Genomic DNA, 57,113 nt, shown 5'->3' with positions numbered 1-57,113 from the left:
GCTGTAGCCGCTTCAGGCTGGCCTTCACCCCTTCCATGATGTGATAGCGCGTCAGGCCGCGGGCATTCGGGCCGGGACCGGTCTCGCCGAACACCTTGGTGGCCACCACCACCTCATCGCGAGCGACGTTGAGGTTCTTCAGGGCCTGGCCGGTGATCACCTCCGACTGTCCCTGCGAGTAGACGTCGGCGGTGTCGATGAAATTGATGCCGGCGTCGAAGGCGCGTCCGACCAGCTTGTCGGCATCGGCCTGCTGCAGGTCGCCGATCTGGCTCCACAATTCACCTTCGCCGCCGAAGGTCATGGTGCCGAGGCAAAGCTCGGAGACGAACAGGCCGGTATTGCCGAATTGTCTGTAACGCATGCAGTGGCTCCTGTGCCATGAGCTGAGTGTCTGGTTGGATACCAGGCAGGGCAACACCTCTCAGTATGGCTCGCCTTATGGCGGGCGGTTGGCTCGATCCTGTCGGGTTCATGCCCGATCCTGCGAAACCGGTCATCCGGCGGGCGCGCCGCGGGCATCGACGAAAACGCCGCCGGGGTTGCTCGGCGGCGGCACGGCCTCGCGCGGGGCGGGCTCGGGGACGTGGGAGTCAGGACTTCGAGTTGTGCTTCGGTTTGTTCTTCTGCTTGGTCGAAGCCATCTTCTCCAGCTCCTCTTCGTCCATCGAGTCGTACATCGACTTCGCGGCACCCTCCAGCTCGCTGGCTTTCTTCTCGCCACGCTTGGCGGACAATGCGGCCCCGGCGGCCATCTGTTGAGCTTCGGATTTCGCAGGCATCGTTGCAACCTCCTGTCATGACGTAGGCGCCGTTCCGGCGACGCCATCTCTTGCTTTATGAAATCCAACGCGTGGATCTCATGCTCAGGTTAGTCAGGGTGTCGGAGTTAGCCAAATAGCGCCAAGACGGCGATATTTCGCTTTAATATTTGTTAATAATTGGCCAGTGCAACCGACTTAAATGACAAGCTTTGTTTCTATTTGCATCTGTTTAACCTGCATCAATCAATGCCATTTGTCAGGCCCCGTAACCCTGCTACGTTGAAATGGCTGCCTCATTTGGCGCGTAAATGGAATTCACTGTCGAAGAGATGGAGCAAGCCAATGGTTATCAAGACCCCGAATGACCTTTTCGTTCGTCTACTTTCCGAAGTAAACAGCGCAGAAAAGCAGATTACCCGCGCATTGCCGAAGATGGCTCGTGCAGCGGACGATGCCAATCTGGCCGATGCCTTCAAGGAGCACCTGGAGGAAACGCGCGGTCAGTTGGAGAGGATCGAGCAGGCGGTGGATACGATCCCCGACATGCGCGTCAAGCGCGTCAAGAGCTATGCGATGGAGAGCCTGATCGAGGAAGGTCAGGAACTGATCGAAGCCGGCGAGAAGGGCCCGGTGCTGGATGCCGCCCTGATCGGCGCTGCCCAGAAGGTCGAGCACTTCGAAATCGCCGCGTACGGTACGCTGTGTTCATTGGCCGAGCAGCTTGGCTACACCGAGGCGAAGAACATCCTTGCCGAAACGCTCAAGGAGGAAAAGGCCACCGACGACAAGCTGAGCAAGCTGGCCAAGAAGGATGTGAATAAAAAGGCGGGCTAAACCAGCTTCAAGTTGCTGCGATTTTTAAGCTGTAGGTTCTGATTGTCAGTCCATGAAAGAGCCCGGTTCGCTTGATGCGAACCGGGCTCTTTTATCGTTCAGGGTCTTTATCGATCCACGTGTACCAGAGCGGCTAAGCCTGCTCCGTCACTTCGGCGTTGTGATAGACATTCTGCACGTCGTCGAGATCGTTGAGCATGTCGAGCATCTTCTCGAATAGCGCCACGTCGTCGCCCTCGATCGGGGTGGTGGTCTGCGGCAGGAACTGGATCTCGTCGATTTCGAAGTCGAGCTCGCCGAAGGCATCGGTCAGGGCCTGCTTGGCCTTGGCGTAGTCGGTGTGCGGGGCGAATACGGTGATCCGGCCATCCTCGTTCTCGATGTCGGTGACGTCGACGTCGGCTTCCATCAGCGCCTCGAGCGCCGCTTCCTCGTCTTCGCCGGCGTAAGCGAGGATCGCGCTGTGATCGAACATATGGCTGACGCTACCGGGCGTGCCGATCTTGCCCTTGGTCTTGTTGAAGCACACCCGCACGTCGCCGAAGGTGCGGTTGGGGTTGTCGGTGAGGCACTCGACGATCACCATGCAGTTGCCGGGCCCGAAGCCTTCGTAGCGCGCCGGCGAGAAATCCTCGCCACCGCCGCCCTTGGCCTTGTCGAGCGCCTTGTCGATCACGTGCGAGGGGACCTGGTCCTTCTTGGCGCGATCGATCAGCCCGCGCAACGCCAGGTTGCCGGACGGGTCGGTGCCGCCGGACTTGGCGCAGACGTAAATTTCTCGGCCGTACTTGCTGTACACCTTGGTCTTGGCATCGGCCGTCTTGGCCATGGATTCCTTGCGGTTCTGGAAGGCCCTACCCATGTCTGTGTCCTGTCAGGTTGTCATCGACGCCTGGATTTTACGCAACATCGCCGCGCTGTGGCAGGCTTTCTTTCGTGGTAGACCCGCTTTGACGATAGCCCGGCTCGCCGGCTGAGACGTGCAGGAAGCGGACAGCCGCGCAGCGATTCTGCTATTCTCGCGCCGACCAGCCGTTGAACAGCACCCACCCGTCGACGCCCTCGTGCACCCGCCGCCGCTTTGCCGCCACGTTACAGGATTTTCCGCCGTGTCCGATTCGCCTCCCCAATCCGATTTCGCCACGTTGCCGCTGGCGCCTGCGCTGGTCGCCAACCTGGATTCGCTGGGCTATCACGTGATGACGCCGATCCAGGCCGAGAGCCTGCCGGCGATTCTCGCCGGGCGCGACGTGATCGGCCAGGGCCAGACCGGCTCGGGCAAGACCGCGGCGTTCGGCCTGGGGTTGCTATCACGACTCGAGATCAAGACCTTCCGCGTGCAGGCTCTGGTGCTGTGCCCGACCCGCGAACTGGCGGACCAGGTCGCCGGTGAGCTGCGCCGGCTGGCGCGTGGACTCAGCAACGTCAAGGTACTGACGCTGTGCGGCGGGGCGCCGCTCAAGCCGCAGCGCGATTCGCTGGAACATGGCGCGCACGTGGTGGTGGGCACGCCGGGGCGGATCGAGGAGCACCTGCGCAAGGGCTCGCTGGCGCTCGATGCGCTGACCACGCTGGTGCTGGACGAAGCCGACCGCATGCTCGACATGGGCTTCCAGGCGGCGATCGAGGCGATCGTCGGCCAGACCCCGGCATCGCGTCAGACCCTGCTGTTCAGCGCCACCTACGGCGCGGGCATCCGGCCGATCGCCGCGCGCATGATGCGCGAGCCGCTCAACGTCGAGGTCGCCTCGACCCATGACAACACCAGCATCCGCCAGCACTTCTACCGGGTGGCGGGCGAAGACGCCCGTGTGCCGGCGCTAGAGCGTCTCCTGCTTGCCCATCGGCCGGAATCCAGCGTGGTGTTCTGCAACACCAAGCGCGAGACCCAGCAGGTCGCCGACGCCCTGAACGCGGCGGGCTTTTCCGCGCTGGCGCTCAACGGCGACCTGGAGCAGCCCGATCGCGATCGCATCCTGGCGATGTTCGCCAACAAGAGCGTGTCGATCCTGGTCGCCACCGACGTGGCGGCGCGCGGACTGGATATCGATGCGCTGGACGCGGTGTTCAATTACCAGATCGCCCGCGAGCTCGAGGTCCACGTGCACCGCATCGGGCGTACCGGCCGGGCCGGTGGGCGCGGTGTGGCCTGCACGCTGGTCGCCGAAAACGAGCAGTACCGGCTCGACAAGCTCGGCGAATTCCTCGGCGAATCGCTGGGCTGCGAGCCGCTACCGGCGCTGCGTGGCAATCCCCAGCCGTTCACGCCGCGCATGGCGACGCTGCAGCTCGGCGCCGGCAAGAAGCAGAAGGTGCGTCCGGGCGACATCCTCGGCGCGTTGACCGGCGAGGGCGGTATCTCCGGCGATCGGGTCGGCAAGATTCAGGTCACCGATCGCAGCGCCTTCGTCGCGGTCGAGCGCGATATCGCTCGGGCCGCGCTCGAACAGCTCGCCAGCGGGCGGATCAAGGGGCGGTCGTTTCGGGCGCGCCGTGTCACCCGCTAGACGGGGTTCGTGGGGAGCGAATTCATTGATGCCGATGCAGACCCCCTCTGGCTTGGGCAAATCGGGCGGCCATGCGATGCTGTGCCGATTGTCGGGTCATTACATAAAAAGGTGATATGAAAGTACCCAAGAGACTCCAGCCCCTGGTCGACGATGGTCTGGTCGACGAGGTCGTCAGCCAGTTGATGAGCGGCAAGGAAGCCCAGGTCTACGTGGTGCGCTGCGGCGGCGAGCGGCGTTGCGCCAAGGTCTTCAAGGAAGCCAGCCAGCGCAGCTTCAAGCAGGCCGTGCAGTATCAGGAGGGGCGCAAGGAGCGCAACAGCCGGCGTGCCCGGGCGATGGCCAAGAAGACCCGCTACGGCCAGAAGGAACAGGAAGCGGCCTGGCTCAGCTCCGAGGTCGATGCGCTGTACCGGCTGGCCGCGGCGGGGGTACGCGTGCCACGCCCACACGGCTTCGTCGATGGCGTGCTGCTGATGGACCTGATCAGCGACGGCGAGGGCGATGTCGCCCCGCGGCTCGGCGAGGTCGAGCTGAGCCCCCAGCAGGCCCGCGACTACCACGACCGGGTGATCGCCGACGTTGTGCGCATGCTGTGCGCCGGGCTGGTGCATGGCGACCTGTCCGAATTCAACGTGCTGGTCGACCGCGACGGTCCGGTGATCATCGACCTGCCCCAGGCGGTCGACGCGGCGGGCAACAACAGCGCGCCGATGCTGCTGGTGCGCGATGTCGACAACATGCGTGACTGGTTCGGACGCTTCGAGCCGGCGCTGCTCGATACCGACTATGGCAAGGAGATCTGGGCGCTCTACGAGAGCGGCGAGCTGCATCCCGAAAGCCGGCTCACCGGGCACTTCGAGCCCGACACCCACAACGTCGACGTGATGGAGCTGATGGCGGTGATCGACGACGCTCGCGAAGAGGCCGAAGAGCGCCGCGAGCGCGAGCGTGACGACGTCGAGGACGACGACTACTGAGCCGGCCGGCGGCGCGACCGGTGGCGGTGCTATGGTAGAGGTTGACCGTCAGCCTCGTCGCCAAGGAGACTCCGCATGGCCCACGTCCCAGCCGCCTACCAGGCGACCCAGGGCTCGCCGCTCGATATCGACCGCGACTTCTACCGGCGCATCGCCGCCAATACCGCCGGACGTACCCTCGTCGATCGCGTGAGGGTGCCGATCCGCGACGGCCGCGCCTGGCGGGTCCCCGCCGGCCATGTGTTTCGCATCTGCACCACCGACGGCCCGCAGGTCGGCGATCTCAACCTGTGGTCGCTGACCAACCCGCGTGAACGGATGTGGGCCTCGCGCACCCGCCAGTTGCAGCGCGCCCACGTCACCACCTTCGACCGGCTGTGGTCGAGCCTGCCCTACATCCGGCCGATGGCGACCATCGTCGCCGACACGCTCGACTGGTATGGCGTCGACGCCGACGGCGGGCGCCTGCACGACCTGCTGGGCACGCGCTGCGACCCCTACGTCAACCGGCTGCTGGCCGGCGAGGACTTCGACTTCCACTGCCACTCCAACCTGACCCGCGCGGTGCTGCCCCACGGACTCGACGAGCGCGACGTCCACGACGTGCTCAATGTCTTCCAGTGCACCGGGCTCAATGCCGATGACGAATACTTCATGAAGGCCTGCCCGGCGCGCCCCGGCGACTATCTGGAATTCTTCGCCGAGATCGACCTGCTGTGCGCGCTGTCGTGCTGCCCGGGCGGCGACCTGTCGCTGGAGCTGTGGGGCGCCACCGACGAGCAATTGCTGGCGACCTGCCACCCGCTCGATGTCGAGGTATACGCCCTCGACCCGGCGCTGCTCGAAGGCTGGCAGCCCCCCGCGCCTTCGTCCTATGCCGGCGGCCATGGCCTGCGCCTGGAGGGCCCCGACTGGGCGGCGCGCCAGGCAGGGCGATGAGCCGTTCATGTCGTTGCCATCCCGGGCAGCGCTGCAACGATCGACGGAAACACAGCGCAGTCAACCGCTGGAGAACGCCACACCGTCGGTAATGGCTCTTAGCCGGTCTATCGCTTCGCCCTGAGAATAGGGCGCCTCGCGGGGTGGATCGTAGACTTCGCCGCGGGTGCCTTGCACGATCAGGTCGATGGCGTAACAGGTCCCGTCGACGACGGCGCGGTAGCCCTCGATGCGCTGAAAGTGACTCATGCCGGCGTCCCCCAGCGTGAAGCCGTGAAAAGGCTGCCCATCTATGCTAATCGTCGAGGGCATGGTCTGGGCATTGGCGGGTGAGGTCAGGCAGCTCTCGACCGCCTTCGGGTTGCGGCTGGCACCCAGGCGCCACAGGCCGGTAGTGATCTCATTGGAGTCGGCAAGCGACAGCGTGATCAAGCGCTCGCCGGGAGCGCCACCGGCAATCCGCCAGCTGCCGTTGTCGAAGTAGCCGGCGCTCGAGTCGTCTGCCTGTCGCAGCGAGGCGTCGTAACTCAATGCGAGTGCATAATCCGCTGGCGTGAAAGTCCTTTCATCGCCCCTGTCGTTGTCGTGGGAGACGGTAATGCCGGAATACCCGCAAGCCGCCAGGCTGAGCGAAGTCAGAAGGGCCAGTATGGTCCGGTAAGTCGTTGGCTTCATTGACGTTTTCCTCTAGGGTGCCCGTCGCGGCTCGCCATGTTGATCGACATGACGCGCGCACTGTCGGTGCTGACCCATGCGCAGGGAAGCTGAAGTTTATTTTACGGTAGCGCAACCTGCATTGTTGCAGAGCAGCATGACTCGGCGTATGAAGAATGAAGGTGGTTTTCTGCCTCCAGGAACGCTTTCCACAAAGGATGTACACCATGCGCAAGAATCAATTCCCCGTTTTCCCGATGAATCCCGCCGACATGTTCGATGTCTGGAAGGTCGGCGTCACGGCCTTCGAATTGTGGGCGACGGCGCTCTCGACGATCGGGCAGCGCCAGACGCTGTGGTCCACCCAGGCGCCCTCCGACGCCAAGATGATCAAGGAGAACCAGCGCATGGTGACCGAGAAGCTCGAGGCCTGCATGGAAGTCGGCTTCGAGATGCAAAAGGCCATGCTGGGCATGGCGACCGGTCAGTTCTCGCCCTGGTGGATCACCAGTCAGCGCACGCTCACGCCGCTGCACCGGCGCACCACCGCCAACTCGCGGCGGCTTTCCAAAGCTCGTTGAGTGAGGCTCGTTGAGTAAGCGCCGTTGAGCGAGACTCGTTGAATGAGTGCCGCTGAGGAACGGGAAACGGGGCGACGACGTTGAAGTTTGCGCCCCGGACCGCCATTGACTGAGATGGATAGCAGTCAATCAGCCAAGGAGAGCGCCATGAAGGTCGTCAAACTCAGCAGCCCCGGCGGGCTGGATCGTCTCGACGTCGGCGAGCAGGCCGCCCCCGGCGAGCCTGGGCCGGGCGAGATTCGCGTACGCGTGCACGCCAGTTCGCTCAACTATCACGACTACGGGGTGGTCTCGGGGGCGATGCCCACCGAAGACGGGCGCATCCCGATGTCCGACGGCGCCGGCGTGGTCGAGGCCCTCGGCGAAGGCGTCGATGAGTTCCAGGTCGGCGACAGCGTGGTTTCGGGATTCTTCCCCACCTGGCAGACCGGTCCGGCGACGGTCGGCGATTTCAAGACCGTGCCCGGCGACGGCGTCGATGGCTACGCCCGCGAGCAGGTGATCCGGCCGGCGAGCTGGTTCACCCACGCGCCGGCGGGTTACAGCCACGCCGAGGCGGCGACGCTGACCACCGCCGGGCTCACCGCCTGGCGCGCACTGGTGGTCGATGGCGGCATCAAGCCCGGCGACAGCGTGCTGGTGCTGGGCACCGGTGGGGTGTCGATCTTCGCCCTGCAATTCGCCAAGCAGATGGGCGCGACGGTGATCGCCACCTCGTCGTCCGACGACAAGATCGCCAGACTGCGCGAGCTGGGCGCCGACCATACGCTCAACTACAAGCGCGAGCCGGAGTGGGGCAAGCGCGTCAAGCAACTGACCGACGGTCGCGGCGTCGATCACGTCATCGAGGTCGGCGGTCCGGGGACGTTGCCGCAGTCGATCGACGCGGTGCGTATCGGTGGGCATATCGCGCTGATCGGCGTGCTTACCGGGCGCGGCGGCGAAGTGCCCACCGCCAAGCTGATGGCCAAGCAGGCCTCGCTCAAGGGCTTGATCGTGGGCAGCCGCCAGGAGCAGATCGAGATGATCCGCGCCATAGAGGTCAGCGGCATGCGTCCGGTGATCGACCGGTGCTTCGCGCTCGACGAGATCGCCGAGGCCTTCCGCCACCAGGAGGGACAGAAGCACTTCGGCAAGGTCTGCCTGGAATTCTGAGCCGGCGACAGCGCCACCGGCAACGCGCCGGCTGTGCGTATCCGTGAATGTGCAACGAAAGGCCCGTGTTCCCACGGTCCTTTCATCGTCGGCGACGATCGTCAGCGTTCGCTGGTGGTCGCTTCTGTCTGCCGTTCGGCATGGCGTTCGCTGAGGAAGTGGCCGAGTGGCTCGAGACCGTCGATATGCTCGCTGAGTGTCTTTACCGCGACCAGCAAGGGTACGGCGACGATCATGCCGACGACGGACCACAGCCAGGCCCAGAACGAGATGGTCAGAAAGACCACCACGGTATTGAGCCGCAAGCTGCGGCCGACGAAGTAAGGGGTAATGAGCTGTCCCTCGAGGGTCGTCAGGAAGAAATAGGTGCCGGCGACGATCGGCGCCCAGCCGACCCAGTCGTACGAAACGATCGCGACCATGGTGGCAATGACGATGCCGGCCAGGGCGCCGAGATAGGGCACGAAGTTGAACAGGAAGGCGATGATCCCGAAGACCAGCGGGCTGGGCATGCCCAGGGCCCACATGGCGATTGCCACGACTACGCCCAGGCCGGCATTGATGACGGTGATGGTAAACAGATAGCGCGACAATTTGCGTTCTATGTCGTGGGTGATCCGCACGGCGCGTTTCTTGTCGCGCAGTGTCGGCATGATATGCACCAGTTTTTCGTAGAACATGTCGCCCGAGGCGAGCAGGAACAGCAGTAGCACCAGCGTGAACAGGAACTGCGTCATTACGGTGGGCACGAGCGCAGCGAGCTTCTGGCTGAGGTTGTCGTCCTGCGTTTCAACCTGCTGCACCTTCGACGAGTCGGAATCCGCCATCGAATCGAGCTTTTCCTTGGCTTCGAACAGCTCACTGAACGGGCCGGTTATCTCGTTGAGTCGGCCTTCTATGCGCATCTCGATTTGCGGTGCATTGTTTATCCAGCCGCTGACGGGCACCGCCAGGGCGGCGGCGATCGCGAACAAGCCGGTGAGTAGGGACACGATAATGATCAGTGCCGACAGCCCCTGGGATAGGCCGCGCCGATCGAAGAAACGACGTATGGGGCTGAACACCATCGAGAGCAAGAAGGCCAGGACCACGGGCACGAGAAAGAGCTGGGCGAAACCCAGGGCGAACACCGAGAGATAGATGAAAATACCCACGCCCACCCAGGTCGGAAGCGTGTTCGGCCAGCGCTTGTTGGGCACCGGGTCGTTGTTGCTTGCATGATTGCCGTTGCTGGTTTCTGAAGTCATGGTGGGCTTTCTGGGAAGGTGGGAACGCGGCCGCTAGGCCTCTCGAAGTCGAGCCTAGCTGAATTGCCACGATCTGCGCCAGTAACGGAGCCCGACGCTTTTCGAGCATCCGAATTTGAATGTCGCCACTCGACAGGGAGAAGAGTCATGAACGTGACCTTTATCGGCCTGGGCATCATGGGCCGGGGTATGGCAGCTAACCTGCTGCGTCACGACGATGTGACGTTGACCGTATTCAATCGCTCGCCGGAGCCGGCCGAGGCGCTGGCCGAGGCAGGCGCCCGCATTGCGAGCTCGGCCGCGGAAGCCGTCGCCGAAGCGGACATCGTTTTCACCATGCTGGCCGAACCGAGTGTTGTCGAAGCGGTGGCATTCGGCGAGGCCGGGTTCGTGCCGTCGATGCGTGAAGGCGCGCTATGGGCCGATTGCTCGACCGTCAATCCCTCGTTCAGCCGTGCGATGGCAGCCCGAGCCGGCGAGCATGGCCTGCGTTTCGTCGATGCTCCGGTCGCCGGCACCAAGAAGCCCGCCGAGGATGCCGCACTAACCTTTCTGGTGGGCGGCCCGAGCGAGGATATCGAAACCCTGAGACCGCTTTTCGAGTGCATGGGCCAGAAGGTCGTGCATGTCGGAGAGACGGGGCAGGGCACGGCCTTCAAGATGCTCGTCAATGCCCAACTGGCGCAATCGATGCTGGTCTACGCCGAAACCGCGCTGCTCGGTGAAAGCCTCGGTTTCTCGCGGGATTTCCTGATGGATACGCTGCCCAACCTGCCGGTGTCGGCGCCGTTTCTCGCCGGCAAGGCGGAACTGATACGCAGCGGCGACTACGCCGCCCAGTTCCCGCTGGAGTGGATGCACAAGGATCTGCAACTGCTCGATTTGACCGCCTACGAGCAGAACCAGCCGCTGTATCTCGCCAACCTGGCCAAGTCGTTGTACGGCAGCGCCAAGGCCGCTGGGCATGGCCGCGACGATTTCGCCGCGATCCATGCCTATCTGGCGGGTCGGTCAGACAACCACTGACGCGTCCGGATTCCACCGGGCGGTAATCCCGGCGGCGAGAGTTACAACCGCGAGGCGGGGCGCAGGTCGTAGTCGAAGTAGCGTTCCATCAGTTCGACGAAGGTGCCGTCGGCGTAGACGCTGTCCAGCGCCTGGTTGAACGACGCGGCGAGCGCCTCGTCGCGCGGGCGCACGGCGATGGCGTTGCCACGGCCGAAGATCGACTCGGGGCTGTTGATGCGCGGCCCGACCTGGACGAACTGGGCATCGCTCGCGCCGATGTTCAGGGTGTCCAGGGCTACCGGATAATTGATGAAGGCCAGGTCGATGCGTCCTGCTTCCAGGTCCAGCGCGACGTCGGCGGCGGTGTCGTAGCGGCGGATGTCCAGGCTGTCGCTGTAGCGCTCGGTGACGTAGTTGTCCTGGGTGGTGCCGCGCTGGATACCCACCGACAGCCCGGCGAGCGATTGCGGATCGTCGAGTGCGATGTCATGGCCTGAGCGCGCCACCCACACCTTGGGCGACATGGCATAGGGCTCGGTGAAGCGCACCTGCTGCTCGCGGGCGGGGGTGATGCGCATCGACGACATGATGGCGTCGTACTTGCGCGACAAGAGCCCGGGGATGATGCCGTCCCAGCCCTGCACGACCCATTCGCAGTCCAGCTTGGCGCGCCGGCAGAGCTCGTTGCCCAGGTCGATCTCGAAGCCCTCCAGCTCGCCGTTGGCGTTGCGATACTCGAACGGCGGATAGGGCACGTCGACGGCGATGCGCACGGAACGCCCGTCGGCGGTGGAGGTGTCGTCGGCCAGCGCGGGGAGCGTGCCGGTGAGCGTGGCGCCGACGAGCAGGCCGGCGATGGCCAGCTTGAGCGGCGCGGTCACGCTCGGATGAGAGCCCAGCGGGCGTGAAGGCGACATGAGCGGATTCCTTGTTGTGATCGATGGGCCCCCGAAGGGGCCGGGTCAGGCGGGTCTCGTGGCGTGGCGCTGGCGCAGGCGGTGGCGAATCGCGAAGGCGACCGACACCGCGGCGAGGAGCAGCAGCGTCAGCGAGATCGGCCGGGTGAAGAACAGCGTCCAGTTCTCGTCGGTCATCAGCGCGCGGCGCAGGTTGGTCTCGGCGATCGGGCCGAGGATCACGCCGAGCACCAGCGGCGCCAGCGGATAGTTCAGCTTGCTGAGGATGTAGCCGAAGATCCCCACTCCGAGCAGCAGGTAGATGTCGGTGACGCGGTTGTGGAGGGCGAAGGCGCCGACCACGCAGCACACCAGCACCACCGGCACGATCACCGAGCGCGGCACGTCGGTGACGCGCAGGAAGAAGCGCATGCTGAACAGACACACCACCAGCACCATGAACGCGGCGAGCAGCATGGCCATGAACATGCCGTAGACCAGATCGCCGTGATCGAGGATCAGCCGCGGACCGATGCCGATGCCGTGGACCATCAGCGAGGCCATCAGCACCGCGTCGACGGCGCTGCCGGGAATGCCCAGTGCGATCATCGGAATCAGCCCGCCGCCGGAAGTCGCCGAGTTGCCGGACTCCGAGGCGATCACCCCCTCGGGCGCGCCGGTGCCGAACCTCTCGGGCGTCTTGGACGCGCGCTTGGCCTGGTCGTAGGCCAGCAGGTTGGCGATGCTGCCGCCGGCGCCGGGCACCGCGCCGATGAATACCCCGACCAGCGACGAGCGGATCAGGTTGACCGGATGGGCCAGCGTCTCGCGCAGCGCATCGAGCGGCTTGAACGCCACCTTGGCGGTGATCAGTTGCTTGCCGTGCTTGGTCTGTTCGGCGTCCTCGACCTCCTGGAGCAACTGGCTGACGGCGAAGATGCCGATCAGCACCACCAGGAACGGGAAACCATTGGCGAGCAGTTCGAAGTCGAAGGTGAAGCGCGCCACGCCCATCATCGGATCGGCGCCCACGGTGGCGATGAACAACCCCAGCAGGCCGGTCATTAGCCCCTTGAGCATCGATTTGCCGACCAGGCTGGCGACCACCGTCATGGCGAAGATGATCAGCGAGAAATACTCCCAGGCACCCAGCTTGACGGCGATCATCGCCAGCGGCGGGGCGGCGATGATCAGGATGATCGCACTGACCAGCGCGCCGAAGAACGACGCCCAGATGCCCAGTGCCAGGGCACGGCCGGGCTGGCCGCTGCGCGCCATGGGAAAGGCGTCGAAGGTGGTGGCCACCGACGAAGGCGTGCCGGGAATGCCCAGCAGGGCGGCGCTGATCAGCCCGCCCGAATAGCCGCCGACATAGACCGCGAGCATGGTCGCCACGCCCTGCAACGGTTCCATGGTGAAGGTCAGCGGCAGGGTCAGCACGATGGCCATGGTGATGGTGAAGCCGGGGATCGCCGCGGCAATGACGCCGGCGACCACGCCGAGCAGCATGGTGATCATCGTCGATAGCGTGAACAGCTGATCCATGCCGGCGAACAGCGCTTCCGTCATGTTGCATCTCCTCTCGAGGGCAGCCGCGAAGTCATGAACTCAGCTGAACGGGCCGCGGGGAAGGCTGATGATGAAGACATCCCGGAACAGCCAGTCGAGGCCGAACGAGAACGTCACGGCAATGGCCGCGGCGATCGCCAGGCTGCGTGGGCGGCGTACGCCGAGCGCGAGCTGGACCAGGACCAGGAACGTCAGCGAGGCCAGGCGAAAACCCAGCAACGGCACGCCGAGGATGTACAGGGCGAACAGCGCGAGTACGCCGAGCGCCAGCCGGTGACGCCACAGCCAGCGCTTGACCAGCCCCGCTGCGGCGCTCGGCGCACCGCGATAGTGCCGCCACTCTTGGGCCATGATGCCCAGGTTGATCAGCATCAGGCAGGCCAGCACCAGTCGCGGAAAACTGCCCGCACCGAGCGGCTCCCACATCGACGAGGGCAGCGCCCCGGCCCGCAGGAACAGCGCACCGAACAGCGCCAGCAGCGCGCCGTTCAGCAGTAGGTGGGCGAGAGCGTTGGCGCGCCGGGTGTCGGTGTCGACGACCCGGTCCGACGACCGGGTCTGTTGTGAAGGCGCCTGCGAGCTCATTTGGCCAGTTTCCCTGACAGCCGCTCGATGGTCTCGTCGGTGGTTTCGAGGTAGTCGGTGAACGCCTCGGGCCCTTCGAAATGCACCTTGGCGCCGGCGTTATGGACTTCCTGGATGAAATCCTCATCCTTGGAGAGCGCCTGTATGGCGTCGGCGAGTACCGCGATCTTGTCCTCGGGGGTGCCCTTGGGCGCCATCAGGCCGCGCACGATGTTGAGCTTGAGCTCGGGATGGTCGAGTTCCGCGAATGTCGGCACGTCCGGAGTCTCCGCCTGGCGCTCCTCGCTGCCCACGGCCAGGAATCGCAGGTCGCCGTTCTTGACGAACTCGCCGCTCGAGGATACGTCGCCGATGGCGGCATCGATGTGGCCGCCCACCAGGGCGCGAATGCGCGATCCGGTACCCTCGAAGCCCACGTAGCGGAACTCAAGCCCCTCGGCCTCTTCCATCATCGCGGCATGGATATGGGGGACTCCGCCCAGGGTGACGCCGAAGCGGATCTCGCCGGGGTGCGCCTTGGCGTAATCGACGAACTCTTCGTAGGTGGTGTAAGGGCTGTCGGCGTTGACGGTCAGGTACTGGGGCGACTGGGTGACCGCCGCCACCGGCTCGAAGTCGTCCCAGTTCAGGGGCGTGAGCCCGGTGTGGTGAGCGACCAGCAGGCCTTCGTGGACCTGCCCCACCGTGTAGCCGTCGGGATCGCGCTTGGAAAGCTCCTTGAGGCCGGTGGTGCCGCTGACCCCGGGCATGTTGATCACCGGCATCGGCTGGCCCAGATACTCCTCGGCATGATTGGAGATCAGTCGCATCAGGGTGTCGCTGCCGCCACCCGGCGACCAGGGCACGATGAATTCCACCGGCTTGTCGGGGTAGGCCTCGGATTGGGCCAGCGTCGCGGCGCTGGCGCCGAGCGCGGTGCCCAGCACCAGGCCGCCGATGGCCAGCTTGAGGCGTGTGGAACGGACGGACCGAGTCCGGTCCTGGGAAGTGCACTGCTGGGGAGCAAATGACATGGCTGTGTTGTCCTTGTAGGTCATCGTTGTGGCTCGTTGAGTTGCTATTGGCCCCTCGGGGCCCTTGCTGGATTCGTGCGGCGCACCGCCGAACCGCGAACGGGCAGGTCCCGGTCGCCCGCTAGCCGAGTAGCAGGGCGCCGTAGCCGAGCCCGAAACACACGACGAACGCCGGGTGCACCCGGGTCGCCAGAAGCAGTACCGCGGCGACGCCACCGATGATCGCGGTGTGCACGGCACCGGCCGCCGCCAGCCCTTCGTCGAAAAAGCGCCAGGTCAGATAGGCCATCAGCGTCATCACCACCGGGCGTACCCACTGGCTCATCGACTTGACCTTGACCGACTCGCGATAGCGGTACAGCGTGCCCAGCGCGATCAGCATCAGCAGCAGCGACGGCGCGACGGTGGCGAAGGTGGCGATCAGCGACCCCGGCACGCCGGCGACGTCGTAACCGATATAGCCGGCCATTTTGGTGGCGATCGGGCTGGGCAGGGCGTTGCCCAGCGCCAGGGTCTCGGCGAAGGCTTGCGAGCTCATCCAGCCGTAGCGACCGACCACCTCGTTCTCGATCAGCGGGATGATCGCCGGGCCGCCGCCGTAGCCGACGATGTTGGGAATGAAGAACGCCAGGAACAGCTGCCAGTAGATCATTTGCTCGCCTCGCTGGCCGTGCGGCGCGGCTCGGGGCGCAGCAGCGCGGCGATCAGGATCGCCCCGATCACCAGCCCCGGATGCACGTCGAGCCAATAGATCAGCCCACCGGCGACGGCGCCCATGACCAATGTCAGCAGCCAGCCGAGGCTGGCTCGCGACTTGGCGAAGAAGTCCCAGGTCAGCTTGGCCATCATCACCATCACCACCGGCACCACGCCCTGGCCCATGCCCTGCACCCAGCGCTGGTCGCCATGGCGGGCGTAGAGGCCGAGCAGCGCGATCATCGCCACGATCACTGGGACGATCACCGCGATCACCGCAGTGAGCGCGCCGGCAACGCCGCCGACCCGGTAGCCGATATAGCCGGCCATCTTGGTGGCGATCGGCCCGGGCAGGGTATTGCCGATCGCCAGCACGTCGGCGAACGCCTCGTCGTCCATCCAGGCGTGACGCTTGACCACTTCCTGATGGACCAGCGGGATCATCGACGGACCGCCGCCGAAGCCGAACAGGCCGATGCGCAGGAAGGCCAGGAACAGCTGGGTCTGGGTACGCAGCATGATCACAGCACCGCGATGCTGGAGTCGGTGCGCGGCTCGGTGCCGCCGCAATAGATGCCGCTCTCGGGGTCGCGGATGATCATCTGCCCGCGACCGAACCCGCGCGGGTCGTGATCGACGCGCATGTCGTGGCCGCGCTCGGCCATCGCCCGCACCAGCGCCGCCGGATAGCCGTGCTCGATGCCGATGCGCTTGCCGCCCATCCACTGCCAGCGCGGTGCGTCGAGCGCGGCCTGTGGATTGAGGCCGAAGTCGACCAGGTTCATGACCACCTGAACGTGACCCTGGGGCTGCATGTAACCGCCCATCACGCCGAACGGCCCGAGCGGCGTGCCGTCGTCGCGGGTCAGAAAGCCCGGGATGATGGTGTGGAAGGTCTTCTTGCCCGGGGCCAGGACGTTGTCGTGGCTCGGGTCGAGGCTGAAGTCGTGGCCGCGGTTCTGCATCGCGATGCCGGTGCCCGGTACCACCACGCCGGAGCCGAAACCGTGATAGTTGCTCTGGATGAACGAGACCATGTTACCGTCGCCGTCGGCGGTCGCCAGGTAGACGGTGCCGCCGGCCTGCGGGGTGCCCGGCTCCGGCTCGAGCGCGCGTTCGCCGATCAGCGCGCGACGCTCGCGGGTGTAGGCGTCGCCGAGCAGCGCCTCGACGCTGTGGGTCATGTGCTCGGGCTGGGTGATGTGGGTCTGGCCATCGATGAACGCCAGCTTCATCGCCTCGAGCTGGCGGTGCAGCACCTCGGGATTGTCGCGGTTGTCGATCTCGAAACCCTCGAGGATGCGCAGCGCCATCAGCGCGACCAACCCCTGGCCGTTGGGCGGAATCTCCCAGACCCGGTGGCCGCGGTAGTCGGTGGCGATCGGCTCGACCCACTCCGGCTGGTAGCCGGCGAGGTCCGCCGCGCGCAGATAACCGCCGGTCTCCCGCGAGAAGGCGTCGATGCGCTCGGCCAGCTCGCCGCGATAGAAGCTTTCGCTGCGGCTTTCGGCGATCGCTTCCAGGGTTTGCGCCTGCGCCTCGCAGCGGTGCCACTCGCCGGCGCGCGGGGCGCGCCCGGTCGGCGTGAACGCCTCGAACCAGCCGGCGGTGGCGGCGTCGCTGAGATGTTCGCGGAAGGTCGTTTCGGCGCGCTGCCAGAGGCTGGCGATCACCGGCGAGACCGGGAAGCCCTCGCGGGCCAGGCGGATCGCCGGAGCGAGCAGCGTCTGGAAGTCGAGCTTGCCGAAGCGCCGCGACAGCTCGGCCCACGCCGCGGGGATGCCGGGCACGGTGACCGGCGTCCAGCCGTACAGCGGCATGGCCTCGAAGCCGGCTTCGGCGACCGCCTGCGGAGTCAGCGTGGCGGGGGCGGTGCCGCTGGCGTTGAGACCGTGCAGCTTGCCGTTGCCGGTCTTGTCGTCGGCGATCCAGACCAGCGCGAAGGCGTCGCCGCCGATCCCGCAGCCGGTGGGCTCGACCACGGTGAGCGCCGCGGCGGTGGCGATCGCGGCGTCCACCGCGTTGCCACCCTGGGCGAGGATGTCGCGACCGATCTGGCTGGCCTGGGGCTGGGAAGCGGCGACCATGCCGTGCTTGGCGTAGGTGGCGCTGCGCTGGGAGGCGTAGGGCGTTGCCTGGGAAAAGGGCGTCAACATGCCGTCTCCGATCGATTGTTGTGTTATAAATCGTTTTGAATAAAAAAATCGATTTTCTTGAGATGACTATGGCGCGCGACTTGGCTAACGTCAACACGGGATTCGTCTCGCGTTCTCGTCGCGCAGCGTTCGTCATGCGACTCAGCCGCGCTGGGGCACCACATCGAGATCGCGCGTCGAAACCGCCAATCGTCGCCAACTTTGACAACCTGTATGGGAATCACGCCATGACCGCATCGCCATCCCCCAGTCGCGACATGGCCTCGAGTCGAATCTTCGAGACGCTCAAGCAGGACTTGATCCGCGGGCGTTTTGCGGCGGGGGAGAAGCTCGCCATCAGCGCCTTGAAGGACCATTACCGGGTCGGGCTCAGCCCGCTGCGCGAAGCGCTCAACCGGTTGGCGGCCTATGGCCTGCTCGAGCAGGTCAACCAGCGTGGATTCCGGGTGCCGGCGATGCGCCTCGAGGAGCTCGACGACATCGCCGGGCTGCGCGCACAGCTCGAATGCATGGCGCTGACCCAGGCGTTTCAGGCGGGCGATCCGGAGTGGGAGTCACAGCTGTTGGCGGCGCACCATCGCCTGCGTCGCGCCGACGAGCACCCCGAGCGGGTGGAAGAGTGGGAGCAGGCGCACCTGCGCTTTCACCGGGCGCTGCTGGCTTCGTGCGGTTCGCACTGGCTGCTGCGCTTCATCGAGCAGTTACATGATCAGTTCGATCGCTACCGACGTCTGGCGCCGCCCAATCCGGCGGTGCGCGAGATGCTCGACCGTCAACATGGCGAACTGGTCGAGCTGGCACTGAGCCGCGACATTGGCGCCGCGCGGGCGCTGCTCGACGATCATATCCGGCTGTCGCACGGTGTCGCCCGTGGCTGTTGCCAGCCACCGGCCTCCAACGACGACTGAGCAAGCAAGGTTTTGGCAGGGGGGCGCTATAGTGATGAGTACCCCCGCGATGGAGAGCGCTGTCATGCACAAGAGCCGATTGGCGTGTCTGGTCGTCGACGGTCAGAACGACGTCAACGAAGCGGCCTACTTCTGGTCCCAGGCGCTGGGTTACGAGATCGCCGAGACCGACGGCCGCTATACAAGGCTGGACACCCCCGCCGACCAGCCGCAGATACTTATCCAGCAGGTCAGCCACCCGAGCCGGGTGCATCTGGACATCGAGAGTGACGACATCGAGGCCGAGGTGGCGCGCATGCAGGCGCTGGGCGCCAGCGTGGTGGAAAGGCTGGCCCGGTGGGTGGTGATGCAGGCACCCACCGGGCATCGCTTCTGCATCGTCGGGCCGCAGCGCTCGGACTTCGCCAGCGCGCCGGCGGTCAACGTCTGGCGTTGACCCGGATTACCGGCGGCTGAATCAGCTCACTCGCCCTGGTTGGCGCGGCGCCCACGGCCGCGTCCGCCGCGCCGCCGGCGTGGACGTTCGCCGGCCGGCTTATCGGAAGAGCCGCGCGATTGGCCGGCGGGCTTGCGGGTGCCGCGACGGGCATTATCGTTGCGCGGCTGGCGTGGACGCTCGTCCTCGGCCGGTTCGTCCGCCGCGCTGCCCGGCTGGCCCGGCTCGAAGCCGGCGATCGGCGTGCGGGTCAGGCTCTGCTTGATCAGCCGCTCGATGCCGGCGAGTTCCTTGCTTTCGTCGCTCGAGACCAGCGACACGGCCTGACCGCTGGCGCCGGCACGCCCGGTGCGCCCGATGCGGTGCACGTAGTCCTCGGCGACGTTGGGCAGCTCGAAGTTGACCACCTGGGGCAACTGATCGATATCCAGCCCGCGAGCGGCGATATCGGTGGCGACCAGCACCCGGATCTCGCCCGACTTGAAACCGCTGAGCGCCTTGGTACGGGCGTTCTGGCTCTTGTTGCCGTGGATTGCCGCGGCCTCGATGCCGGCGCCCTCCAGGTAGCGGGTCAGCTTGTTGGCGCCGTGCTTGGTGCGGGTGAAGACCAGCACCTGGTGCCACTCGCGCTCCTGGATCAGGTGGCTGAGCAGCGCCGGCTTGCGCTTCTTGTCCACCGGGCAGACCCACTGTGTCACGGTGGTGGCCGCGGCGTTGCGCGGGGTCACCGAGATCTCCACCGGGTCGTTGACCAGGCCCTTGGCGAGCTGGCGGATCTCGTTGGAGAAGGTCGCCGAGAACATCAAGGTCTGACGCTTGGCGGGCAACACCTTGAGGATCTTGCGGATATCGTGGATGAAGCCCATGTCGAGCATGCGGTCGGCTTCATCGAGGATCAGCACTTCGAGCTGGTCGAACGATACCGCCTTCTGGCCGAACAGGTCGAGCAGCCGGCCGGGGGTGGCGACCAGTACGTCGACGCCGCGGCGCAGCGCGTCGATCTGCGGGTTGGCCTTGACCCCGCCGAAGATCACCGCCGAACTGAGCGGCAGGTGCTTGCCGTAGGTGGCGACGCTTTCGCCGACCTGAGCGGCCAGCTCGCGGGTCGGGGTGAGCACCAGCGCGCGAACCTGGCGCGGGCGGGCGCGTTCGCCGTCCTTGAGCCGTTCGAGCAGCGGCAGGGTGAAACCGGCGGTCTTGCCGGTGCCGGTCTGGGCGGCGGCCATCACGTCGCGCCCTTCGAGCACGGCGGGGATCGCCTTGGCCTGGATCGGCGAAGGCGTGTCGTAGCCCTGTTCGGCCACGGCGGTCATCAACGGGGCACAGAGTCCCAGGGAAGCAAAGCTCATGAATTCTCTCGGTGGCTGCGGGATGGGGCCGGAAACCGGCGGGGCAGCGGGTCTGCAGCTTAACGGATAAGTCCTCCGTGTGCTACCAAGGTGGAAGGGCCTGGGCTGGATAGCCGCACGAGTGGCCGGCCTCGGCGAGTTGCATGAGCGGCGCATATTGGCCTAAGTAATGTCTCGTCACGGCGTTAGGCCGTACCCGAAGCGGGAAGGAGATCATGATCACGATTCGTCACTATGAGCCGGACGACTGGGCGGGCGTCTGGTCGATCCTCGAGCCGGTCTTTCGCGCCGGCGAGACCTACGCCTACCCGACCGACATCGACGAGGAGTCAGCGCGGACGCAGTGGATCGAGGCGCCGGCGGCGACCTTCGTCGCCGTCGAGGGGGCGACGGTGCTGGGCAGCTATTACATCAAGGCCAACCAGCCCGGGCAGGGCGAGCATGTCTGCAACTGCGGCTACGTCGTCGCCGAACACGCCCGCGGGCGGGGCATCGCCGGGCAACTGTGCGAGCACTCCCAGCGCCGGGCGCGTGAACTCGGCTTCCGGGCGATGCAGTACAACCTGGTGGTCGCCACCAACGAAGGCGCGATTCGGCTGTGGCAGCGCCATGGCTTCGCCGAGGCCGGTCGTCTGCCCGGCGCCTTTAGGCATCCCCGCCATGGCTTCGTCGACGCCCTGGTGATGTACAAGCCCTTGGACGCTGGCGAGCAGAGCTAAGCGCGCCGGTTCGACGAGGCCGGTCGTCCGGTCAGTCGCTGGTGCGGTTGCGCCCGGCCAGCTTGGCCCGATAGAGCGCGGCATCGGCGCCGGCCAGCACCGCATGGGGCGCATTCTTGAACGAACCCTGGGCGACCCCGGCGCTCAGGGTGACCACCGAGGCTACCGGCGAGGCCGCATGAGGGATCGCGGCGTCCTCGATCGCCTGGCGCAGGCCATCGGCAATTACCAGCGCGGCCGTCTGGCTGGCGCCGGGCAGCAGCACGACGAATTCCTCGCCGCCGGTGCGTGCCACCAGATCGATGTTGCGCGCCAGCCGTCCGTGGAGAATCAACGCCACCTGGGCCAGGCAGTGATCCCCGGCGGGGTGGCCGTAGAGGTCGTTGTAGGCCTTGAAATAATCGATATCGAAGGCGATCGCGGCAACGGCCGGGTACTGCGGCGACTGTTGCAGGTCTCTCAGGTATCGGTCGAGCTCGCGGCGGTTGGCGATGCCGGTCAGCGGGTCGGAGTGCGAGAGACGGGTCAGTTCGCGATTGCTGACCGAGAGCTTGGCACGTCGTACCCGCTCACACAGGCTATCCAGGTAGCTGCGCCGCAGGTCGTATTCGAGCGCGTAGTTGGCGAATAGCGTGAACGCGGCGCAGGAACCGACGGTAATCACGTTGACCAGGCGTACGTTGGGCGGAAAGTTCACCACCGAGCCAGGCACCGCCGTGTAGAGGGCCACGATCGCCAGCGAGGTGGCCAGGGCATACCAGAAGCGCAACCTAACGACGACGTTGCCGTAGATGATGAACAGCGCCAGGCCGCTGTGATAGTACGTCGAGGAGGGCGCTTCGCTGAGCGACAGCAGCACGATCAGACTCGACGCCGAGACGAGGATGATTAGTGCTTCCAGGGCCTCGCGGGTAAGCGGCCTGACTCCCCATTTAAGCGCCGCCATGAACAGCAGCGTCAATGGCGTGATCACCGCGACCCGGATCAGCGCGGCGGTCTCGAAGATGTCCGGCAGCATCAGGTAGTCGGTGAACAGGAAGGCATTGTAGAGAATCACCGCCAGCCAACCGCCCATGATCAATTGACGGGCGCGCGCGGCGCTGGTCTCGAGCTCGAACAGGGTTTCCAGCGCGGGGCTGAACCGCAACCAGCTCAGGCCGCGGGCGAGGGTGTCGTCGATCGCCGGGCCCAGCCGGGCGAGTTCCTTGTCGCTCAACTGGCCGGCGTCGTTCTCCTGTGTCGGGAACGCGTCGTCCGCGGTCGCTGCGGGGCCATCGAGGCGAGTCATGCGTGCAGGGGCTCGTTCCACACTGGGTATCGTCCATTACCGTGATGCCGTTGCCGCACGCGGGCGGATCCACCGAAGCCTTTACCGTATCCGTCTGCCTGACGCGGCGCAAAACCTTTGTGGTGCCGGCCGTAAACGCTACGTTGGCGCTGCCCAAGCCCCGGCCGAGCTCTATGCAGACTAACTGTGCGAAAATGCGCCAACTCAATTACCTGCTGGCCTGATTATCGTGTCGCCTTTCATCGCCCTGGCGTTCTTCGCCATCGTCTTCCTGACCGCCCTGCTGTCCGGTATCTTCGGCATGGCCGGCGGTCTGATCCTGCTGTGGTTCCTCCTGCTGGCGCTGCCGGCGAGTGTGGCGATCGTCGTGCACGGGGTCATCCAGCTGTGCTCGAACGCCTCCCGGGCATGGTTCTCGCGCCACTACATCGACGCACGGATCGTTGCGATCATCGCCTCGGGTGGGGCGCTTTCGGCGATCGCGCTGGCATTGGTCGGCTATCACCCCAATACCGCGATCGTCTCGCTGCTGATCGGCGTGATGCCGATCCTGGTGTGGATCCCCAAGGCCTGGTTCCACTTCGACGCGGCGCGACCCAGCCATGCCTTCGGCTGCGGCATCGTCGCCGGCGGGCTGACCATCGCCGCCGGCGTCTCGGGGCCGACCATCGATTTGTTCTTCATTCGCACCGCCATGGACCGGCGTCAGATCGTCGCCACCAAGGCGGCGGTCCAGGTGATCGCGCACGCCATCAAGATCGTCTTCTATGCCGGCTCGGCACTCGCCCTGAGTGGCGGGCAATGGGGCGTGGTGGCGTTGGCGGTGCCGTTCGCGATCCTCGGCACGCGCGCCGGTAACGGCCTCCTGCGTCGCCTCACCGACGCCAATTTCCGCTACTGGACGCGCTGGATCGTCACCCTGATCGGCGGCTTCTATTTCGTGCAAGGGGTGTGGGCGTTGATCTGACGCTCAACCGAGCGCCGGGCGGCGACGCTCGCTGACCGGCGGTACGCCGAAGTAGCGCTTGTAGTCGCGGCTGAACTGCGAGGCGCTCTGATAGCCCACCGTGTTGGCGGCACGGGATACGCTGTGCTGGTGCTGGCCGAGCAGCGCGCGCGCCTTGAGCAACCGCAGGCGCTTCAAGTACTGCATCGGCGCCAGCCGCGTGGTGTGCTTGAAATGATGATGGAAGTGCGAGGCGCTCATGTTGACCTGCCGGGCCAGCGCGTCGACCGTCAGCGGCTGGGTGTAGTGTTGATGGAGAAAGGCCAGGGCGTCGGCGATCTGGGCATACTTGCCGGACTCGCGGATCAAGCGGCGCAGCGAATTGCCCTGGGGGCCACGCAGCGCCTCGAAGATCACTTCACGAATGCGTCCGCCGCCCAGCGTGTCGGCGAGCAACGGGTCGTGCAGGCATTCCAGCAGGCGCAGCACGTTGTCGCCCATGGCCGGGTTCATCGGTACCGCGGCCATCGGCGAGGGGCTTTCGTCGTCGCCGCGAGTGGTGGGTAGCGCGCGGGCCAGTTCGCCGAGCATCACCCGGTCGAGGCGCACCATGACCCCCAGCAACGGCTGCTCGGGGCTGGCCAGGGTCTCGCATTCGAAGGGCAGCGGCAGGGCCTGGATCAAGTAATTGCCGGCACCGTAATGAATGATTCGATCCTCGAGATAGCCGACCTTGCCGCCCTGGGCGACGACGATCAGGCAGGGGTCGTAGATCAGCGGTGTGCGCGGCTGGCCGTGGCAACTGGTGAAAAGCTCTACGCCGGGCAGGCGGGTCGTCATGAACCCTTCGCCCTCGACCAGCGGAGTGATCAGCGCGGCCATGCGCCGACCGAGATCGGCAGTCGGGGCGGCCGCGTCCAGCGTGGCGGCGTGATGGGCGGCAGAGGCCATGCTTTCCTCTCATTCAGGCGTTTGTCACCATCATAACATCGGGCACATGAAAAGCTTGCAGGCATGCCTGATCGGCTGTGATTGCGCAGTATCGAGCATGCATCGAGCAGGATCGAGCATGGCCTATGCGGCGGGCAGCGACCACACTGGAAGCGTTCTTTGATGAGTCATCGACCGCGCTCGGCGGTCGATGCTGCCTGTTGAAAAAGGAGTCTTTCATGTCGCAAGCCAAGGGTTACGCCGCGCATTCCGCCGAATCTCCGCTGACACCGTACGCCTTCGACCGCCGCGCGCCGCGCCCCGACGATGTCGCCATCGACATCCTCTACTGTGGTGTCTGCCACAGTGACCTGCACTTCGCCCGCGACGACTGGGGCATGGCCTCCTATCCGGTGGTGCCGGGCCACGAGATCGTCGGTCGGGTGACCGGCGTGGGTAGCGAAGTCAGCAACTTCAAGGAAGGCGATCTGGTCGGCGTGGGTTGCATGGTCGATTCCTGCCGCCACTGCCAGGCCTGCAACGACGGCCTCGAGCAGTACTGCGCCGAAGGGTTCGTCATGACCTACGGCAGCCCGGACCGTCACGACGGCAGCCTCACCCAGGGCGGTTATTCCGACAAGGTCGTGGTCAGCGAGCGCTTCGTGCTGCGCATGCCCGAGGGGATCGACCTCAAGTCGGCCGCGCCGCTGCTGTGCGCCGGGATCACCACCTACTCGCCGCTCAAGCACTACGGCGTCAAGCCGGGCCACAAGGTCGGCGTCATCGGCATGGGCGGTCTGGGCCACATGGGCGTCAAGCTGGCCAAGGCCTTCGGCGCCGAGGTCACGCTGTTCACCCGTTCGGAAAGCAAGGTCGACGAGGCCCGGAGCAACGGCGCCGATCACGTCGTGGTTTCCACCGACGACGAGCAGATGGCGGCGGTCGCCGAGACCTTCGACTTCATGCTCGACACCGTGCCGGTGCCGCACGACGTCAATCCCTACCTGCAGGCCCTGAAGTACGACGGCACGCACATCTTGGTCGGCCAGTTGCAGCCGCTCGAACCCGCCGTCGAGGGGGTCAACCTGATTTTCCGGCGCCGCGTGCTGGCCGGCTCGCTGATCGGCGGCATCCCCGAGACCCAGGAAGTGCTCGACTTCTGCGCCGAGAAGGGCATCACCTGCGATGTCGAGATGATCGACATCAAGGACATCAACACCGCCTGGGAGCGGATGCAGAAAGGCGACGTGCGCTATCGCTTCGTGATCGACATGGACACGCTGAAGGCCGGCTGAATAAAGGCCTAGGCCGCTCCTCGAGCAGGGCCCGTGAGGCAGTGAGTCGCTCAAAGAAAACCCCACCCGGTCGAGGCCGGCGTGGGGTTTTTGCATGCCTGATTAACCGAGACCGAGGCAGTCTACGGCGGCGGCCGGATGCATCAGTCAAGACGCTCCTGATTACCGATACGCGCGAACATCTCGGTGAACATCTGGATGTCCAGCATCAGGTTGTCCACCTTCTTGAACTCCTCCGAGGTGTGACCGGTATAGTCCTCGCCCGGCATGGAGGGGCCGAAGTTGATGGCATTGGGCAACAGCTTGGCGGTCGTGCTGCCGGCCGAGGAGACCGGATCGGCGGGCAGCCCTGTGGTGTCGCCGAAGATGTTCAGCAGGGTCTGCAGCCAGGCGCCCTTGGGATCGCGCAGCATCCAGTCGCTGATCTCTACCTCGACCTGCATGTCGGTATCGGTCTTTTCGGCGTAGGCGACCAGTTTCTCGCGGATGGTCTTGGCCAGTTCCTCCGGCGAGCGCTCGCCGGCGGGAGCACGCACGTTGACGGCGACGCGTAGCCCGTCGTCGCTCAATTCCAGGTAGGTCGGCGAGATCAGCAGTGGGCCCATGAAATCGTGGCTGTAGGCGACACCGAGTTTATCGCCGTGATAATCCAGTCCGTAGTTGGCATTAATGTACTCGATAGCCGCGGTGTAGTGATTGTCCTGGAAGGGCACGCCGGATGCCGCCAGCAACCCGGCCAGGCGCGGCACGGGGTTGACTCCCGAGTCGGGCTTCGAGGAGTGGGCGGACTTGCCCTTGACGGTGAGCTTCACCGAATCGTCCTCGACCGTGCTGGTGACCTGGAAGTCGCCGCCGTGCGCCTTGGTGTAGGCCTCTCCCTGGGCCTTGAGCGTCTCGCTCAGCGCTTGGGGATCCTCGGCCTCGATGGTGGCCACGGAGGTGGCGGGAATCTGGTTGGTCGCCAGGCCGCCGGTGATCTCGGTGATTAGCGGGCCGTCACCGTCGCCCTGCTCGCGCGGGAAGTAAGCGTCGATGGTACCGAAGCCATTCTCGGCGATGACCGCCGGGTAACCGCTATCCAGGACGATGTTATAGGCCGGCAGTTCGTTGCGTTGCTTGTAATACTCGAAGCCTTCGCCGCCGGTCTCCTCGGTGGTTTCGATCATCAGGCGGATGGTGCGCTTCAGGGGAACGTCGTTCTCCTTGATGGTTTTCATGGCATACAGCGCCGCGGCGATGGAGGCCTTGTCGTCCTCGGTGCCGCGCCCGTAGAGCTTGCCGTCCTTGCGGGTGATCTCGAACGGATCGAGCTGCGCACCATCATCCAGGGTCCAGCTCTCGGCGGCGGGAACGGTATCGCCATGGGTGAGGATGCCGAAGTCCTCGTCCGTACTGCCGGGCAGCTTCACTTCGAAGATGCGGTTGTCGATGTTGCGGAATTCCAGCCCGAAGGCGTCGGCCTTGGCCTTGATCAGTTCGCCGAAGCGCTTGATGCCGGGGTTCTGGTGCTGGGGCGTGTCGCCATGCTTGGCGGTATTGATCGCCACCATCTCGTCGAGCAGGGCGATCACGTCGTCGCCGTAGTGCAGGCGGGTGTAGAGGCCCAGCAGCCGATAGACGTTGACGAAGTCGGCGCCTTCCAGCGGCTTGTCCTGCAGGTAGCCGTCGATGGCGGTCTGCAAGGCGGCGTTGTCGGTCTCGCTCTTGACCTGTTTGAGGAAACTGTCGAAATCCGCGGGGACCTGCTCGGCGTGTGCCTTGAGCAGGCGCTGTATCTCGTCATGCTTGATCGTCGCTGTCTCGTTGCCGGCGGCGCTGGCTGGCCCGGCCAGACTGAGGGCTAGGGCGGTAGCGGTCAGCAGTAAGGCGGGGTTTCTCATGGTTTTCATCGTATTATCCAGTCCTGTGAGCTAGAAAGGCTACTGATAATAGTGGATAGCACTCGATGAAAGCGTAGCGCCTGTGGCGCGATCCTGCGGCCCCCGCGTTCGGTCAGGCGTCCTTGAGGCGCGTCAGTCCCTCCTGGGCCGACGAGGCGACCAGATAGCCGTCGCGGTCGTAGATACTGCCGCGGGCGAAGCCGCGCCCGCCGCCGGCCCAGGGGCTGTCCATGGCGTAGAGCAGCCAATCGTTGATGCGCACGTCGCGGTGAAACCACAGCGCGTGATCGAGGCTGGCGATGCGCAGCCGCGGGTCACCGAAATAGGTGCCGTGGGAGATCAGGCTGGTGGTCAGCAGGTTGAAATCCGAACTGTAGGCGAGCAGGTAGCGGTGCAGCGTGGCGTCGTCGGGCAGCTCGCCGGCGAGCCGGAACCACAGGCGCTTTTGCGGCGTGCCGTCCTCGCCGACATCGGGCAGGTGCAGGAATTCGATCGGGTGCCCGGCGAAGCGTTCGGGCTTGGCGCCGTCGGCGATCAGCTCGTCGGGGGTGGCCACCGGCGGGCGCGTCGGCTGGTGATGGAAACCGGCTTCGTCGATATGGAACGAGGCGCTGCAGAAGAAGATCGTCTTGCCGTGCTGGATCGCGCTGACCCGGCGCGTGGCGAAGCTGCCGCCGTCGCGGACCCGGTCGACCTGATAGATCACCGGATGGTGGGCGTCGCCGGCGAGCAGGAAGTAGCCGTGCAGGGAATGCACGCGGCGCGCCGGGTCGACCGTCTGGCTGGCTGCCGAAAGCGCCTGGCCAAGCACCTGGCCGCCGAACAACTGGGGAAAGCCCAGGTCCTGGCTATGGCCGCGAAACAGGTTCTCCTCGAGCATTTCCATGCCCAGCAACTGGACCAGGCCATCGAGTGCTTGTGACATGCGTTGTCTCCCTACGTATGAGCTGCACATGTAGTATGGGCGGCACGACAGGATACCCGAGACACCCACTATGCGCAGCGACAGCTACTACATGCATCGTGCCCTCGATCAGGCGCGCGCCGCCCAGGCCGCCGGCGAGGTGCCGGTGGGCGCGGTGGTGGTCGATGCGGCCGGGGAGATCGTCGGAATCGGTTTCAACGCGCCGGTCAGCGGCCACGACCCGAGCGCTCATGCCGAGATCCGCGCACTGCGCGAGGCGGCCGAGCGACTCGCCAACTATCGTCTCGACGACTGTACGCTCTACGTGACCCTCGAGCCGTGCATGATGTGCGCCGGGGCGATCATCCACGCGCGCCTGGCGCGGGTCGTCTATGGCGCCGCCGAGCCGCGCACCGGGATGGTCGAATCGCGTGCCAACCTGTTCGCCCAGCCGTGGTTCAATCACCGCGTGGCGGTAGAGGGCGGGCTGTTGGCCGTGCAGGCGCGACGCCTGCTGCAGGCGTTCTTTACCGAGCGCCGCGAGGGCGCAACGCTAGCGGATGACGGACGCGATGCCGCGGGCCAGGCAGCCGAGAAGTGAGGCGAGGTCCCCGAGCGCCAGGGGCGCCCGGGGTAAGCGGGCTTACTGCTTCCAGTCGATGCGGTTGTCGATGACCAGCCCGTCATCGTTCATGCGCATGCGTACCACGACGTCGTCGATGCGCTCGAACTGCGCGCGCATGTCGGCGAGCTGCTCCTCGAGCGCCGCGGCGTCGTTGCCCGCGAGGCCGCCGAAGGCGTCGGCCAGCTTCAGCCACTTGGCGTACATGTCGCCGGAGAGCTTGAGGTGCATCAGCTCGCCGGCCTCGCCGTCCTGGCCCTGCAGCAGCGTCTTGAGCGCGGCCTGTTCGCCCTCGCCGGTAGCGACACCGAGCGCCTTGTCGGTCATCGCCAGCCAGGCCGGCGCACCGCCCATCATCGCGGTAAGTTGCGGCGGCAGCGGGGTCGGTTCGCCATTGCTGGGAACCGCCAGCGTGGCCAGCCCGGGCAAGGTGGTCTGGCCGATCGCCAGCAGTCCGCCGGGATCGCTGGACGCCACCAGCAGCGAGCCCTTGATAGTGGGCTGGCCGCCCTGTTCGGGCATCGCGAACTCATCGATGACCAGGCGCATGCCGCGCAGACTGCCGAACGGCGGCATGGCCAGCATGTTCGCCTGGCGGCCGAGCTCGTCCAGCTCGCCGTTGAGTTCGGCGAACGCGGGGCAGCCGAACGGCGCCGAACGCACGTGCTGGACCTGCTGGATCAGCAGATCGCGCAGGTCGTTCATGGGCAGCGCGATTGCCAGATCGAAGGGCGCTTCCAGGGAGTCGGCGCCCAGCCCCGGTACCGGCGAAACCAGCGAGGCGAACGGCGCGGTGATGTCGGCGGCCAGCGCCACGTCGAAGCGCTGCTCGGTGCGTTCCGCATTGAGCGTGGTGTAGCCGGCGCTGAGCTGCGGCATGCGTGTCGCCAAGCGTGCCGCATCCTCGCGGCAGCTCGCCGGGACCGGCGGGGGAGTCTGGCCCTCGGCCTGCTCGGCGAGCGAGCGGAAGGCCTTGATCATCGGGTCTTCGCTACCGGTGAGCAGCTTCGCCAGGCGCGTCATGTCGACATAGCCCAATCCATAAGGCAGGTAGCCCTTGTCGTCGGCGAGCTTGCTGAGCCGCTGGGTGTCCTGCACGCTTTTCTCCGGCAGGGCGTCACCGACCAGGCGCTGCAGGGTGGCGTCGTCCAACTCGCTGGGCGCGAGCGCCAGCACCGCCTGTTCTCCATCGACGGCGCTCAACAGCTGCAGGGGCAGCTCGCCGAAGCGCATGCGGCGATACTGCTGGTCGCCCCGGCGCTGCTCCTCGAACGGCTGGCCGGAGGCTTCGGCAAGGCGATCGAGGAAGGCCCGATAACGCTCGACATCGCTCACGCTCAGGCGCAGCACCGGGCTCAGGCCGAGTCCGTAGAAGGCGCTCAGGCCGCCAATGTCGACCCCGATCTGCTCGGCGACCTGCTGATAGCTGGACTTGTCGACCAGCTCGTCGGCGAGCGCCTCGAGCACGTTGGCCAGCGGTTCGGCTTCGTCGTTGTTGCGCAGCTCCTCGGCGAGTTGGCGCAGCTCGCTGCGCTGGGTCGCCAGCGAGGCATTCGACGACGCCATGGCGGCTTCGAGGGTCTTCTCGTCGGCCGTTTCGAGACTGGCGAAGAGGAACGGCGTATCGGCCGGCACGTGGGCCAGCGGCGCCTCCGCCGCGTCCTGGCCGCAGCCGGCCAACAGTGCGCTGCCGGCCATTACGGCGGCGAGTAGGGCACGTCGCATCATGATCTTCCCTTGCGTTCATGAATGATCCCCGGCGGGCGCGCCGGGTGGTGTCGGAATCGAAGCGGACTTGAGCGGAGCGCGCGCCTATGACGCACGCCCTTGCGCCATGCAAGGCGCGCCACTCTGGACGGTGGCTATGTCGTTTTCGGGCAGTCGATACCGGACACGGGCAATAGTAACCGTTCGTGGCGTTGGAAGCGTACCCGCGAATTCACAGCACCGGCGGCACCACATTGAACAGGGAGCCGTCGTCCTCGCCGGGTTCGCGTTGATTGAGCTGGAAGAACTGCTGCTGACTGCGCTCGATGTAGTTGAGGATCTCGTAGTAGCGGCGAATGTTGCGGACGTAGATCACCGGTTCGCCGCCGCGGGCGTAGCCATGGCGCACCCGCGAATACCAGTCGCGCTTTTGCAGCAGCGGCAACGCCTCGCGCACGTCGGCCCAGGCGTAGGGGTCGCCGCCGCGCATCTCGGCGATCTTCTGGGCGTCGTAGAGATGACCGAGGCCGACGTTGTAGGCGGCCAGCGCCATCCAGGTGCGGTCCGGTTCCTCGATCTCCCCCTGCAGGCGCTGCTTGACGCTCTTCAGGTAGCGCGCCCCGCCGCTGATGCTCTGCGCCGGGTCGAGCCGATTGCCGACGCCCACCTGCTCGGCGGTCGATTGGGTGAGCATCATCAATCCGCGCACCCCGGTGGGCGAGGTCGCTTGGGGCTTCCAGTGCGATTCCTGATAGCCCAGTGCGGCGAGCAGCTTCCAGTCGAACCCGGTCTCGCGCGCGGCGGCGAGGAATTCGTCCTTGTAGATGTCCAGGCGCGCATTGGCCTGCTGGATGAAGGTCCGCGCGCCGACGTATTCCAGGTAGTCGTCGTGACCGAAATAGCGTTCGTCGAGAGCGGCGAGCGTGCCGTCGGCCTGCATCTCGTCGAGGAAGCGATTGACGCGCTGCAAAAGGCCCAGCCCCCGGTCGGCGGGCAGCGCCCAGGCCAGGCTCAGCGGGTCGCCGAGCAGGAAGCCGTTCTCGATGCCGGGGAAGAATACCCGGTTGAGCTTGAATTGGTGAGCGTAGATCACCGCCACGTCGAGCTCGCCGTTCTCGACCAGGCTCAGCAGGTCGGCGACCTCGAGATCGGCCGACTCCTTCCAGCCCAGCTCGGGCAGCGAAGCCTGCTGGAGCTCGCGTAGCACCAGGCCGGCGCCGGAGCCCTTGATCACCCCGATCGAGCGGCCCAGCAGGTCGCCGGGCTCGTCGATCGGCGGCAGCCCGCGGCGATACACCACCAGCGGTTGCAGGGTCATGATCGCGCGACTGAAATGAACGCCGGGCAGGGTCGGATCGAGCGGCAGCGCCGCGGCACCCAGGTCGGCCTTGCCGCTGCGCACCGCGTCGAGCACGTCGTTGATGTTGCCGTCGCTGTCCAGCGACAGGCTGACGTCGAGCTGGTCGGCGAAGCGCCGCACCAGCTCGAACTCGAAGCCGGTCGGGCCCTGGCGGCCTTGATAGTAGGTAGTCGGGGTGTTGCGTGTATCCACCTGAAGAAAATCGCGGGCGCGGATAGCTTCGAGCAGCGAATCCTCGGGCGGCGGATTCGAAGCCGGCCAGCCAAACAGCACGAGGCCTACCACGCTGAACACGAATCGACGCGGGTGGCGGGCGAAAGCCTGGAGCATGCGTAGCAGTCGGTAACAGTGGACGCATCACCATACCCGGGGGCCCTGAAGCTGTCACCTGACGCCATTCCACGGATTTCTCGAAGGAGCGGCTTTCCAGTATCATGGGTATTCAAATGTCGCCGCCCGCGGCGCCCATTCTTCGGCTTTCACAGAGGCTTCTTTCGACATGCTCGAACTGAGAGGCGCGCCCGCCCTTTCCGCTTTCCGTCATGCCAAGCTGCTGGCCGCGTTGCGTGCCCGGGTCCCCGAAATCGAGACGCTGCACGCCGACTACGTGCATTTCGTGGACCACGACGGCGACTGGGCATCCGGTGAGCGCGCCGTGCTCGACAGCCTGCTGGCCTACGGCGCCCGGGAAGAGGCGGCGGCTGAGCGCGACGGTCACCTGTTTCTGGTGGTGCCGCGGCTCGGCACGCTGTCGCCGTGGTCGTCCAAGGCCACCGACATCGCCCACAATTGCGGCCTGACCCGGGTCCGGCGCATCGAGCGGGGCGTCGCCTATCGCGTCACCCTCGACGGCGTGCTCAGCGAGGCGGCCTTCGAGGCGATCATCGACACCCTGCACGACCGCATGACCGAATCGGTGCTCGCCAATTCGAGCGACGCGGCCAGGCTGTTCGCGCATCGCGCCCCGGCGCCGCTCGGCCAGGTCGACGTGCTCGGCGGCGGACGCGCCGCGCTCGCGGCCGCCAACGGCGAGCTGGGTCTGGCGCTGGCCGACGACGAGATCGACTATCTGGTCGAGGCGTTTCGCAACCTGGAGCGCAACCCCAGCGACGTCGAACTGATGATGTTCGCCCAGGCCAACTCCGAGCACTGCCGGCACAAGATCTTCAACGCCGACTGGTCGATCGACGGCGAGGCGCAGCCGCACTCGCTGTTCCAGATGATCAGGAACACCCACGAACAGTCCGGCGACGACGTGCTTTCGGCCTACAGCGACAACGCCGCGGTAATTCGCGGCTGCCGGGCCGGACGCTTCTTCGCCGCGCCGCTGGTGGGCGACGACGGCGCGGCGCGGGCCAGCTACGCGGCGCATCAGGAACCCATCCACATCCTGATGAAGGTCGAGACCCACAACCATCCGACCGCGATCGCCCCGCACCCCGGCGCGGCGACCGGCTCGGGCGGCGAGATCCGCGACGAGGGCGCGACCGGCATCGGTGGCAAGCCCAAGGCCGGACTGACCGGTTTCGCGGTGTCCAACCTGCGCATTCCCGAGTTCGTCCAGCCCTGGGAAGCCTTCGACTACGGCAAGCCCGAACGCATCCAGTCGGCGCTCGACATCATGCTCGAGGCGCCGATCGGCGGCGCGGCCTTCAACAACGAGTTCGGCCGGCCCAACCTCGCCGGCTACTTCCGCAGCTACGAGCAGGACGCGGTGGGCGTCGACGGCATCGAGCGGCGCGGCTACCACAAGCCGGTGATGCTGGCCGGCGGCTACGGCAACATCCGCGAGGATCACGTCGCCAAGCGCGACATTCCGGTCGGCGCCAAGCTGATCGTGATGGGCGGCCCGGCGATGCTGATCGGCCTCGGCGGCGGGGCGGCCTCGAGCATGGCTTCCGGCGCCTCTAGCGAGGATCTCGATTTCGCCTCGGTGCAGCGCGACAACCCCGAAATGGAGCGCCGCGCCCAGGAAGTGATCGACCGCTGCTGGGCGCTGGGGGATGCCAACCCGATCCGCTTCATCCACGACGTCGGCGCCGGCGGACTGTCCAACGCGCTGCCGGAGCTGGTCAAGGACGGCGGCCGTGGCGGGCGCTTCGAGCTGCGTGACGTGCCCAACGCCGAGCCGGGGATGAGCCCGCTGGAGATCTGGTGTAACGAGGCCCAGGAGCGCTACGTGCTGGCGGTGGCGTCCGACGACCTGGCGGCCTTCGATGCGCTGTGCGCGCGCGAGCGCTGCCCCTACGCGGTGGTCGGCGAGGCCGTCGAGGCGCACCATCTGGCCGTGCACGACGAGCATTTCGACAGCACGCCGATCGACCTGCCGATGAGCGTGCTGTTCGGAAAGCCGCCCAAGATGCAGCGCGAATTCGCGCGCCAGGAGCGCCCGATGCCGGGCGCGGACTTCGACAACCTCGACCTGCGCGAGGCGCTCGACCGGGTGCTGCGCCTGCCGGCGGTAGCCTCGAAGAGTTTCCTGATTACCATCGGCGATCGCTCGATCACCGGCATGGTCGCCCGCGACCAGATGGTCGGCCCGTGGCAAGTGCCGGTGGCCGACTGTGCGGTGACCACGGCGAGTTATGACACCCACGCCGGCGAGGCGATGGCGATGGGCGAGCGACCGCCGGTGGCGCTGATCGACCCGGCGGCCAGCGCCCGGCTGGCGGTCGCCGAGGCGATCACCAACCTCGCCGCGGCGCCGATCGCCAAGCTGTCCGACGTCAAGCTCTCCGCCAACTGGATGAGCGCCGCCGACCATCCCGGCGAGAATCAGGCGCTGTTTGACGCCGTGCACGCGGTGGGTATGGAGCTTTGCCCGGCACTGGGCATCGCCATTCCGGTGGGCAAGGACTCGATGTCGATGCGCACCGCCTGGCAGGAGGGCGACGAAGCCGAGGACAAGGCGATCACTGCGCCGCTGACGCTCAATGTCACCGGCTTCGCGCCGGTCACCGATGCGTTGGCCACGCTGACCCCGCAGTTGCGCCTGGATCGCGACGAGAGCGACCTGATCCTGATCGACCTGGGTGGCGGCCGGAACCGCCTGGGCGGCTCGGCACTGGCCCAGGTCTACGGCCAGGTCGGCGACGTCTGCCCCGATCTCGACGAGGCCGAGGATCTAAAGGCGTTCTTCACCGTCATCCAGGGCCTCAACGCCGACGGCAAGCTGCTCGCCTACCACGATCGCAGCGACGGCGGGTTGCTGGTGACGCTGCTGGAGATGGCCTTCGCCGGCCGCGGCGGGCTCGAGATCAAGCTCGACTGGCTGGTCGACGACGGCTTCGAGGCAGCCGGCGCGCTGTTCGCCGAGGAACTCGGCGCGGTGATCCAGGTCGACCGTCAGGATACCGAGTTCGTGCTCGCCCAGTTTGCCGCGGCGGGCATCGACACCTGTGGCGTCATCGCCCGCCCGCGCTACGACGACCAGGTGCGCGTGACGCTGTTCGAGGAGCCGCTGCTCGAGACCACCCGGGCGCTGACCCAGCGCACCTGGGCCGAGACCAGCTACCGCATGCAGGCGCTGCGCGACAACCCGGACTGTGCCAAGTCCGAGTTCGACGACCTGCTCGACCTGCGCGACCCGGGGCTATCGGCAACACCCACGTTCGACGTCGACGAGGATATCGGCGCGCCGTTCGTAAACACCGCGCGGCCACGCATGGCGGTGCTGCGCGAGCAGGGCGTCAACGGCCAGCTGGAGATGGCCGCGGCCTTCGACAAGGCCGGCTTCGAGGCCATCGACGTGCACATGAGCGATATCCTCGAAGGCCGCGTGACCCTCGACGCGTTCCAGGGCCTGGTCGCCTGTGGCGGCTTCTCCTACGGCGACGTGCTCGGCGCCGGTGGCGGTTGGGCCAAGTCGGCGCTGTTCAACGCCCGCGCCCGCGACCAGTTCGCGGCGTTCTTCGCCCGCGACGACAGCTTTGCGCTGGGCGTATGCAACGGCTGCCAGATGTTCTCGCAGCTCAAGGAGCTGATTCCCGGCGCCGCTAACTGGCCGCGCTTCGTGCGCAACGAGTCGGAGCAGTTCGAGGCCCGGGTATCGATGGTCCAGGTCGAGAAGAGCCCCTCGATCCTGCTCGCCGGCATGGAAGGCTCGCGCCTGCCGATCGCCGTGGCCCACGGCGAAGGGCGCGCCGAGTTCCGCGACGCCGGTCACCTGCGCTCGATGCAGGGCAGCGAGCAGATTGCGCTGCGCTACGTCGACAACTACGGCCAGGTGACCACCCGCTACCCGGCCAACCCCAACGGCTCGCCGTCCGGGGTGACCGGGCTGACCACGCCGGACGGGCGCGTGACCATCATGATGCCGCATCCCGAGCGGGTGGCGCGGGCCGTCACCAATTCCTGGCGCCCGGCCGAGTGGACCCGCGACGGCGCCTGGATGCGGCTGTTCAGCAACGCCCGGGCATGGCTCGGCTGAGCGTAGCGGCTCGGTTCAGGCTGTACCTTCAAACAAGACGGGCTTGCCATTCGGCAAGCCCGTTTGCATTTCCATCCCCACGCTTTGCTGGCACGCGGTGAGGCGTTCGCTTATTCGGGGCGCACCGCGGTGTAGAAGAAGCGCACGCTCGGCTGGCCGTCGAGCAGCGGCGCGCTGCCCTCCTTGAAGGGCGCGTAGTGGGGCATCTGCTGGTGGTGTTCGTAGGCGGCGCGGTCGCGGTAGACCTCGTGCAGCACGACGATCTCCTCGCTGCCCTCCGGGGTCAGCACGTCGAAGGCCAGGCAGCCCTCCTCGTTGGCCAGCGATTCGTTGGCATCATTGTGGGCGAGTGCCAGGAAGGCGGGCACTTGGCCCGGTTTGATCCGGAACTCGGCGAGGACCACGAAGTGGGCGGTATCGGCCATGACGGTCTCCTTGTCTCGAAAGTCGCGGCTAGGCGACGCTTCTATGCAGAATTCTTTAGCGGTTCTCTATGAAGCTCTGGCTTGCCGGGTCCAGTCTAGTTGCTCGGGACGACGATCCAAAAGATCGCGGCAATCTACGGTCATGGCCTTGACGACTAGCGTGGCTAGTCGAAGTCGGCATAGGGCTCGAGGGTCTCGGGCGGCATCGCCAGATCGCCCTGCCAGGCGCCGAACGTGTAGCGCAGCGACAGGTTGAAGCCGTTGGGCGCGTAGTCCTCGGCCTGCTGCAAATTGACGGCGAGCCCGGCGATCCAGTGATCGGCGAGGCGCCGCTCGACGCGCCCGCCCAGCGAGAAGCCGAAGCCGCCACCGCTGCCGCCGCTGCGGGTGGCGGTGGCGTCGGGCAGCCCGGCGATGGCGTCGCCGCCCAGCGGGTAGCGTGCGCTGGCGTCGCTGTCGGTCCACGACTGCGAGATCGCGGCGTCGAGCTGCCACGACCAGTCGCCGGTACGCTGGGTGTAGCTCACCGGCAGCGACAGCGAGGCGTAGCGTTGCGGGCTGTAGTAGCCCCCTTGGCCCAGCGAGTAGCCGCCGAGCTCACGGCTGTAGTGCATCATCAGAGTGCTGAGACCCACGCTGAGGCGCCGATGTTCTTCGTTGATCAGCTTGTGGTAGACCCCGCCCATCAGCTGTACCCGGGTATTGTCGGGAACGCGCTCGCCGGCGAGGTGATGCACGCCGAAGTTCGACCACACGCCGTTGGGCCCGCCCTGGTCGTAGCCCAGCCCCAGCGACGCGCCGGTGGCGCGGATGCCGCCCCATGTAGTCCCGCTGCGCGGATCCTCGGCACCGGCGAAGGCCAGCAACGAGTCGTCGAGTGGGCGCCGCGACAGCGTGGCGGTCAGCCACAATGGTCCGGCGTCCCCCGAATACTGCAGCCCGCCGACCCAGTCCTCGACCGCGAAGCCCAAGGGCGTGGTGCCGATGTCCATCCGCCAGGTCTCGTCGTACCAGCCCAGCGCCACGCTGACGCCACGATCCCGCTGGGGGCCGCCGACCTCGCAACCCACCACCGCGCAGGTGCCGAAGGTCTCGCGGCTCAGGCCGTCGGCGTCGCGATCAAGCCGCCCGGCGTCGAGGGCGACCCGGTCGAGGCGCAGGAAGCCGCGGCCCGCGCCGAACGGGGTGTCGACTTCGAGCATGTCGGTGGTCGTGGTCAGCGACGAGACGCCGTCGGTGCCGTCGTCGTTGGCCACCTGATGCGCCGCACGGATCCGGGTATCGCGCTTCTGGTAGAGCGCCGCGGCCTCGCGGCGCAGGCTGCTGGCCAGCCAATCGTCGCCCTCGTGACGGCGCATCGCGCGGGTGAAGTCGCCATCGTCGACAAGCGATTCGTTATTGCCCAGGCCACCGGCGACCATGCCGCGCCGGTAGCGGGAAAGCGCTGCAGCGGGGGCGTCATTGGCGCTGGCGATGCGCGCGGCGTCGCGCCAGTAAAGAGCGTCTCCGGTAGCGGCCTCGCTGGTCGCCGGGTCGGCGATCAGCGCCTCGGCGCGTGACGGCTCGCCCAACGATGCCCAGGCATTGGCGGCACGGCGGCGTTCGTTGATGGCACCGGGGGGCAGTTCCAGGTGGGAAAGCAAGGATCGTGCGCGATCTTCACCGCCAGTGGCGAGGGTGGCTTCGATCAGCCCCAGCCGAGCTTGGAGATTATCCGGGTCCTGTGTCAGCGCGTGCTCATAGTGCCGCTCGGCGACGTACGGGTCGCCATCGATCACTGCCCAATCGCCAAGCTGCAGACTAAAATCGACATCCGCCGGCTGGGTCTCGAGCAGGGCCCGCGCCGCCACCGGGTCGCCACTGGCACGCAGCGTCGAGGCTCGCGCCAGCAACTGGCGGCGCTCGAGACGCGCGGCAAGCGCACGCATGTCGGTATCACGCCGGGCGTCGGGGATGCGCGCGAGGCTTTCGAGCGCGGCATCGTCGCGGTCGTCGCTGGCGAGATACAGCGCCTGGGCGTATTGGCCTTGGGCGCGTGTCGCGGGATCGTCGAGACGTCCCAGCAGGTCGGCGAAGGAGGCGTCGGCCTGTGGTCGGCGACCATCCTGGCGCAATGCCTGGGCCAGCGAGTAGGTCAGCCAGACGTCTGCGGGTGACAGCTCTCGGGCCTCGGCGTAGCGCTCGGCGGCCTGCGACCATTGCTGTGCTTCGGCCAAGCGCTGGCCTGCGGCGCTCAGTTGGGCTACGCGCAGTTGGCGGCTCGTGTCGTCGAGCGCGTGTTGCTGAACGGGGGGAAGCGAGGCGATGAAATCCAGCGCGCGTTGAGGCGATTGCTTGGCATAAAGCTCGGCCAGCCGCGATAACGCCCGGCCATCGTCGCTGGAAACGCGCCGTGCCCGTTGGTAGGCCTGTTCAGCGGAGAGAGTATCGCCGCGGCGCCGAGCTATATCACCGAGACCCAGCCAGGCATCGGGCGAGCCAGGCTGCAGTCGGCTGGCCCGACGATAGGCTTGTTCGGCGCGTTGTGGGTGATCCCCGGCCAGAGCCGCGTCACCACGGCTGATGTCGAGCCAATAATGGGCGGTATCGATCAAGACTTGCCACTTGTCGCCGCTGAAACCGCTGGTGTCGTTGGTCTGTGCGCGCTGGAACAGGGCCAACGCCTGGGCATGTCGGCCCTGGCGCAGGCGGATGACACCCAGTGCGCCTAGCAGGTCGATATCGTCGGGGTAAGCGGTCAGCGCACGCTGTATATCGGCCTCGCCGGAGGTGCCGCGCTGTGCTTCGAAGCGTGCCAGGCCGCGCTGACGGGCCTGGTAACCGGGATCTTCGAGTAGCTGACGCTGGCGGGCCAGGATCTGGCGCGCCTCACCGGCATAATCGGTATCGCTGAAACTGGCGAGGAGGCGTTGCCAGGCGGCCACATTGGCCGCGCTCGCCGGCCTGCCGCGCAATGCATCCAGCCACATGCGGGCGCTCGTCTGGCGCGTCCCTGGCAGCCTGGCGAGGCTTTCGAGGCGCGTGAAGGCGGCATCGTCGTGGCCGGCGTCGAGCAACAGCCGTGCCAGGGTAAAGCCCAGCTCCGGACTTTGCGGATAGCGCTCGTCGAGTTTCTCGAGTTGCTGAATCGCCCGTGATTCACCATCGGGCAGTCGGGCGACGAGTTCCCAGTACTCGAGAGCCAGGGGCAGTGTCGGCAGGCCGTCGGCGAGCAGTTCGTCATAGGCCTGCTTGGCCTGCTCGATCCGGCCGGTAGCGGCCAGCAGCCGCGCCCGGCTCAGTGCTTGGCGCCGATCGGGGCGGCTCAGCGACAGATTGAGCAGGGCCATGCGGTAGGCACGAGTATCGGGCGCTACCTCGGCTAGGCGCTCGACCAGGTCGCTGGCTCGTTGCCGCTCGTCATTGCGTAGCGCACGTCGTACCCGGGCCTCGAGTACCTCCGGGGCGTCGGGAGCGATAGCGTCGAGCTTGTCGAGTGCCTCGTCGACCAGCGATTCGTCGTGACGGGCCTCGCCGAGGCGCACCCGCTGCAATAGCCAGTCGCTTGGCGAGATGGCCTGGGTGGCCGCAGACGTCGGCGGCGCCGTGTCGGTCGCCGGGGCGGCGAGCGCCGGCAGCGTCACGCCGGCCAGTAGCAGGCAGACAGGCAACCATCCGCAGCGATGCCTGGGGCTCATGGCGACCTCCATGCCGGTTGCAACCGACCATCGGCGGCGAATCGATAGCGTCCCTCGTCCCAGCCGCGCCCGAATAGCGTCAGGATCTGTGCGTAATAGGCGTCGTCTGCCGGTGGGGCGGCGGCGAGCCGGCGCCGTTGGGTGACGGCAAGCGCAGCGTCCCCGCCCGGCGTGGCGGCGAGAAAGGGCAGCATCGCGGCAGAGAACCCGCTGTTGCCGAGCCCCTGGTGCGCTCCGCTGTTTGTGTCGACGTATTCCGGGGGGGCGCCAAGTTTGGCGATCAGTTCACGCATCGGTGCGAAGTGGGCGAGCAGCGCCTCGCGATCGGCGGCCTCGTCGGCGAGCATGCCCAGCCACAGGTAGACGCGGATCGCATCGTAGTCGCCCTGACTGCCGTGCTCGGGGTCGGGCCGCCAGCCCTCGTTAGCCTGCCAGGCGGCCCAGTCCGGGGCCAGGCCGAGCGGGGCGGTGCCGATCAGTAGCCGCGGTACCCGGGCGGCGAGCTCAGGCCAGGGCGGGCCCAGCTCGCTGAGCCTGGCGAACAGCTGCGGCGGCAGGTAGCTGGGGTTGACCCGCCACTGACCGTCGCCGGCGAATCCGCTGCGTCCGGGCAATAGCACCGGGCCGAAGCCGGGCAGGGTGGCGACTTCCTCGTCGATGATGCGCGCGGCCAGGCGGGTGCCGAGCACGCGATAGTCGCGACGCTGCCACAGACGCCCGGCCTCGAGCAGCGTATAGGCAAGCCACAAATCGGCATCGGCGGCACTGTTGGCGTCCAGCACGCCCCAGCCTTCGTCTGCATCGCCCCCCCATAGCCAGGCGGGCAGGCTGGCGCCCAGGTCGCCCTTGGCGAGATTGTTCTGGGTCCAATCGAGCAGCTGCTGGAAGGTGTCGCGGTCGTCGGCGACCAGGGCGAAGAACAACGCGTAGCCCTGCCCCTCGGAGGTGGTGATATGGCGCGAGTCGGAGTGATCGATGACACGCCCGTCATCACTGATCAGGGTATTGCGGAAATGCGCCCAAGACGGCCAGCGGGCTTCCTCGGCGCCGACGACGCCGACGAAGCTCGCGGCCAGGAGCAGCATCAGTCCGGCACGCAACATGCTCACGCCTCGTCGTCGCTCAGCCGCTTCGCGCCGAGACGGCGCAGGATGCGCCACAGCAGGAAGGCGACGACCAGGACCGCGAATCCGGCCATGGCGGCGATCAACCAGGGGTGGCGCGAGAGGTGATACCACAGCCAGGTCATCCACGGCAGATGGCCCACGTAGTAGCGCTCGCCGACGGTGTTGCTGGTGATGCCACTGTCGCGGATTACTGCCACCGAGCCGCTGATCTGGTCGAGAGCCGACGGCTTGGCCAGGGTACGGTTGAGCAGGCGCTGATCGGCAGGCCCGGCGGTGAGCAGGGCGACCACGCTGCGCTGATCGAAGAACGGCGACTGCATCTCGAGCACGGCGGCAAGCGGCCCATGGGCGCTGATCGTCACCGAGCGGTCGGCGGGTACCGGGGCGCCATCGAGCGGATCGTGTCGCGCCGCGACCTCGGCGTCGCGACTTGCCAGGCGCAGACGGCTGCGTGCATCAGGCCCCAGGGCCATCACCGGCGGGCGCTCGCTCAGCGATTCGGGTAGCGAGCCGAAGGCGAGGATATCGGCATCGACCTCGCGAACCTGCTGCCAGTCGTCGGTCAGACTCACGGCGACGCCGGGGTAGCCGGTCTGGGCCCCGATTCGACCGAGCGTGTCGAATAGCGAGGAGAGCTGTTCAGCGGACGGTGAGCTCGGCATCACCACCAGCGTCTGCGACAGGTCGGCGAGACGGCTGAACGGGAAGCCCGCGGTGGCGAAGGTGCGCAATGCCGGCATCGCCAGGTAGTGAGGGTATCCGGAGAAATCGAGGGTCGAGGCCTCGTCGATGGCGGCGCGGTTGGGTACCTGGGTGACGGTGATGCACTTGTCGGGTTCGGCGCCGCCGACGCGATTGGCGTAATTGAAGTCGAAGCTCAAGCGATTGGCAGCGCCCAGCCGCAGCGCCGGGATGGCAATCTTTCCGCCTGCGCCGAGCCAGTCCTGGAGTACCGGTACCTCGAGGCCGCTCGGATCACCGCTGCCTTCCTGGCTGAGCGGGAAGGAACGCAGGAATTCGCCGTTTATGGCGATGTCGAGTCGCGAGCCCTTTTCGGTGGCTGGCGGGGTATAGCGATAGCCGAGATCGAGATCGATCAGGTCGTTCTCCCAGACGAACAGGTCGGGCGGAACCCGCAGGTTGACGTCGATCGTGTCCAGTTTCCCGCCTTCGATCTGCAACTGATCGGGATATTCGACCAGCTCGTCGAAGGACACCGGGCGGTCGGTGGGCACCCATTTCGGGGCATCGTAAGGCCGGCGGGGCTCGAGCGTATCGATCGCCTCGATACGTGCACTCTGGCCGTGCAGCAGCACGTCACCCAGCGCCAGGGCGCGGGCCGCCTCGAGCAGGTCTTCGTTGTCGCGGCCAAGGACCAACAGCAGCTTGACGTAGGGCGTGTCGGGGTGGCTGATGATCTCGACTGTCGGGCCGTCGACCGGCGGATAGTTGGCGAGGAAGGCCGGCCGGGCTTCGTTGGTGGCCAGTACTACGGCGTGCTGGCGCGGCGGCTGGTCGAAGGTCACCGGGAAATGCTGGCCACGCCAGTCGGCGAGGCTGCCGAACCACGAGGCGACGATGCCACCGGCACGCTGCATTGCCAGGTCGGGCGATTCGGGCAGCACGATCGGCAGGTCGAGGACATCGTCGTCGCGGGAGTCGAAGAACGGCCCGGGCAGACGTGCCAGCGAGTTGGCCAGAGGCAGAGCCTGTTCGGTGAGTTCGAGGTGGCTATCGTTGCCGATGTCGAGCCAGATGCTGGTATGCACCGGGTTCTCGCAGATGTCCTTGTAATGGCCGATCAGTGACAGCTCGAGCCGGTTGTAGTCGCGAATCAGGCGCGGGTCGAGCGAAACTTCGGCATGCTGTGGCTTGCCGCGATCCGGCTCGAGGCTGACCACACCGACCACTTCGTCGTTGAGATAGACCTTGAGCTGAGAGACATCGTCGAGCAGGGCCGGCGATGGCGTGTAATGCAGATCGAGCAAGGCGCGGGTGACCAGACGGTCGTCGCGAACCCCGAAGTCGATGCGCTGCGAGGGTACCAGGCCGGTCAGTTCTATGGGCGCCTGGGCCAGCCGGGTCAACGGCAGGGTACGGTGTTCGACCGGAGGTGCGTCGCCGGGTGTCGTCTCGGCGGTGGCCGCGAGACTATCTGCGACGCCGCCGAACAGCATGATCAACAGCGATAACGGCACGAGCCAGCGTATGCTCATCTAGGCATGATCCCTTGTAAGTCGATGAAGTCTCAGACCCGCTGCGCTTCGCGGCGCGGAGCGAAAGAGCCCAACCAGGCCAATGGTGCGTACAGCCGCCTCGGGGCATGCAGCAACAGGCGCCTGTAGCCTTCCATCCCGAGAGCCAGGATGTCGGCGAAACTCTGCATGGGGCGGTCTTCGGGAAAATTGTCTCGCCACAACGTCCAGGTGTCGGCCCGGGCGAAGGTGGCCTGTATGTAGTCGATGTGCTCAGGGAGCGTCATAGCCGCCAGCTCGAGGCCGGCGCGAGCACCGTTGACGTTGGTCACGCGGGCCTCGAAGGCTTGTTCGCGAGTCCCGAGATGCAACAGCAGCGACACCTTCTGGTCGATGGCCAGCAGCCCGGCGCGGGGCATGCTCAGGCCGACTCCCCCCTCGGCATAATCATGCAAGGTGCAGGGGTAGGCATGGCCGTCGGTGAGTTCGATGGCTGCGGGCAGGGCCACCTCGACGCGATGGCGGCGACGTACCTGACGCGCCTCGGCGGCGACGGCAACGGCGCCGCCGAGGATGATCAGGTTGTAGAGCGTCCAGGCCAGGCTGACGAGCACGGTGGGCACCTCGTCGAAGGGTCCCGCGTAGAGACGCCAGGCGGCTGCGACAACCCCGGCCAGGTTTAGGGCGATAAGCAGCAGATAGGGACGCGATATGGTCCAATCGAAGTAATTCTTGCCGATCAGGCCGCCCTTGGCGGTGACGTTGAACGTGCCCTTGCGCGGATTGAGCAATGCCGCTGTCGTCGGACGGGCGATGTACCAGGCGAGTACCGCCTCATAGACCTCGCTCCAGAAACTGTGTCGGTAGCGGCCCTGGATGCGCGAGTTGGTAATGCCGGAGTGCAGCATGTGCGGGATCACGTAAAGCAGGATGGCTACCGCCGGTGCATAAATGATGTAGGCGTGCAGCAGCAGAAAGGCCAGTGGTGCCGTGAGGAAGATCAGTCGAGGCACGCCGGCCAGGAAATGCAGCATGGCATTGAGGTAGCAAAGCCGCTGGGCCAGATTCAGGCCGGGGCCTGTGAGTGGATTGTCCAGGCGGAAGATCTGGGCCATGCCGCGCGCCCAGCGGATACGCTGGCCGATGTGCGCCGACAGGCTCTCGGTGGCCAGGCCCGCTGCCTGGGGCAGGCGCAGGTAGGCCGAAGTGAAGCCATGACGATGCAGACGCAGCGACGTATGAGCGTCCTCGGTGACGGTATCCACGGCGAAGCCGCCGATCGCTTCGAGCGCAGAGCGGCGCAGCACGGCGCACGATCCGCAGAAGAAGCTGGCATTCCATAGATCGTTGCCGTCCTGTACCAGACCATAGAACAGCGTGTTCTCGTTGGGCATGCGTCGAAAGCGGCCCAGGTTGCGCTCGAAAGGATCGGGCGAGAAGAAGTGGTGCGGCGTCTGGATCAGGCCCAGTCGAGAGTCCTTGAGAAACCAGCCCAGCGTCATCTGTAGAAACGAGCGCTGAGGGACGTGGTCGCAATCGAAGATTGCCACGAACTCGGCGTCGGTAACGGTCAGGGCATGGTTGAGGTTACCAGCCTTGGCGTGACGATTTTCGTCGCGGGTGATATAGCCGATACCCACCGAATCGGCAAATTCTCGGAATGCTGGGCGGCGCCCATCGTCGAGTAGATGGATGCGCAGTCTATCGTGGGGCCAGTCGATGCCCAGCGCGGCGAGCACGGTGGGTCGGACCACATCCAGAGACTCATCGTAGGTGGGGATCATCAGATCGACGAGCGGCCATCGGGTAGTATCGTCGGGCAGGGCGACCGGCGGCCGATTAAGCGGCCAGAGAGTCTGGAGATAGCCGAGCAACAAGACCAGCCAAGTGTAGGTTTCCGCGCCGAGCAACAGCAGGCCGCAGGTGACGTCGAGCGGGTCGTTCCAGTTGAGTGTCGAGGTGTAGCGCCACCACAGGTAACGGCACGACACTGTTACCGACAGCACGATCAGGGTCAGTGTCGCCAAGCGTCCGGGCAAGCGCTGCACCAACAAGGCGACAGCCGCCAGGAGCATCACGAAGATCGCCTGAGCGCCCAGCGAGAAAGGCTGGGTGATTACCAGCGTCATCATCAGGCCGGCCAGCATGCCCATGGCCCATAGCGGCCAGGTGGTGCGGGTGGCGACTTGTTCAGTCCCTGAGGAAGCGTCCAGCCGGCTTGCCAGATCGGCGATGCGTCGCCGCCATTCAGGCAGGTGCGGCGACGAGGATCGAGAGGATGTCCTGTCGCAGCGCGGCGCGGAGTCCCGGTCGCCGACGCTCGGCCCCGGCCTCCGGGGTTTCCACAGTATCAGCCACAGCGCCTGGATCAGGTAGCGCAACGGATCGGCGATTCCTGGCCGGCGGTTCCGAAGACGGTGAAAGACTGGCGCAAGGCGCCGTGAGAGTCGTTGCCAGGCCGGTCTCTCGAGGCGCAGCAGCGTCCAGCCCAGCAGCCAAACCGTACAGTAGACGAGGGCGGTGATGGGGCCGGCACGCCGCCGGTGGCGCAGGTCGCGGTAATGGCGTCGCATGCCTTGCAAAAGGTGTGGCTTGAAAAGCAGCGAAGTCATGATGCCGTTCCACGTGTCTGCAGCCAGGCGGCCAGGCGCTGGACATCGCGCGATGCCAGGCTGTCGCTGCGATGACCGAGCACGCTGCGCTTGTGGGCCAGCGCCTCGAACATCGCCTCGTCCTGGTGGATCGAACAGGGCACTAGCCAGTCGGCGTGCCGGCGCTGCCAGACGGCCAGTAGATCGTTCTGCAACAGGCTGCGCGGTGAGAATCGGTTGATGAGCAGATACTCGTCGACACCGATCGGGTGCTTCGCTAGCAGGGCATGGCAGGCAGCATCGGCATTGACCACCGTCAGCCAGAGTGACGCCAGGTTGCGCATCTGGCGAGGAAGTGCCGAATGGTTTGGAATGTCGATCAGGATCCAGTCATAGCGTTGCGGGTCCAACTGGGCCAGGCGTTGAGACCAGACATGAGCTACCTCTCGCCAATCAGGCTCGAGGGGTTCGGCGATACCCTCCTCACATCCGTAGGGCAGAAATGTCAGCCGATCGCCGAGACTGAAGGCCATTTCATGCCACGCTGCATCCGCTCTCTCGGCGACTGCCCAACCGCTATCGTCCTGCCAGGGATGGTTGAAATGCAGGCGTAACTGATTGCGTGGATCGAGGTCGATACACAGCACATTGTGCCCCGCCCGGGTGAGCGACTCGGCCAGGGCGGCGAGTAGTGACGTCGTGCCCGTGCCACCGCGCAGCCCCTGCAGCGCCATTACCCTCAAGCGGTGGTCTCCGCCGGTGAACCGGCGAGTTCTCGCAACAACGGCCAGCGCTCGAGGTCGGCGGCAAGGCGTTCCTGCTGATGGATATTGCGGTAAGGGAAATCGCCGAGCCCGGCGTTGTCTACCAGGGCGCGAATATCATCGTCTGGCTTGGACTGTGCTGGGGGCAGGCGCGGGGCGATGAGATCCTGAAGCGACATGATGAGTATACCTTGTCCGCTATTGCTGAGGGCTTTCAGTCGAAGGCGAGCCTGTTTTGGGGGCTGCCTTTGGGACTTCTCTTGGACTAACTTCCTTATTGTGGATGTACTTCCGATTGTATAATGAGTAGAAAATACTAGTTTTTCTTGCATAAAAATACTTATTTGTCACTATTCGGTCACGAAATGTTATCTCAATAAAATCCAGGCGGACGCAATGATCGAGCCAACGACGGCACAACGGCAGCATTTCTCGCTAGCCGTCGAGGGTCTTTGGGCGGAGCTTTCGGCACTACGGTGTCCCGGGCAGTACATTGTGCTCGCCGACCGCGAACCCCATCTGCGGCGTCTTGCTGCAGGTCTGTTGGTCGGCCTCGAGGCTGACGCCCTCGCCGACTGGATCGTCATGGGCGGCGAAGACGAACGACAGCCTCCAGGACTGGAGGATCCCCAGCGTGGTCCGGGCCGTATGACGCTATGGTCGCTAGGTGACAAGGCGCCAAGAGCTGCGCTCGAGGCCCTGCCCGATGAGCTCGATCGCGCACGTCGATGGCGCCGGCGGCAAGACCCGCGGCTGGTCCTGATCAAGCTACCTGCAACGGCGCTCGAGACGCTACCGGAAACGGCCCTGGCAGCATGGCTGCGGCGTTGGCAGCACTGGTGTCGAAAACGCGAGGCCTGCTTGGTGCTGCTCGTGCACGGGTCGCGAAGCTTGTCGTTGCGCGGTCGTCTGCAGCCGCACAATGATGTGCTCGACGGTCTGGCGCATCTACAGCCGGTGGGCGAGACGGGACGCTATCTGGTAATGCACTGGCGCAGTGACTTGCGTGCCTGTGGCAGTCACGACATGAGTCTTTCGAAGCTGGGCGACGGCTGGCAGTTGTTGCACGCGGTCGAACAGGAGGCCGCTGGCGGTGGCGATGAACATCGCTATTACGTGCAACGTGCAGCACTCGAAGAGGCCACGCTGCCCGGCGAGCACTGGCGGGTCTTCGACGATCCCAACGAGGTGGTCGTCCAGGCGGCCGACGCTCAGGCGGCAACGATCATCCTGGCGCTGGAGCACGCCGATCGGATTGAGGCGGTGGCAGGCATGATGCATGGGTTGCGCCTGCAGTGCGGCGATGCCATCAAGCTGGTGGTACGAGAGATGATGCCTTGCTTGCGCTATCGCGACGAGCGTCTGATGGCCCTGAGCGGCGTCAATCTGGTGGTGGGAAACAGTGTGTCGTTCGCCCGTTTCCTTAGCCGTGTCGAGGGCATTCAGGGGCAGCGATTCATGCGTGGCATCGATCCCGACTTCGCTGCGGTGACCGCGTCGCTGCGCCCACTGCCATCCAGCGGTGTGGTGTCGCCGGCGGCGTTCATCGAGCAGATCGCGGATTGGTTGGCGGGCGATTCGGCCGAGGCGGTGTCGAGCCTACTGGTCGTGCTGCGACCGGCCGGTGGCTTGTCGGCGTCCCAGGCGCTGGCTCAGTGCCGGCTCACGCGGCAAGGCGACATGGCCACCCTCATCGAGTCGCGCCTTTATCTGTTTCTGTTCGGCTGCCGTCTGACCGATCTCGACATCGCCCTGACGCGACTCTTCGGGGTTGCCGACAGCGCGCTGTTTTCGAGCCGGCAGGTCTTCGATCGACGTGAAACCATCGCCTTGGAGCGGCATCAGTTGGTCGTTTATGGCTGGGATTCGCAGAGCCAGGCACCAGTGGCAGGCGCCGACGACATTCACGCGGCAGCCTATGCAGTGCCGCCGGGGGCGGCTCCGATAGCACCGCGTCCGGTGTCTCTGGCGCTGACGACGCATGCGGAGGAAGCGCCATGAATCAGGACTTGGCAGCACTGCTTGGGCTGTTGGTGGGCCTGCTTGCGGGGCTGGGGGGGCGATCGGTATGGCATTGGGGGCGGCGCATCCTCGATCGGCGGCCGCGTTATCTGGTTCGTCTCGGCGTGCGTCGACGTCGGGCGGTGAGCAAGGGCATATCTGACCAATGAATCGCATCGAAACCTCGCGGCTCGAGTCGCCGGGGCGCGTTGGCACATGGCGTGGGTTGGGACTGTGGAACCTGTACTTCATCGTCAAGCTGGCGCTGTACTGGCGTGGGGCGATCGACTTCGATGCCCTGGCCAACCTGGTGTTCGCGGCGTTTCTGCTGGTGCCGCTGCCGCCGCTCTGGTTGCATCGGCTGCGTCATGTCGCTGCCATTCCCGTCGGCGTGGTGCTGTTCTATCACGACGCCTGGTTGCCGCCCTTCGAGCGGCTGCTGGCGCAATCGTCGCAGGTCGGTGCCATGAGTCCGGTTTACCTGCTCGATCTCGCCGGTCGCATCGTCAATTGGGAATGGCTGGGCGTATTGTTCGTGCTGGCGGTGGGCTATGGCTTCATCGCGCCGTGGATTCGTGTCAGCGTGCCGGTGGTGTTGGGGCTGGTCTGGCTGGCTGTGGCGCCGCTGCTGCCGGTGGCCGGGCCCGTGCCTCAGGAGTCGGCGCTGGCGGCCTTGCCGAGCGCGCCGAGTCGTGGGCTGGCCGATGTGGTGCAGGCCGACGAGCCGGCCCCGGCGCCGACCGAGGAGGCCAGCGATGCGGTGCTCGACCGCCGGCTCGAGGCGTTCTACGCCGCCGAGCGTCAGCGACGCACTCAATTCGCCGCGAGGCCGGCCGGGGCGGCGCCCTTCGATCTGTTGGTGATCAACATCTGTTCGCTGTCCTGGGACGACATGGCGGTGGCCGGGCTTACCGATCATCCGTTGTTCGATTACCTGGACGCGGTGTTCGACAACTTCAATTCGGCGACCTCCTACAGCGGGCCGGCGGGCATCCGCCTGCTGCAGGCGAGCTGCGGACAGCGTCCTCACGGGGCGCTATATGGCGACGTGCCGCGCGAATGCCATCTGTTCGAGAATCTCGCCGAGCTGGGCTTTGCACAGAATCTGGTACTCAACCACGACGGGCAGTTCGACGGTTACCTCAAGGAACTGCAGCAGGAGGGCGGGCTCGACGTTCCCAAGCTGCCGATGAACGGTCTGGCGCCGGTGATGACCGCCTTCGACGATTCGCCGGTATATGCCGATGGCGCTACGCTGGAACGCTGGGCGGCGCAGGATACGGCCGGGGCGCCGAGCGCAACCTTCTACAATACGGTCTCGCTGCACGACGGCAACCGCTACGTCGGTCAGCGTGGCTTCGCCGATTATCGGCAGCGCCTGGTGACGCTATTCGACGACCTGCTGACCTTTTTGCAGCGGCTCGACCAAGAAGGGCGCCGGGTCGCGGTGCTGATCGTTCCCGAACACGGCGCGGCGCGGCGCGGCGACAAGATGCAGTTTCCCGGCATGCGCGAGATCCCCAATCCGACCATGACCCATGTGCCGGTGGGGCTCAAACTCACCGGCATGGCCCAGCCGCGCCAGGGCGAGCCGCTGCGGGTCAGCGAGCCGACCAGCTATCTGGCGGTTTCCGAGCTGGTCTCGCGGCTGGTGGCGAGCGATATGTTCGGTGCCGAACGGGTCGACTGGCCCGGTCTGCTGAGCGGCCTGCCGAGCACCGCGCCGGTCTCGGAGAACGAGGCGGTGGTGGTGATGCCCTATCAGGGGGTGCCGTATGTCCGCCTCAAGGGCGATGGCTGGATGCCCTATCCGCAATAAGCGGCCGGGTTGGGTTAGTCCCGCGGCGCGCCTAGAATGGCGCGTCGCCCCAATCGCAGGATGCCATGACTAGCCGCGCCGCCCTCGAGCTTCACGATCCGGCCCCGGCCGCGCCGCCGACGCTGCGCCCCTACCAGGGGCAAGCGGTGGCGCGGGTGGTCGAGCACTTTCGCGCCAGCGATGAGCCCGCCGTGGTGGTGCTGCCCACCGGCAGCGGCAAGTCGCTGGTGATCGCCGAGCTGGCGCGACTGGCCCGTGGCCGGGTGCTGGTGCTGGCGCACGTCCGCGAACTGGTCGAGCAGAACCACGCCAAGTACCAGGCCTACGGTCTCGAGGCGGACATCTTCAGCGCCGGGCTGGGGCGCAAGCAGGCCACACGCCAGGTGGTGTTCGGCTCGGTGCAATCGGTGGTGCGCAACCTCGATGCCTTCGCCGGCGCGGATGAGACCGCCGACACGGGCTTCACGTTGCTGGTGATCGACGAGTGCCACCGTGTCTCGCCCGCCGACGATGCCAGCTATCGCAAGGTCATCGATCGCCTGCGCCGCGCCAACCCGCGACTCAAGGTGCTGGGGCTGACCGCCACCCCGTACCGGCTGGGCCAGGGCTTCATCTACCATCGCCACCATCACGGCATGGTGCGCGGCGAGGCCGACTGCTTCTTCCAGGATTGCGTGTTCGAGCAGCCGCTGCGGCTGATGGTCAAGCAGGGCTATCTGGCGCCGCCTACGCGGGTCGATGCCAGCGTCGAGCGTTATGACTTCTCGCGGCTGATGCCGAGCAGCCGCGGGGTGTACGCCGAAGACGATCTTAACCGGGTGGTACGCGGTCATCGCGCCACGCCGGTGATCGTCGGCGAGATCATCGAGCGTGCCGTCGAGCGGCGCGGGGTGATGATCTTCGCCGCCACCGTGGCGCATGCCGAGGAGATCCTGGGTTACTTGCCCGCCGATCAGGCGGCGTTGATCACCGGCGCGACCGGCTCGCGCGAGCGCCAACGGTTGATCGACGACTTCAAGGCGCAGCGACTCAAGTACCTGGTCAACGTTGCGGTGCTCACCACCGGCTTCGACGCGCCGCACGTCGACCTGATCGCGATCCTGCGGCCCACCGAGTCGGTGGGGCTGTACCAGCAGATCGTCGGCCGCGGGCTGCGCCTGGCGCCCGGCAAGCAGGATTGCCTGATTCTCGATTACGCCGGCAATCCCTGGGACCTGTATGCCCCGGAGGTGGGCACGCCCAAGCCGGCCTCGGACAGCGAGCCGGTGCAGGTCGAGTGTCCGCAGTGCGGCCACGCCAACCTGTTCTGGGGCAAGCGCGACGGCGAGATCGTCATTGAACATTTCGGCCGGCGCTGCCAGGGGCTTGTTCCTTCTCATCGCGCCCGACCCCGCGCGGCTGTTCATCGCGCCCAATGCCGCGCGAAAAACGTAAATTCAGACTCCGACTATCGTGCCCCGAGCCGTGCGCAAGGCACAACGTCAAAACCAGCAGCGATGAAGCAGTGTGACTTTCGCTTTCGCTTCAAGACCTGCGAGCAGTGTGGCGCCGAGAACGACATCGCCGCGCGCAGCTGCCATGGTTGCGGCGAGCGGCTGGTCGACCCCGACGACAAGCTCAAGGATGCGCTGTGCCTGAAGGATGCGCGGGTATTGCGGGTCAGCGGCATGCAGCTAGCCGCCACCGCCAACGGCCGCGGGCTGCCGCGGCTCAAGGTGACCTACCACGACGAGGACGGTGCGACGCTGGACGAATGGTTCGCGCTGGAGACCCCGGCCCAGCGCGGGGCCTTCGCCGCTGCGTTCCTGCGCCGTCATCTGCGCGCGCCGGGCACGCCCTGGTGGCCGGCCTCGCCCGAGGCGGTGATCGCCGAGCGGGCGCGCCTCAAGGCTCCGGACTTCGTCATCGGCCGGCGCGTGGGGCGCCATTGGCAGGTCCGCGAGAAGCTGTTCGACTATGTCGGGCGCTACCGCAAGGCGGACAGCGCCGAAGAGATCTGACGTAAAACGGGCCGCTCAAGGCGGCCCGTCGCTGGAGTGGCAATGTCGGTAGATGTCGAGCGGAACGACGTTAGCCGTTGTTGCTCTGGCTGCCCTGCGGCTGGCTGCTTTGGTTGGATGTAAACTCGGCCAGCGCCCGGTTGAAGACCTGGACGTTCTCGGGAATCTGCGTGCTTTCGCTGAGCAGCTGCTGAGTGGTCACATTCTGACCGTAGATGTTGTGGTTGGCCTCGTCGTTGGCCTGGATGACGGTGCCTTCGATGTCGGCGCCGGCAAAAGCGCCGGTCTGGTCCATGCGGTAGGCGACGATCGGCGCCGGCTGGGTCGAGACTTTGGCATGCGCGCCGAGTTCACCCGCCGTGACGTCTACGTTGGCGCCGAACTTGAAGCTACCGTCGCTCAATTGCTTGACGGCGGACTTGTCGTTGAACAGTACGATCAGTTCCGTCGTCTTGGCACCGGCCTGGGCGCCTACGCTGCCGGAGCTGAGACCGAAGAACACCGGCGCCGAGCCATCCCAGCTACCCGAATCGTCACGGCAGCTGATGATACCGTCGCCATGGGCGCCGGCGAACACCAGGCCGACTTTCAGCACGGCCGGGAACACGCCGACGCACTGGACATTACTGAGTAGCTGCTGGGGAATCTGCTGGCTTTCGGTTTGCTGCATCTGGCCCTGGAGAATGCCCGCTGCATAATAGGCGGTCTTGGTGCTTTCCGCCTCGATGCCGCTGGCGCTCGCCGTGGCATTGTTGGTTTCGCTGACGCTCTGCTGGGCATCGCTCTGTTGCGAGTCTTGGGCATTCTGGTCGGTAGACCCGGCCCAAGCGGGGGCGGTACCGAGTGCGCCGGCAATGGCGAGGGTCAGGCTAAGGTTGCGAAAAGTGTGCGTTTGCATGGAAAACTCCTTTTTCCGATTGGCTGCAGAAGGGCCGATGGTTCGGCCCTGCCTTTTCAAAGGTAGTGAGCGGCTAGCTTGTCTTTCAAGCGAGGCGCAGCGCGATCCAGACACTCGACCGACACGCCGACAGTGTTCAAGCCGGTGGTCATTGGTAAACTGCCGCGTCAACGTTATTGCAGGTGAACACAAGGGTGGCGACGATCTCTCAGCAGGATGACTCCAGGGTCGACAGCCTGGGCGCGGTGATGGCGCTGGTCGCCGGCGAGCCGTTGCGTGAGTTGCCCGAGGATCTGTACATTCCTCCCGAGGCGCTGCGAGTGTTCCTCGAGACCTTCGAGGGGCCGCTCGACCTGCTGCTTTACCTTATCCGGCGCCAGAACCTGGATATCCTGGCCATCGACGTAGCGGCGATCACCCGCCAATACATCGAGTACGTCGAGCTGATGAAGGCGCTGGAGATCGACCTGGCCGGCGAGTATCTGCTGATGGCGGCGATGCTCGCCGAGATCAAGTCGCGAACCCTGCTGCCACGCCCGCCCAAGGGCGATGTCGAGGACGACGAGGAGGACCCGCGCGCCGAGCTGATCCGTCGGCTGCAGGAGTACGAACGCTTGAAGCTCGCGGCCGAAGGCCTCGACGAGCTGCCGCGCCTTGGCCGCGACTGGTTCGGCGCTCGTGCCGGATTGCCGCCGCTCGAGACCCGCGTCGTCCACCCCGAGGTAGGGCTCGACGAGCTGCTGCATGCGCTGTCGGGGATTCTCAAGCGCGCCGAGCTCAACCAGGCGCACACCATCAGCCGCGAGGTGCTCTCCACCCGCGAGCGCATGCTGATCATCATGGAGCGCCTCAACCACGAGGGCTTCACCTCCTTCGAGTCGCTGTTCAGCCTCGAAGAGGGCCGGGCGGGGGTCGTCGTGACGTTCATGGCGATTCTCGAGTTGGCCAAGGAGGCGATGATCGAGATCGTCCAGAATGCACCGCTGTCGCCGATCCACGTGCGCGCCCGCCAGCCCGTCGACACCGACGAGCACGCTGTGGTGGACGACGACGTAGCGAACGACGGCGGCGAGAGCGCCTTCGAAGAGGAGGCACCGTGACCCGGGAATCGAGCGGCATGACGGCCAATACGCGACTCGATGAAATCCTCGAGGCGGCGCTGCTGGCGGCCGGCGAACCGCTGTCGCTGGAACGCATCGAGGGGCTGTTCGACGATCACGAGCGCCCGGTCCGGCGCGACTTGCGCGATGCATTGGGCGAGCTGGGTGCGCGGCTGGAGGGCACCGCGCTGGAACTGATCGAGTCGGCCTCGGGCTATCACGTCCGTATCCGCCAGCGGCTGTCGCCGTGGGTCTCGCGGCTGTGGGACGAGCGCCCACAGCGTTATTCCCGGGCGCTGCTCGAGACGCTGGCACTGATCGCCTACCGTCAGCCGGTGACCCGTGGCGATATCGAGGAAGTGCGCGGCGTGGCGGTGAGCGGCTCGATCATGCGTACCCTCAGCGAGCGCGGCTGGATCCGCGTGGTCGGCCAGCGCGACGTGCCGGGGCGGCCGTCGGTATTCGCCACCACCCGTCAGTTCCTCGACGATTTCGGCCTCAAGACGCTCGATGCGCTGCCGCCGATGCACGAATTGCAGGGCATCGATCTCGGCGAGCCGAGCTACAATGAGTCCGAGTCGCGCGACGACGCCGAGATGACCGATGCGCCCATAGCGACAACCTCGGAGACACCCGCGGCCCCGGTGCCGCAAGAGACGACACAGGACGACCGGGCAGGGCACGACGCGACGGACGATATGTCGCGCTTTACGCCCCTCGAATCCACCACGACGGCCGGGATGGCCGACGACACCCACGCCGGGAAGGCGTCACGCCGGCCGGGACTGAGCTTCGCCGATCTCGAAGCACGCTTGGCCGAACGCGCCCGCCAACAACGGACCGCCGACACTGCCGAAGACAACGGCAACGACGACGAGCCGGGCGGCGCGGACCATTCAATCGATGAGACACACTCAGACTCATGAACAGTTCCAGCAACTCCAGTAACAACAGCAACACCGAAAAGCTCCAGAAAGTCCTCGCCCGCGCCGGGCTGGGTTCGCGCCGCGAGATGGAAGCCGCAATCAGCGACGGCCGGGTCAAGGTCAATGGCGAGGTGGCCAAGCTCGGCGATCGTATCGCAAGCCGCGACCGGGTGGCCTTCGATGACCGGCTGGTCACGCTGCGTGACGATGCCGAGGTGTCGCGTCGAGTGATCATGTACAACAAGCCCGAGGGCGAGCTGTGTACGCGCAAGGACCCCGAGGGCCGGCGCACCGTCTTCGAACGCCTGCCGCGGCTCAAGGGCGAGCGCTGGATCGCCATCGGCCGGCTCGACATCAACACCAGCGGCTTGCTGTTGTTCACCACCGACGGCGAACTGGCCAACCGGCTGATGCATCCCTCGACCCAGGTCGAACGTGAATACGCCGTGCGGGTGATGGGCCAGGTCAAGCGCGAGCATGTCGTGGCGATGGTCGAGGGAGTGATGCTCGAGGATGGTCCGGCGCGCTTTACCGACGTTCAGGAGTTCGGCGGCGAGGGCATCAACACCTGGTTCCACGTGGTGATCATGGAAGGCCGCAACCGCGAGGTGCGCCGGCTGTGGGAATCTCAGGGCCTGACGGTGAGCCGGCTCAAGCGCGTGCGCTACGGCAACATCTTCCTCGACAAGCGGGCCAAGGCCGGCGAGTGGACCGAGCTGACCCAGAGCGAGATCGACGACCTGTCCAGCGTCGCCGGCCTCACGCCGCGCAAGGTGCCGAGCCTGACTCCGGACGAGCAGAACCGCTGGAGCCGCGACAAGAACAAGCGCCGCCCGGTACGTGCGATGCGCAAGCCCAAGGACTCGCCGCGCTCGCGTTAAGCGCTGATTCGTCGACAAAAAGGTATTGCCAGAAAAGGGCGCCGCCGGTAATATGTGCGCCCTGTCGGGAGGGTCGTTAGCTCAGTTGGTAGAGCAGTTGGCTTTTAACCAATTGGTCGTAGGTTCGAATCCTACACGACCCACCATTCTCGACGGACCCGGCGGCGGGTCGTTAGCTCAGTTGGTAGAGCAGTTGGCTTTTAACCAATTGGTCGTAGGTTCGAATCCTACACGACCCACCACTCCGCCGAACGTTGCTCTTGCGAGGGCGCGTTGCGGGTCGTTAGCTCAGTTGGTAGAGCAGTTGGCTTTTAACCAATTGGTCGTAGGTTCGAATCCTACACGACCCACC

47 protein-coding genes and 3 tRNA genes (1 of these 50 running past the window's edge) are annotated in these 57,113 nt (G+C 66.0%); 23 read left to right on the top strand and 27 right to left on the bottom strand.

All coding sequences use genetic code 11. From position 1 onward, the window contains the following. A protein-coding gene (locus tag R6258_RS09585; protein WP_318449565.1) for an aldo/keto reductase crosses the window boundary here: on the bottom strand, positions 1-364 show its 5' portion. 683 nt of this gene lie to the left of the window's left edge; only the first 364 of its 1,047 coding nucleotides appear in the window; its start codon is at positions 362-364; its stop codon lies off the left edge, out of view. 229 nt (positions 365-593) lie between these two features. After that, on the bottom strand, positions 594-782 hold the full coding sequence (locus R6258_RS09580; protein ID WP_318449563.1) for a DUF3008 family protein: 189 nt from the start codon (positions 780-782) through the stop codon (positions 594-596). A gap of 324 nt (positions 783-1,106) precedes the next feature. Between R6258_RS09580 and R6258_RS09575 the strand changes: the two genes are divergently transcribed. Next, complete coding sequence (locus tag R6258_RS09575) at positions 1,107-1,598, top strand: ferritin-like domain-containing protein (RefSeq protein WP_318449561.1); 492 nt, start codon at positions 1,107-1,109, stop codon at positions 1,596-1,598. A 133-nt stretch (positions 1,599-1,731) separates the two neighbouring features. Here the strand turns inward: R6258_RS09575 and R6258_RS09570 are convergent, their stop codons facing one another. Continuing rightward, positions 1,732-2,460, bottom strand: coding sequence for a YebC/PmpR family DNA-binding transcriptional regulator (locus R6258_RS09570; RefSeq protein ID WP_318449559.1), 729 nt, complete (start codon positions 2,458-2,460; stop codon positions 1,732-1,734). Between the two features lie 247 nt (positions 2,461-2,707). Between R6258_RS09570 and dbpA the strand changes: the two genes are divergently transcribed. From dbpA to R6258_RS09555, 3 genes are all read left to right on the top strand, one after another. Continuing rightward, positions 2,708-4,105 carry an ATP-dependent RNA helicase DbpA gene (dbpA, locus tag R6258_RS09565; RefSeq protein WP_318449557.1) on the top strand — a complete coding sequence of 466 codons (1,398 nt, stop codon included), beginning with the start codon at positions 2,708-2,710 and terminating at the stop codon, positions 4,103-4,105. A gap of 116 nt (positions 4,106-4,221) precedes the next feature. After that, complete coding sequence (locus R6258_RS09560; protein ID WP_318449555.1) at positions 4,222-5,085, top strand: PA4780 family RIO1-like protein kinase; 864 nt, start codon at positions 4,222-4,224, stop codon at positions 5,083-5,085. 75 nt (positions 5,086-5,160) lie between these two features. Beyond that, positions 5,161-6,024, top strand: a complete 864-nt coding sequence (locus R6258_RS09555) for an urea carboxylase-associated family protein (protein ID WP_318449552.1) — start codon at positions 5,161-5,163, stop codon at positions 6,022-6,024. 60 nt (positions 6,025-6,084) lie between these two features. Here R6258_RS09555 and R6258_RS09550 read toward each other — a convergent pair whose 3' ends face one another. Further along, positions 6,085-6,699 carry a hypothetical protein gene (locus R6258_RS09550; RefSeq protein WP_318449550.1) on the bottom strand — a complete coding sequence of 205 codons (615 nt, stop codon included), beginning with the start codon at positions 6,697-6,699 and terminating at the stop codon, positions 6,085-6,087. Between the two features lie 206 nt (positions 6,700-6,905). Here R6258_RS09550 and R6258_RS09545 point away from each other — a divergent pair, with 206 nt between their 5' ends. Beyond that, on the top strand, positions 6,906-7,259 hold the full coding sequence (locus R6258_RS09545; RefSeq protein ID WP_318449548.1) for a hypothetical protein: 354 nt from the start codon (positions 6,906-6,908) through the stop codon (positions 7,257-7,259). A gap of 147 nt (positions 7,260-7,406) precedes the next feature. Next, positions 7,407-8,414, top strand: coding sequence for an NAD(P)-dependent alcohol dehydrogenase (locus R6258_RS09540; RefSeq protein ID WP_318449546.1), 1,008 nt, complete (start codon positions 7,407-7,409; stop codon positions 8,412-8,414). A 101-nt stretch (positions 8,415-8,515) separates the two neighbouring features. Here R6258_RS09540 and R6258_RS09535 read toward each other — a convergent pair whose 3' ends face one another. Continuing rightward, entirely contained in the window at positions 8,516-9,661 is a 1,146-nt protein-coding gene (locus tag R6258_RS09535) for an AI-2E family transporter (protein WP_318449544.1), read from the bottom strand. A gap of 147 nt (positions 9,662-9,808) precedes the next feature. On the opposite strand from R6258_RS09535, the gene R6258_RS09530 reads away from it, so the two are divergent. Next, the gene (locus R6258_RS09530; RefSeq protein WP_318449541.1) at positions 9,809-10,687 is read left to right on the top strand and encodes an NAD(P)-dependent oxidoreductase; all 879 of its coding nucleotides are present in this window, start codon (positions 9,809-9,811) and stop codon (positions 10,685-10,687) included. Positions 10,688-10,728: 41 nt separating this feature from the next. Here R6258_RS09530 and R6258_RS09525 read toward each other — a convergent pair whose 3' ends face one another. The 7 genes from R6258_RS09525 to R6258_RS09495 all read right to left on the bottom strand — a co-directional run bounded on the left by R6258_RS09525 (position 10,729) and on the right by R6258_RS09495 (position 17,584). Then, the gene (locus tag R6258_RS09525; RefSeq protein ID WP_318449538.1) at positions 10,729-11,586 is read right to left on the bottom strand and encodes a transporter substrate-binding domain-containing protein; all 858 of its coding nucleotides are present in this window, start codon (positions 11,584-11,586) and stop codon (positions 10,729-10,731) included. A gap of 45 nt (positions 11,587-11,631) precedes the next feature. Next, positions 11,632-13,134: a tripartite tricarboxylate transporter permease gene (locus R6258_RS09520; protein WP_318449536.1), complete on the bottom strand. Its 1,503-nt coding sequence runs from the start codon at positions 13,132-13,134 to the stop codon at positions 11,632-11,634. 39 nt (positions 13,135-13,173) lie between these two features. Next, positions 13,174-13,719: a tripartite tricarboxylate transporter TctB family protein gene (locus tag R6258_RS09515; RefSeq protein WP_318449534.1), complete on the bottom strand. Its 546-nt coding sequence runs from the start codon at positions 13,717-13,719 to the stop codon at positions 13,174-13,176. Continuing rightward, a complete protein-coding gene (locus tag R6258_RS09510) occupies positions 13,716-14,732 on the bottom strand; it encodes a tripartite tricarboxylate transporter substrate binding protein (RefSeq protein ID WP_318449531.1) in 1,017 nt (338 codons plus the stop codon). The genes R6258_RS09515 and R6258_RS09510 overlap by 4 nt, the downstream gene beginning before the upstream one ends. Before the next feature lie 121 nt (positions 14,733-14,853). Continuing rightward, a complete protein-coding gene (locus tag R6258_RS09505) occupies positions 14,854-15,384 on the bottom strand; it encodes a chromate transporter (protein WP_318449529.1) in 531 nt (176 codons plus the stop codon). Next, entirely contained in the window at positions 15,381-15,947 is a 567-nt protein-coding gene (locus R6258_RS09500) for a chromate transporter (RefSeq protein ID WP_318449527.1), read from the bottom strand. The genes R6258_RS09505 and R6258_RS09500 overlap by 4 nt, the downstream gene beginning before the upstream one ends. A gap of 2 nt (positions 15,948-15,949) precedes the next feature. Beyond that, positions 15,950-17,584, bottom strand: a complete 1,635-nt coding sequence (locus tag R6258_RS09495) for a gamma-glutamyltransferase family protein (RefSeq protein ID WP_318449525.1) — start codon at positions 17,582-17,584, stop codon at positions 15,950-15,952. Positions 17,585-17,811: 227 nt separating this feature from the next. On the opposite strand from R6258_RS09495, the gene R6258_RS09490 reads away from it, so the two are divergent. Further along, positions 17,812-18,492, top strand: coding sequence for a GntR family transcriptional regulator (locus R6258_RS09490; protein ID WP_318449523.1), 681 nt, complete (start codon positions 17,812-17,814; stop codon positions 18,490-18,492). A 64-nt stretch (positions 18,493-18,556) separates the two neighbouring features. Further along, positions 18,557-18,928, top strand: a complete 372-nt coding sequence (locus R6258_RS09485) for a VOC family protein (RefSeq protein ID WP_318449521.1) — start codon at positions 18,557-18,559, stop codon at positions 18,926-18,928. A 26-nt stretch (positions 18,929-18,954) separates the two neighbouring features. On the opposite strand, the gene R6258_RS09480 is transcribed toward R6258_RS09485, so the two are convergent. Further along, positions 18,955-20,277 carry a DEAD/DEAH box helicase gene (locus R6258_RS09480; protein ID WP_318449519.1) on the bottom strand — a complete coding sequence of 441 codons (1,323 nt, stop codon included), beginning with the start codon at positions 20,275-20,277 and terminating at the stop codon, positions 18,955-18,957. 215 nt (positions 20,278-20,492) lie between these two features. On the opposite strand from R6258_RS09480, the gene R6258_RS09475 reads away from it, so the two are divergent. Next, positions 20,493-20,996 (top strand): GNAT family N-acetyltransferase, encoded by a 504-nt coding sequence (locus R6258_RS09475; RefSeq protein WP_318449517.1) that lies wholly within the window; start codon positions 20,493-20,495, stop codon positions 20,994-20,996. Positions 20,997-21,027: 31 nt separating this feature from the next. Here the strand turns inward: R6258_RS09475 and R6258_RS09470 are convergent, their stop codons facing one another. Next, a complete protein-coding gene (locus tag R6258_RS09470; protein ID WP_318449515.1) occupies positions 21,028-22,284 on the bottom strand; it encodes a diguanylate cyclase in 1,257 nt (418 codons plus the stop codon). 229 nt (positions 22,285-22,513) lie between these two features. On the opposite strand from R6258_RS09470, the gene R6258_RS09465 reads away from it, so the two are divergent. After that, positions 22,514-23,251: a TSUP family transporter gene (locus R6258_RS09465; RefSeq protein WP_318449512.1), complete on the top strand. Its 738-nt coding sequence runs from the start codon at positions 22,514-22,516 to the stop codon at positions 23,249-23,251. Positions 23,252-23,254: 3 nt separating this feature from the next. Here the strand turns inward: R6258_RS09465 and R6258_RS09460 are convergent, their stop codons facing one another. Continuing rightward, entirely contained in the window at positions 23,255-24,181 is a 927-nt protein-coding gene (locus R6258_RS09460; protein WP_318449510.1) for an AraC family transcriptional regulator, read from the bottom strand. A gap of 218 nt (positions 24,182-24,399) precedes the next feature. Here R6258_RS09460 and R6258_RS09455 point away from each other — a divergent pair, with 218 nt between their 5' ends. Further along, complete coding sequence (locus R6258_RS09455; protein ID WP_318449508.1) at positions 24,400-25,455, top strand: NAD(P)-dependent alcohol dehydrogenase; 1,056 nt, start codon at positions 24,400-24,402, stop codon at positions 25,453-25,455. A gap of 143 nt (positions 25,456-25,598) precedes the next feature. Here R6258_RS09455 and R6258_RS09450 read toward each other — a convergent pair whose 3' ends face one another. Beyond that, positions 25,599-27,344, bottom strand: a complete 1,746-nt coding sequence (locus tag R6258_RS09450; RefSeq protein ID WP_318449506.1) for a dipeptidase — start codon at positions 27,342-27,344, stop codon at positions 25,599-25,601. A 103-nt stretch (positions 27,345-27,447) separates the two neighbouring features. Next, positions 27,448-28,260: an acyl-CoA thioesterase II gene (locus R6258_RS09445; RefSeq protein ID WP_318449504.1), complete on the bottom strand. Its 813-nt coding sequence runs from the start codon at positions 28,258-28,260 to the stop codon at positions 27,448-27,450. A 70-nt stretch (positions 28,261-28,330) separates the two neighbouring features. Here R6258_RS09445 and tadA point away from each other — a divergent pair, with 70 nt between their 5' ends. After that, a complete protein-coding gene (gene tadA, locus R6258_RS09440) occupies positions 28,331-28,840 on the top strand; it encodes a tRNA adenosine(34) deaminase TadA (protein WP_318449502.1) in 510 nt (169 codons plus the stop codon). A 42-nt stretch (positions 28,841-28,882) separates the two neighbouring features. Here tadA and R6258_RS09435 read toward each other — a convergent pair whose 3' ends face one another. Then, positions 28,883-30,589, bottom strand: coding sequence for a hypothetical protein (locus R6258_RS09435; protein ID WP_318449501.1), 1,707 nt, complete (start codon positions 30,587-30,589; stop codon positions 28,883-28,885). Between the two features lie 211 nt (positions 30,590-30,800). Continuing rightward, positions 30,801-32,258 (bottom strand): membrane-bound lytic murein transglycosylase MltF, encoded by a 1,458-nt coding sequence (gene mltF, locus R6258_RS09430; protein ID WP_318449499.1) that lies wholly within the window; start codon positions 32,256-32,258, stop codon positions 30,801-30,803. Positions 32,259-32,427: 169 nt separating this feature from the next. Here mltF and purL point away from each other — a divergent pair, with 169 nt between their 5' ends. Next, positions 32,428-36,357: a phosphoribosylformylglycinamidine synthase gene (gene purL / locus R6258_RS09425; RefSeq protein ID WP_318449496.1), complete on the top strand. Its 3,930-nt coding sequence runs from the start codon at positions 32,428-32,430 to the stop codon at positions 36,355-36,357. Positions 36,358-36,467: 110 nt separating this feature from the next. On the opposite strand, the gene R6258_RS09420 is transcribed toward purL, so the two are convergent. The 7 genes from R6258_RS09420 to bcsR form a co-directional block, all read right to left on the bottom strand. After that, positions 36,468-36,782 carry a putative quinol monooxygenase gene (locus R6258_RS09420; RefSeq protein ID WP_318449494.1) on the bottom strand — a complete coding sequence of 105 codons (315 nt, stop codon included), beginning with the start codon at positions 36,780-36,782 and terminating at the stop codon, positions 36,468-36,470. A gap of 164 nt (positions 36,783-36,946) precedes the next feature. After that, positions 36,947-40,459, bottom strand: a complete 3,513-nt coding sequence (gene bcsC / locus R6258_RS09415) for a cellulose synthase complex outer membrane protein BcsC (RefSeq protein ID WP_318449492.1) — start codon at positions 40,457-40,459, stop codon at positions 36,947-36,949. Beyond that, complete coding sequence (gene bcsZ / locus R6258_RS09410) at positions 40,456-41,562, bottom strand: cellulose synthase complex periplasmic endoglucanase BcsZ (protein WP_318449490.1); 1,107 nt, start codon at positions 41,560-41,562, stop codon at positions 40,456-40,458. Before bcsZ ends, bcsC begins: the two co-directional genes overlap by 4 nt. A gap of 2 nt (positions 41,563-41,564) precedes the next feature. After that, positions 41,565-43,802 (bottom strand): cellulose biosynthesis cyclic di-GMP-binding regulatory protein BcsB, encoded by a 2,238-nt coding sequence (gene bcsB, locus R6258_RS09405; RefSeq protein WP_318449488.1) that lies wholly within the window; start codon positions 43,800-43,802, stop codon positions 41,565-41,567. Positions 43,803-43,834: 32 nt separating this feature from the next. Continuing rightward, positions 43,835-46,393, bottom strand: coding sequence for a UDP-forming cellulose synthase catalytic subunit (bcsA, locus tag R6258_RS09400; protein WP_318449486.1), 2,559 nt, complete (start codon positions 46,391-46,393; stop codon positions 43,835-43,837). Continuing rightward, the gene (gene bcsQ / locus R6258_RS09395; protein ID WP_318449945.1) at positions 46,390-47,106 is read right to left on the bottom strand and encodes a cellulose biosynthesis protein BcsQ; all 717 of its coding nucleotides are present in this window, start codon (positions 47,104-47,106) and stop codon (positions 46,390-46,392) included. The genes bcsA and bcsQ overlap by 4 nt, the downstream gene beginning before the upstream one ends. 5 nt (positions 47,107-47,111) lie before the next feature. Next, positions 47,112-47,315 carry a cellulose biosynthesis protein BcsR gene (gene bcsR / locus R6258_RS09390; protein ID WP_318449484.1) on the bottom strand — a complete coding sequence of 68 codons (204 nt, stop codon included), beginning with the start codon at positions 47,313-47,315 and terminating at the stop codon, positions 47,112-47,114. Positions 47,316-47,532: 217 nt separating this feature from the next. On the opposite strand from bcsR, the gene bcsE reads away from it, so the two are divergent. The 3 genes from bcsE (at position 47,533) to R6258_RS09375 (ending at position 52,956) form a co-directional block, all read left to right on the top strand. Further along, on the top strand, positions 47,533-49,137 hold the full coding sequence (bcsE, locus tag R6258_RS09385) for a cellulose biosynthesis protein BcsE (RefSeq protein WP_318449482.1): 1,605 nt from the start codon (positions 47,533-47,535) through the stop codon (positions 49,135-49,137). 166 nt (positions 49,138-49,303) lie between these two features. Continuing rightward, the gene (gene bcsG, locus R6258_RS09380) at positions 49,304-50,956 is read left to right on the top strand and encodes a cellulose biosynthesis protein BcsG (RefSeq protein WP_318449480.1); all 1,653 of its coding nucleotides are present in this window, start codon (positions 49,304-49,306) and stop codon (positions 50,954-50,956) included. Between the two features lie 65 nt (positions 50,957-51,021). After that, positions 51,022-52,956, top strand: coding sequence for a DEAD/DEAH box helicase (locus tag R6258_RS09375; protein ID WP_318449478.1), 1,935 nt, complete (start codon positions 51,022-51,024; stop codon positions 52,954-52,956). Positions 52,957-53,026: 70 nt separating this feature from the next. On the opposite strand, the gene R6258_RS09370 is transcribed toward R6258_RS09375, so the two are convergent. Further along, entirely contained in the window at positions 53,027-53,854 is an 828-nt protein-coding gene (locus tag R6258_RS09370) for a lipid-binding SYLF domain-containing protein (protein ID WP_318449476.1), read from the bottom strand. A gap of 248 nt (positions 53,855-54,102) precedes the next feature. Between R6258_RS09370 and R6258_RS09365 the strand changes: the two genes are divergently transcribed. The 6 genes from R6258_RS09365 to R6258_RS09340 all read left to right on the top strand — a co-directional run bounded on the left by R6258_RS09365 (position 54,103) and on the right by R6258_RS09340 (position 57,111). Next, positions 54,103-54,954, top strand: coding sequence for a ScpA family protein (locus R6258_RS09365; protein ID WP_318449944.1), 852 nt, complete (start codon positions 54,103-54,105; stop codon positions 54,952-54,954). 17 nt (positions 54,955-54,971) lie between these two features. Continuing rightward, on the top strand, positions 54,972-55,880 hold the full coding sequence (gene scpB, locus R6258_RS09360; RefSeq protein ID WP_318449942.1) for an SMC-Scp complex subunit ScpB: 909 nt from the start codon (positions 54,972-54,974) through the stop codon (positions 55,878-55,880). Further along, positions 55,877-56,761 (top strand): 23S rRNA pseudouridine(2605) synthase RluB, encoded by an 885-nt coding sequence (rluB, locus tag R6258_RS09355; protein WP_318449474.1) that lies wholly within the window; start codon positions 55,877-55,879, stop codon positions 56,759-56,761. The genes scpB and rluB overlap by 4 nt, the downstream gene beginning before the upstream one ends. A 70-nt stretch (positions 56,762-56,831) precedes the next feature. Beyond that, positions 56,832-56,907 (top strand) — tRNA-Lys (locus R6258_RS09350). A gap of 20 nt (positions 56,908-56,927) precedes the next feature. After that, positions 56,928-57,003, top strand: a tRNA-Lys gene (locus R6258_RS09345). A gap of 35 nt (positions 57,004-57,038) precedes the next feature. Next, positions 57,039-57,111, top strand: a tRNA-Lys gene (locus tag R6258_RS09340). Positions 57,112-57,113 lie beyond the last annotated feature (2 nt).

It is taken from the genome of Halomonas sp. HP20-15 (assembly GCF_033446685.1).
Lineage (GTDB): Bacteria > Pseudomonadota > Gammaproteobacteria > Pseudomonadales > Halomonadaceae > Modicisalibacter.
Note: the sequence above shows the minus strand (reverse complement) of the source record. Positions and strands in the feature narration are given on the sequence as shown.

Bases quoted from the DNA above. Each gene is read 5' to 3' on its own strand.
- R6258_RS09480 (WP_318449519.1), bottom strand. From the start codon at position 20,277: ATGAGCTTTGCTTCCCTGGGACTCTGTGCCCCGTTGATGACCGCCGTG.
- R6258_RS09555 (WP_318449552.1), top strand. From the start codon at position 5,161: ATGGCCCACGTCCCAGCCGCCTACCAGGCGACCCAGGGCTCGCCGCTC.
- R6258_RS09525 (WP_318449538.1), bottom strand. From the start codon at position 11,586: ATGTCGCCTTCACGCCCGCTGGGCTCTCATCCGAGCGTGACCGCGCCG.
- R6258_RS09455 (WP_318449508.1), top strand. From the start codon at position 24,400: ATGTCGCAAGCCAAGGGTTACGCCGCGCATTCCGCCGAATCTCCGCTG.
- R6258_RS09500 (WP_318449527.1), bottom strand. From the start codon at position 15,947: ATGCTGCGTACCCAGACCCAGCTGTTCCTGGCCTTCCTGCGCATCGGC.
- bcsA (WP_318449486.1), bottom strand. From the start codon at position 46,393: ATGACTTCGCTGCTTTTCAAGCCACACCTTTTGCAAGGCATGCGACGC.
- R6258_RS09375 (WP_318449478.1), top strand. From the start codon at position 51,022: ATGACTAGCCGCGCCGCCCTCGAGCTTCACGATCCGGCCCCGGCCGCG.
- R6258_RS09420 (WP_318449494.1), bottom strand. From the start codon at position 36,782: ATGGCCGATACCGCCCACTTCGTGGTCCTCGCCGAGTTCCGGATCAAA.
- R6258_RS09560 (WP_318449555.1), top strand. From the start codon at position 4,222: ATGAAAGTACCCAAGAGACTCCAGCCCCTGGTCGACGATGGTCTGGTC.
- R6258_RS09575 (WP_318449561.1), top strand. From the start codon at position 1,107: ATGGTTATCAAGACCCCGAATGACCTTTTCGTTCGTCTACTTTCCGAA.
- R6258_RS09545 (WP_318449548.1), top strand. From the start codon at position 6,906: ATGCGCAAGAATCAATTCCCCGTTTTCCCGATGAATCCCGCCGACATG.
- scpB (WP_318449942.1), top strand. From the start codon at position 54,972: ATGACGGCCAATACGCGACTCGATGAAATCCTCGAGGCGGCGCTGCTG.
- R6258_RS09365 (WP_318449944.1), top strand. From the start codon at position 54,103: ATGGCGCTGGTCGCCGGCGAGCCGTTGCGTGAGTTGCCCGAGGATCTG.
- R6258_RS09540 (WP_318449546.1), top strand. From the start codon at position 7,407: ATGAAGGTCGTCAAACTCAGCAGCCCCGGCGGGCTGGATCGTCTCGAC.
- bcsB (WP_318449488.1), bottom strand. From the start codon at position 43,802: ATGAGCATACGCTGGCTCGTGCCGTTATCGCTGTTGATCATGCTGTTC.
- R6258_RS09445 (WP_318449504.1), bottom strand. From the start codon at position 28,260: ATGTCACAAGCACTCGATGGCCTGGTCCAGTTGCTGGGCATGGAAATG.
- bcsQ (WP_318449945.1), bottom strand. From the start codon at position 47,106: ATGGCGCTGCAGGGGCTGCGCGGTGGCACGGGCACGACGTCACTACTC.
- bcsZ (WP_318449490.1), bottom strand. From the start codon at position 41,562: ATGTTGCGTGCCGGACTGATGCTGCTCCTGGCCGCGAGCTTCGTCGGC.
- bcsR (WP_318449484.1), bottom strand. From the start codon at position 47,315: ATGTCGCTTCAGGATCTCATCGCCCCGCGCCTGCCCCCAGCACAGTCC.
- R6258_RS09515 (WP_318449534.1), bottom strand. From the start codon at position 13,719: ATGAGCTCGCAGGCGCCTTCACAACAGACCCGGTCGTCGGACCGGGTC.
- bcsC (WP_318449492.1), bottom strand. From the start codon at position 40,459: ATGAGCCCCAGGCATCGCTGCGGATGGTTGCCTGTCTGCCTGCTACTG.
- R6258_RS09550 (WP_318449550.1), bottom strand. From the start codon at position 6,699: ATGAAGCCAACGACTTACCGGACCATACTGGCCCTTCTGACTTCGCTC.
- R6258_RS09520 (WP_318449536.1), bottom strand. From the start codon at position 13,134: ATGACGGAAGCGCTGTTCGCCGGCATGGATCAGCTGTTCACGCTATCG.
- R6258_RS09510 (WP_318449531.1), bottom strand. From the start codon at position 14,732: ATGTCATTTGCTCCCCAGCAGTGCACTTCCCAGGACCGGACTCGGTCC.
- R6258_RS09495 (WP_318449525.1), bottom strand. From the start codon at position 17,584: ATGTTGACGCCCTTTTCCCAGGCAACGCCCTACGCCTCCCAGCGCAGC.
- R6258_RS09505 (WP_318449529.1), bottom strand. From the start codon at position 15,384: ATGATCTACTGGCAGCTGTTCCTGGCGTTCTTCATTCCCAACATCGTC.
- R6258_RS09570 (WP_318449559.1), bottom strand. From the start codon at position 2,460: ATGGGTAGGGCCTTCCAGAACCGCAAGGAATCCATGGCCAAGACGGCC.
- purL (WP_318449496.1), top strand. From the start codon at position 32,428: ATGCTCGAACTGAGAGGCGCGCCCGCCCTTTCCGCTTTCCGTCATGCC.
- bcsG (WP_318449480.1), top strand. From the start codon at position 49,304: ATGAATCGCATCGAAACCTCGCGGCTCGAGTCGCCGGGGCGCGTTGGC.
- R6258_RS09460 (WP_318449510.1), bottom strand. From the start codon at position 24,181: ATGGCCTCTGCCGCCCATCACGCCGCCACGCTGGACGCGGCCGCCCCG.
- R6258_RS09435 (WP_318449501.1), bottom strand. From the start codon at position 30,589: ATGATGCGACGTGCCCTACTCGCCGCCGTAATGGCCGGCAGCGCACTG.
- R6258_RS09490 (WP_318449523.1), top strand. From the start codon at position 17,812: ATGACCGCATCGCCATCCCCCAGTCGCGACATGGCCTCGAGTCGAATC.
- rluB (WP_318449474.1), top strand. From the start codon at position 55,877: ATGAACAGTTCCAGCAACTCCAGTAACAACAGCAACACCGAAAAGCTC.
- mltF (WP_318449499.1), bottom strand. From the start codon at position 32,258: ATGCTCCAGGCTTTCGCCCGCCACCCGCGTCGATTCGTGTTCAGCGTG.
- R6258_RS09470 (WP_318449515.1), bottom strand. From the start codon at position 22,284: ATGACTCGCCTCGATGGCCCCGCAGCGACCGCGGACGACGCGTTCCCG.
- R6258_RS09485 (WP_318449521.1), top strand. From the start codon at position 18,557: ATGCACAAGAGCCGATTGGCGTGTCTGGTCGTCGACGGTCAGAACGAC.
- tadA (WP_318449502.1), top strand. From the start codon at position 28,331: ATGCGCAGCGACAGCTACTACATGCATCGTGCCCTCGATCAGGCGCGC.
- R6258_RS09475 (WP_318449517.1), top strand. From the start codon at position 20,493: ATGATCACGATTCGTCACTATGAGCCGGACGACTGGGCGGGCGTCTGG.
- bcsE (WP_318449482.1), top strand. From the start codon at position 47,533: ATGATCGAGCCAACGACGGCACAACGGCAGCATTTCTCGCTAGCCGTC.
- R6258_RS09530 (WP_318449541.1), top strand. From the start codon at position 9,809: ATGAACGTGACCTTTATCGGCCTGGGCATCATGGGCCGGGGTATGGCA.
- R6258_RS09535 (WP_318449544.1), bottom strand. From the start codon at position 9,661: ATGACTTCAGAAACCAGCAACGGCAATCATGCAAGCAACAACGACCCG.
- R6258_RS09580 (WP_318449563.1), bottom strand. From the start codon at position 782: ATGCCTGCGAAATCCGAAGCTCAACAGATGGCCGCCGGGGCCGCATTG.
- R6258_RS09370 (WP_318449476.1), bottom strand. From the start codon at position 53,854: ATGCAAACGCACACTTTTCGCAACCTTAGCCTGACCCTCGCCATTGCC.
- R6258_RS09450 (WP_318449506.1), bottom strand. From the start codon at position 27,344: ATGAAAACCATGAGAAACCCCGCCTTACTGCTGACCGCTACCGCCCTA.